The organism is Pseudomonas sp. URMO17WK12:I9 (assembly GCF_900230165.1).
Lineage (GTDB): Bacteria > Pseudomonadota > Gammaproteobacteria > Pseudomonadales > Pseudomonadaceae > Aquipseudomonas > Aquipseudomonas fulva.
The window spans coordinates 56,026-112,581 of sequence record NZ_OCMQ01000006.1 but is presented as its reverse complement, the minus strand read 5'-3'; the positions used below and the strand labels follow the sequence as shown (position 1 = coordinate 112,581).

Sequence of the window (56,556 nt, the reverse complement as noted above, 5' to 3'; positions counted from 1 at the left end):
CCGCACATCACACCGGCGTCACCGCCGGCAAAACCAAGTTCTATCAAGGCAAACAGCAAACCGAGCCACTGTTCTGCATCGAACCCGGCATACCGTGTGAGCACGCCCGTGCTCAAGCCTCTGAACTGATGGGGTACGCGCAGGAGCTGACCATCAGTGGCTTGATGGACGAAAACCCGAAGCTGGTGTGGGCTGCATACTATCTGGGTGCGCTGGCCAAAACGCTGATGGACGATGCTGAAGCTGGCATAGCGAGCTGAGCGGCGGATTCATGCGGCAGTAAGTTTTGGAGATTCCTAAGCCATCGAAAAGACCTGCTCACGAACCCTGACACAGGCTATAACCGCAGCACCCAATCGCGCTGTGTGGGACATCTCCGCACACAAGCTCAGTGGGTGCTATATCCCAAGCCAGCGTATACTCCGCCCCCGGCAGGGAGGGCTCATGATCATGGTCATAGGCCCAGGTGGCAGCGTTCAGCGTCAGTACACACTTTGAAAGCGCCAGTGACCGCAATGCCGGACTCAGTTTTGGCTGGATCAACATTTACCTTCCTTACCTCCTTTATCAAGCAGCACACATGACTCTTTCTAACCCCAGTAATCGGCTCTATACGTTGGATGTACTGCGTGGCCTGGCTGCCTTGTGTGTCGTGTTCTGGCATTGGCAGCACTTCTTCTATGTGGGTAGCGCAGCCCATGACTTCGACCCGGCACAGCAACCGTTCTTCAGCACGTTTGAACTGCTGTATCGGCATGGCAACCTGGCTGTGCAGCTGTTCTTCACGTTATCGGGGTTCGTTTTCTACTGGTTGTTCGCAAACGGCATCAGCTGTCGCTCGTTGACGGTGTCACGTTTTGTCCAGGACAGGTTTAGCAGGCTCTACCCTTTGCACATCGTCACGTTCATGGCTGTCGTGGCCCTGCAATGGGCCTATCTCAGCAGCCACGGCACCTATTTCGTCTATCCGTTCAATGACGTCTATCACGCGGTGCTGAATATTTTGATGGTGCCGGCCTGGGGCTTGGAAAAGGGTTGGTCCTTCAACGCGCCTGTGTGGTCGGTGTCGGTGGAAGTGTTGCTCTACGCGATCTTCTTCATCATCTGCCTGACCAAGCGCTGGAAATGGCCATTGACCCTGGCGGCCATCGCGATTGGCAGCTTCCTTTATCCAGACATCTACAAACTGGGTAGTGGTCTGGTGTGCTTTTTCGTCGGTGGCATGACCTATGGCGTGCTGACGTGGGTGCGCCGGTATCTGGGCGATGGGGGTGCGCTGCTCATCACAGGCCCACTGTGTCTGGTGGCCTGGATCTGGCTTTTGAAAACACCTGCCGGGCTGAACAACCCGTTGCTGCTTTACGTGTGCTACCCATTACTTATTGCCGCACTGGCGGCCGCGGGCTCGCGCTGGCCCGGTCTGGCGCGGCGCTGGGCGTGGCTGGGCGACATTAGTTACTCGTCCTACCTCACTCATTTCCCATTGCAGATCATATTCGCCATGGCCTTCGACGCATTGGCGCTTTCACGAGCAGTGTTCTATCAAGGGTGGGTGATGGTGCTGTTCTTTGCTGTACTCATACCCCTGAGCCTTGCCACCCATCGGTACTTGGAGCGCCCCGCCCAAGCTTGGCTGCGACAGCGAGAGCGGCACGTTTCTGCACGACTGCCCAACTAACCCAACCGGTGCCCTTCTGGAGCAGATCAGCATTTCATCGCACCGTGCGGTTCGCCTGTATCACGCTAAACCGTCAGTTTTGTATCTTCCGAGGGGGTGGGTACCACCTCAGCCGGCCTCCTGATCGGAATTTACGCCTTTCCTGTAGTCCATTTCCCAAACATAATCCCATCGCCTTTTTTCGATTGCCGTTACTCAGGCGCAGCCCTAGTCTCAACCCGTCGTTGCTCATCAACGACCGGCTTTGACAGGCTGTTTCGACAAAAAGGTAGGGTCACCCTCAATGGTGGCTGTGCGTGGGGCACGTTCGCGTGCGCCGGGTTAGTACCTCTGTCGACCGGTCTGTCAACCCACGTACAGCTGCCACCCATTTGTTTGACAGCAATAGGTGTCGGCCTCATCGACAGAGGTTGCACATGTTAAAGATTGTCCCAGACCCACCACACCCCATTCACTCCCTGGAAGACCTCCTGGTCCAAGCCACGGATTACGCGTTATGCGCCTCTACCATCGCTCACCAGGCACTGCTATTGCAGCCCAAATCGCCAGCGTCGATCTTGGTTATGGCGTCTGTGCATGAAATAGAGACGCTGCGGGCATTGCTCGAATCGGCGCTTATGCTCGTGCAAAAGCCAAATGAACCCCGAGCGATGCATTGACGCTTGATGGTTGCCCCAGCGGGCCTCGCGTAGCACACGAGTACCGTCGCTGACACTGAACATGGTGGGAGATCAATCAATGGCCGCACATCAAACCGGCGTCACCGCCGGCAAAACCAAGTTCTATCAAGGCAAACAGCAAACCGAACCGCTGTTCTGCATCGAACCCGGCATCCCGTGCGAGCACGCCCGCGCCCAAGCTTCTGAACTGATGGGTTACGTACAGGAGCTGACCATCAGTGGCTTGATGGACGAAAACCCGAAATTGGTATGGGCTGCGTACTACCTGGGTGCACTGGCCAAGACGCTAATGGACGATGCTGACGCTGGCATGGCGAACTGAGCGGCGGGTTGTTGATTCGGCAAGGTGCTCACTGCCCTGCCCTGACGGTACCTATCGATTCAAGCGCATAGGTACCGTCACAGCACTGCTATTTGTCTTCCCGAATCACAATCTGCCGAAGCCCAATCCCCAACATGCGCTTGTCGCCACTGATACCCAGCTGCTCGGGCGAAGTGGCCTGGGGTACCTTGATGGTCAGCTTGCTGACTTCGTCGGGGTTGTCGATCTTCAAGCTATACGGTTCCACTTCACCGCTCAGCTTCAGCGGATAGCGGCGATCATCTACCTTCACTTCAAAGGTGCGGCCCTGGTTGGGGCCAAACGCCTTGGCGTTGATTTCCAGCGTGAAGGTTTTGGGCAGCGGCCGTGAGAACTGCAACGTCACGGTGTCACCTTCGGACCAGGCGCCCCAGCTTTCGGCATGGGACATGCCGCGCAACGTGTCTACCGACTCGGTGTGGATGTTTGAGCGGAAATCGAGCAGCAGCGGGTTGTCCTTGGGCAGCTTTCTGGCCAACGAGAAGCCATTGAGCTTGAGGACCTTGAAGTCGCCTTTGGCAAACTCGACATCCCCTACTACCAGGATCCATCTCTTGTCAGCCGGCGACTGGTCGGCGGTGTAGATTTCGCCTGGTTTATACGACAAGTCCGGGCCTGCGTTCAAATCTTCCACCCAGTACAGTGCCCGCAGAATCGAGGCCGGGTTATCCCCTACCACCAGCAGATGTGGACGCTCGCTGACGGGCAGGTATTGACGCGCGAACATCCCGGCCTTGTCATACACGTCTGCATGCCTGCGTTCGAGCAGCGACATGCTGGCGTATACCGTACTGACCAGAATGGAAAGCGGCAGGAAGACGAACACGAACAGCTGCAAGCCCTTGCGCGGCTTTGCACACCACAGCATCAAGCTGATCAGCGAGAGCCCTGCGAGTACGTAGAAGGCCCGATTACCAGCGGTAAAGCCGCGCAGCTCAGGGTTATCGATAAAGCTCAGGGTAAACGGGTACATGCGCGTGATGCCGGCATACACCACAGCGCCCATCACCACGATCGCCACGCCCCAGCGCACGTAACGGTGCGCCGTGAGCCTGGCCCCCGCCAGTTCAGCACCGGCGGCGATGAACAGCAACGGGAACAGGAAGTCGTAGTAGCGCATGTGCAGGCGCAACGCGGTTTCGACGGCGTTGGTGCCGGCCACGGATGCCGAGAACAACGCCACCACGGCGATCAGGTTCAGCAGCAGGAACAGGGCGAAGAAGGCAAACTTCCCGTCCTCGCCGATGGCGCGAGTTCGCAATGTGGCGATGCTGGTGGTGATGATGATCGCCAAGGCGCAGCCGAACATGACGGCATTGCCCAGCAGGTGCCCGGCCGCAATGGTCGGCGCCGCTTTAAGGATGGCCAGGTACCGGTCGAGGCTGGAGGCGCTGGACTCAAGGGTGGTGGCGTAGAAGTTGCCGAACAGCGTCAGGCCTGCCTTGCCGGCGACCAGGTAGCTGAAGCCAAATTTGGTCAGCAACATGACGCCGACGAACACAGCGGCGTTTTTTACCGCCGTCACGAACCAGCGGTCCTGGTCTTTGTAGGCAAAGTAGGCAATGCACAGGCAGAAGGCTGGGATGACGAACAGCGCATGCGGCTTGACCAGGGACGAACACCCCATCAGCACGCCGAGCAGCGCCCAGCGTTGCCAAGGCGCGTTCGAGGCCAGGGTCAGAAAGTACCAGGCGCTGATCCAGAACGTCAGGTAGAACAACGCTTCAGGCATGAAGTACGTGGTGTAGCCGTTGATCGGCCCGAGCATGCTCAGGGCCACGATCAACACCGACACCCGCGCACTGCAATACCGGCGTGCCACCATGAAGATGAACGGCGAGGCCAGCACGAAGAACAGGGCATTGAGCAGCTTGGTACAACCCACGAACCCGTCGCCACACATCAACGTGGACTTGTAGATGCTCAGGTAGAGGTAGTTGGGTATCGATGCGCTCGACAGCGGCAGCACGCGTGCCATCGAGCTGTAGGTGTATTCATCCCCGAAGACGGTTGGGTAGATACCGCTTGAACGCATCATCAGCAGCACGAAGGCCAGTGCCATGATTGCCGCGACTGCCACGGTCGCGTTCAGCTGCGACCTTTCTATCAACTTCATACTGCCCTATCCCTTCTACTGCTCTTCATTTCCACAACCTGCTGCATGTGCGCCCGATCAGGACTTAACGGCCAGTACGATGCCGAACATGATGAATGCGACGCCGATGAAGTACTGGACCTGGAACCGCTCACCCAAGATGAAGTGGCTGCCGATGGGCACCAGCACGAAGGCCAACGCCATCAGCGGGTAGGCTTTGCCCAGTTCGATCTTTTGCAGCACCCACACCCAGGCGATGGTGGTCACACCGTACAGTGCGAACGCAGAGCCCAGAATCATCAAGGTCTTGAGGTCGAAGATGGTGCCGGCGCGCTGCAGCGCACTGGCGCTGAGCTTGAACATGATCTGGCCGGTCGCGATACCCACGACGCATAGAATTGCAATGGCATACATCATGGGCGCTTACCTGCCTTGAACTTGGACTTCAACCGCGATAGGTGGAACGGCCTTCTGGGGACCGAGGCGATGTCCTGCCCCAAGAACGCCAGGATCAGTTGGATACCCAGGAATATCGGCAAGGCAGACAGCATCACGGTGCCGGCAGAGTTGGCGACGCCGGTATAGATGGACGAAGCCCAGTGAGACAGGCCGAAGACCAGACCCCATATCAGCAACAGCAGGCCAGCCGGCAGCTCCAGGGACGCCAGCGACATGTCGCGCAGGTAGTAGTTGTAGAAGATCCGCTTGCCGAAGTTGCGCACGTGCTTGGCCAGAAACTCGCCCACGATCTTGGAAATCTTCAGGTTGCTGACTTCATCGCCGTACTTGGCGTCCATGGGTACATCCACCACCACCGCGCGCAGGGTATTGAGCCGGAATAGGATGTCGGTCTCGAAGAAGTAGCGACGGCTGATCTTGGCGAACGGCAGGTGGCGGGCGACGTCACGGTGGATGGCCGTGTAGCCATTGGTGGGGTCGAACAGGTCCCAGTAACCGGACGAGAACTTGGTCATGAAGGACAGGACAGCGTTGCCGAACAGGCGAATCTTTGGCATTGCCCGGATTTCTTCCAGGTCGTAGAACCGGTTGCCCTTGGTGTAGTCGGCCGTGCCCTCAAGAATGGGCGTGACGAAGTTCATCAGCAGGCCTGGGTCCATCTGGCCATCCCCGTCGATCTTGACGATGATGTCCATGCCGTCCTGGATAGCCGCCTGGTAGCCGGTCATGACCGCACCGCCCACGCCCTGGTTTTCCGGGTTGCGCAGCACCACTACACGCGGGTCGGTGGCGTGTTCCTCGACATAACGGCCGGAGCCTTCCGGGCAGCAATCATCGACTACGTAGATGCGCTCGACTTCAGGGCCAATATCGGCAATGACGCCCAGGATGTGCGCGGTCACTTTGTAGGAAGGGATCACCACCGCAATGCTGGTCGCGCGATCTTCGCAAGGTTGTACGCTGCCAGGCGAAAGGTGTTCTTGCTGGCCAATTGTCATAGTTTGAGTCCTGTTACGTATTCCAAAAAATAGTCATTGCGGTGGGCGTGGCGGCAGGGTGGCGTTTTCATGACTTGGCCGGGGCGAATGCCCAGAGCTTCATCACCATGAAGTTGAGCACTGGCACGATGAAGACCACCATCACCAGGCCCACGCCATAGTGCCAACCCATGTATTCGACCCACGAGGTGATGAGCAGCGTCAGGCCCAGCGACACCAGTGAGACCAGCAAGAAGCGCCGGTATCCCAGCCAACTCATCGGCACACGGAAGGTGAACCGGCTGTTGATGCTGTAGGACATCAGGTTGGCCACGATGAATGCACACGCGTTGGCCACGGCTGCCGGCGGCGCCAGGGTTTCCATCAGCAAAATCACCACGCCGGCATGCACCGCCGTGTTGGCCACGCCGACCAAGGCAAAACGCAGGAACTGGTAGTACTTGCCCGGAATGATCATCGGTCGGTCTTGACCACTTCGCGCACGATGTACACGGGCCGGCGCTTGGATTCGACGAAGATCCGCCCGACATACTCCCCCAGCACCCCTATGCCGATCAGCTGCACGCCGCTGGCGAACAGGATGGTGATCATCAACGAGGCATAACCGGGCGTATCGGCGCCAAAGCACAGGGTCTTGATCAGCAGGTAAACCGCATACACAAAGGCCATGGCCGATACCGCACAGCCCAGGTAAGTCCATATGCGCAAGGGGGCCGAGCTGTAGCTGGTGATGCCTTCGATGGCAAAATTCCAGAGTTTCCAGGTGTTGAAGCTGGTCTTGCCGGTGCTGCGTGGCGCCACCTGGTATTCGATGGTGGCGGTGCGAAAACCTACCCAGGCAAACAGCCCCTTCATGAAGCGACGGTTTTCAGGAAGCCTTTTTAGCGCCTCGACGACCTTGCGGTCCATCAAGCGAAAATCGCCCACGTCCGCAGGTATGTGGATGTCCGAGATGGAGTTGTGCAGTTTGTAGAACCCGTTGGCGGTGAACTTCTGCACCGCGTGGTCGGTGCGCCGATCCACGCGCTTGGCCAGCACCACTTCGGCGCCCTCCTCCCATTTGGCAACGAGTTCCAGCACCACTTCGGGAGGATGCTGAAGGTCGGAGTCGATGGGCACGACTGCATCGCCGGTCGCAAAGTCCAGGCCAGCTGAAAGCGCGGCTTCTTTCCCAAAGTTGCGTGACAGGTCAACGACCGTTACGTACGGGTAAGCCGCCTGGGCCTTGAGCAGTTCTTCGTAGGTCTGGTCCCTGCTGCCGTCATTGATCGCGATGACCTCGAAGTCATAACGATCGGCCAACGTCTTTGACAGGGCGTCCACACGCTCGAAGAACGCGCAAACACCGCGCTCTTCGTTGTAGAACGGTGAGATCAGCGACAACAAGCGCCTGGGCTGGCTCATCAGTGGCGCTCCTTGTCCACATCAAACTTGCACACATGGGCGTAATCGAGTTCGGTGCACTGGGGCTGATGGTCGGCTGGGAACAGCGCCAGCGCCTGGCCCACTTCAGGGAAATCGCCCTTGACGAATACATACAGGGAGTGGCGCGCATCGGAGCCTGCAATTTCGGCCTGGGTGCTTTCCACTGCACAGTTGGAGTTGGCGCGTGCCACGTAGCCGGTGTTGATCTTGAGCCCGTGCTCGACGGCATACCGCATGGTCGGCATCAGCGTACTGAGGATCATGTCCGAGCGCCCGCAGCGGAACTTGGGGAAGAAATACAGATACTGAATGCCATCGGCTATCTGGGCGTCCCACGCAGCCTGGGTCAGGATTGGTGTTGCCGGGCGCTTGGCGCCATCGATCAAGCGGTGGCGCTGGATGGACATGTCCGCCACCTGCACCACGATCAACACCAACATCGCCAGCGCGAAAACGCGTTTGGGCAGCCTGCGGTACAGCAGTACGATGGCCGCGATGGTCAGCGCATACCCTACAGGCCAGAAGAACCGGCCAGAGGCCCGGAACTGCGTAGTGATGGCCTCCATGAACGCGGGGTAATGCAGCACCAGCACCTGGTGGGTGCCCCAATAGATGCTGTCGGAAAGTGCATACAGGGTGAGCCCAAGCATCACCAGCACCAGCGGCCAGTTGTCCGCCGCCCACCTCACTGCCCTGCGCCCGCCCAGTACCAGGCCGGCAAGCAACCCCAGCAAGACACCCAGGCCCAGGTAATTGAAGCCTTCGTATTGCCCCGGCATTTCGGCGTTTTCGATGGGGAAGAACGTACCCCCTGAAAACGGTGCCAGCAGGTTCATGGAAAACGTGCCGAAACCGGTTTCCTTGGCCACGTTCGTGGAGTCCATGGGGAACACGGTCACCCACAAGCTTGCGCCGATGATCAGGAACGGCAACAACGCCCGAGGCACGTCCACCCAGCGGTAGTGCCGTGGCTTAGCCAGCCAGTTGGCGACATAAATGGCGCTCGCCATCACGCACAGGTAAATGTTGATGTAGAAGCCGGCCACCAACAATGCTGTCCAGCCTGCCACGGGCACCTGCCCCAGGCGCTGCCCACGCAAGTAGAGCGCGATGGCTGCCAGCAGGATCCAGTGCGTCATCAGCGAGATATGGGTCACACGCGCTGTAAAGGCCGGGAAGATCAGCAGGCACACCACCAGCGCCACCAGTGCCAGCCAAGACTTGACCTCAAGCTCGCGCAGTATCCACCAGCCACACACGGCCTGGCCCAGGAATGCTAGGCCCACCCACACGCCGTAGGGGTTGAACGGTGCGTATGACGCGGGCACCACCAGTTTCAGGATAAGCGCATACAGCGGAATGGTGTCCATGAACGTCGCGCGCGTGCCCTGCGGGTAATTGATGCTGTCGAATGCCAGCAGCGGATACCCGAAAGGCGCGCTGAAGAACGCGTGGAAGCCAGAGATGTATTGCGTAACGTCGTCGACTTCCGACTGCCAGTACGACGATGTACCGGCGATGAACCCCGAAGGAAAATGATGCCACACGAACCAGACGGCGATAGCCAACGCTAACGCCAGGCCCGTCCTCCCCGTGGAACCCAACCTTGAACTCATTGCAAACGCCCCAGTGTGTGTTTTATAGGCGCGTTAGAACGCGCACTTATCGATTGCAGCCACCAGCTGTTGTGCGCTGGCTTTCCATGTCAACCATGGCATTTCGGTGGATTGAGGGTGTTCGCCCTTTTCGAACAACCCCAGCCATTGCTTGATCTTCTCGGCAATTTCTTCTGTGTGCGTGCCTTCGAAGTACCAGGCGTGATCACCGGCCACTTCCCTGAATACCGCAAGGTCCCGGGCGATGATCGGCAGTTTGTGCTGCGCGGCCTCGATCAGCGGCAAGCCGAAGCCTTCACCGTAGGAGCCGGCCACCAGGCAGTCGGACTCCTGGTACAGGTGCTCCAGGTATTCGTCGCTGGCACCGGAGAGCCACAACAGCCGCTTGCCGCGCTCGGCGTGGTTCTCGAGCTTGCGCGCCAGTTCATCGACCAGCCAGCCATGCTTGCCCACGATCACGAGATTGGCTTGTACCCCATCGGCCCATAGCTGTTCAAACGCCTCTAGCGTTTGTGCATGCCCTTTACGGGGTTCCAGCGTACCTACCATCAGGAAGGTAGGGTTGTCTTCCAGCGCTTCCAGGCGCATGGCCGGGTCTTCCGGGAAGCCCAGCGATGGCACGGACTGGTCAAGGTCGGCGCCCAGGTGGAAGGCGCCAATGTGGAACGGGCGCTTGCGTGCAGGCATGTGCTCCAGGTACCAGTCATTGAGCTCATCAGCCACGGCTTGGGAAATGCAGATGGCGCCGTCGTATTCAGCCACTGTCCGTATCCATTTCGCATAGTGTTCGTGCAGGCTTTCGACGAAACAGTGCGGCAGTTGCAGGATCAGCAAGTCGTAGACCACGAACAGGATGCTGACGCCGTGGTCACGCATGGCGTTGAAGTAGGCCTTCTTGTGCGGCAGCACGTCCATCAACAGGTCCAGGCCCAGGTACACGTCGCCAGCGCGGTAGCTGATGACTTCGTCCTGCAAGGCTTCGTTCGGCTCCTGGCCCAGGAACTTGGCGGTGAACGCCGACGCTTCACGGTAGTACGGCTCAGCAGGCGTGGTGTACACCGGTACGACCTTGTAGGTCGAAGGCGGATTGACCAGCCATTCCAGCAGAATGCTGCGCACCACGCGCTGGATGCCGCTCTTGCCGTCGTGCTTGCACAGCTCCGAAATGTCGACGAACAGGCTTGGTACATCCGTAGGCGGTTGCACGGAGTAATCAACGGCCTTGGCCAGGCGCTCGACGCTGACCTCACCGTTTTGCAGCGGCGCACTGGCACTGAGGGTTTCGATCAACTGCTGCAGGTGGTCACGCGGCTGCTCGATGTGCGCCTGGTCGGCCTGGCGCTGGGCCATGGCGTGTTCGAAGGCCTCGAGGGCGGCCTGCCCTGTACGGTCCCACGAGAAATGCTCGGCGCGGTCTGCCCCGTGAACGGCCAGGGCCTTGCGGAAGGCGTCGTCCAGCAGGGCTTGCTCGAGCTTGCTGGCAATCGCCGCTGGATCGTGTGGGTCGAAGGTTGCCTCATCCCAGCCAATGACCTCCGGTACGCTTGAGGCGTTGGCACCGATCACGGGCGCGCCACATTTCATGGCCTCCAGCGGCGGCAGCCCGAAGCCTTCGTGCCAGGACGGGAATACGTAGAGCTCGCAGATGCTGTACAGGCTGCGCAGCTCGGCATCGCTGACGAAACCGGTGAATGCCAGGTCGTCCGGGGCCAGCCCCTGGTCACGGGCATGCTGACGGTACAGGTCCACGTGGTATTGCGGCATCTTGCCGGCGAATACCAGTTGGGTCTCACCCAGCTTGGGTTTGACGGCTGCGAAGGCCTCAATCAGGCGAGGCAGGTTCTTGCGCTCGTCGGCGCCACCGGTGTACAGCACGAACGGTTCGCGCAGGCCGAATTTCTCAAGCAGCGCCAGACGCTCTTCGTGGGCGAGCGTGACCGGGTAGAACACGTCATCGGCAGCGGTGGATACGTTGACGACTTTCGCCTCATCCAGCGGCAGTAGGGAGAGTGCTTCCTGACGCGCGAAGTCCGAGATCGACAGCAGCAGATCGTACTGCTGGAATGCGCCGACCTTGGCCAGGTAGTGGCTTTTGTAGGCCGGGTTGCCGTCGAGGTACTGCTTGGGGCTTACCAGCGGGATCAGGTCATAGAGCGTGGCGCTGACCAGCGCATCATGGTGCAGCGTGGCACTGCCGATCACCGCGTCATCGATGTAGCCTTCAACCGAGCTGGTCACGTGGATCACGTCCGGCTCGAGCGCGTCGATGCAGGCCTGGCGCATGTGTTCGGCCGTCTGGCGACGCGCCAGGTTGTTCGGGTGGCTGTCGGCGACGGGGCCTTCGGCGTACCACACGCGGATATGGCTCTGCGGCAACAAGCCAATGAACGCGGTGCGGATGGGCTCGATGCTCTCGTGCAGCATGCCGTTGAGCACAAGATAGACTTCGTGTTCGCCGCGGTTGCGCACGATGCTCTGGGCAAACGCCATGCTGTAGCGGCCAATTCCTCTGAAACGGCTTTCGGTCTGCGCGCCCTGCATGTCAATTACGATACGCATTACTTCTGGCCCTTCGTCACGGCAGCACGGAGCGCGCTTTCGATCTGGCGCCCCCGTGGGGTCAATGGAGCATGGTCGATCAAACCGTGCTGTGGGTCGTTGGCCTCTACAGGCACTGCAGGCGCTGGCACCTTCAACAGGTCACGCAACACGCCAGTAAGCCAGGGGCTGCGTTGAACCAGGGCCCTGACCTTGCGCTCGACGGCAGGGCGACGGGCCAGCCACAGCCGTGCATGGGGCGCGACGCGGCGCAGGGTGTGCTTGGCGGTAGTTGCGGCGCTGCGAGGGTGCTTGACCAGGTGGCCCAGCTTGCGCACGGGCGTGGTCGCGCGCCACACGGTGCTGCTCTGGAATGTGGTCAACTGCTGTTCGAGCGCGGTGGCGCGCAGGTACCAGTGGTGGGCGTTGCTCAGCGAGGTGTTCATCTCGAGTTGCAGCCGTTCGGCCTGCTCGCGTGCCTGGGCCAGTGCGTGCTGGGCATGCTCGCGCTCGTTGTCCAGTTGGGCTTGCAAGCGCTCGCGCTCTTGCGCAAACCCTGCCTCGAGCAATTGCACGCGCTCGGCTTGTTCGGCTTTCAGGGAGCCGAGCAGGTCATGTACTTCGGTTGCCATCTGATTCTCTAGGGTATTCAACCGGCCCTCCAGGGCCTGGTCATAACGCGAGGCCAATTCGTCCAGCGCTACGCCATACACCTGCTCGAACGGTGCGTCGAACGCGGCCAGTATTTCGGCCGGTGCCTGCTTCTGCGCCACCACGGCGTAATCCGGGCTGGTGCCGGCCAACACGTCCATCACGCCAAGCTTGCGCTCCGGCTCGCGCAGGTCCGGCGCTTCTTGCAGGCGCAGGACCTTGGAGCGGGCAAAGCCCTTGAACTCGGTCAAGAACGACAGCAGCAGGCTGGGGATTGGGCGGTCATGGGTGGGGTCGACGAAGAAATTGTTGGTGCCGACCACCACGTTTTCAGCGTTGGGCGTTTCCAGGATCAGCAAGCCGCCGGGTTGCAGCACCCGCATGGCTTCGCCAACCATTTCTTCCAGCACGGTAAAGGGAATGTGCTCGGCGATATGAAAGCCGCTGACGGCGATCAGGCTGGCATCGGGCAACTGGCGCAGCGCGTTGAGCGCATCGTCGGTGCGCACCGGCAGGCCCAGTTCGCGGCAGGCTTCGAGCATGCCTTCGTCCAGGTCCACACCGCTGGCGTCATAGCCTTCACGAATCAGCATTTCCAGCCACTCGCCACGGCCGCAGCCTACGTCCAGCACGCCCGCCTGGGGGTACAGGTCTTTGAGCGGCGCCAGAAACGGCAGGTAGACTTCGAGGCGGCTGGCGATCAGCGCCCGCGAGCCGCGATGGCGGTCTTCGAACGCCCGGTAGAATCGACTATCCATTACTGCACTCCACGGTCGGAGGTATCCAGGCAAGGCCTACGAACGTACTTTCCGAAACGTTGACGACGTTGAACACCAAGGCCAGGTCGCGCCACTCGTAGTTGTCCACCACGTGGGCATCGGCCGCATGCAGCGCGACGGCGACGGAATAAGAACCCACGCCCAGGTTGGCGGGGAAGCGGAAACGGTACGACAGCTGCGTGCCCTGGGCGAGGTCCTTGCGGGCACACCCCAGGTGATGGGTGTTGGTGCCGTATACGTCCTGGCCCAGGCGGTCCTTGATCACATAGCCCACCACCAGTTCGGGCAACGGGGCGTTGATGGCCACGTCCACGGTCAGGCAGACGTCCTCGCCCACGGTCACGTATTCGGCGGCAGCGCCCTGGGCGTTGAGCAGCGAGACACCTGCGATGCTGGCCTTGCCACTGCCCGAGCGGGTTTGCACTGCACCGTTCTCGAGGGTTTGCACTTCGACGGTGGCGTTTTCTTTCTGGGCGATCAGGGCGTTGTAGTAATCCATCACCTCTTCAGGTGGCCCGTCCTTGATGACGGTGCCGCCGTCCAGCAGGATCGCCCGGTTGCACAGGGCCTGAATGGCGGCGCGGTCGTGGGACACGATCAGCAGCGTGGTGCCAGCCTGCTGGAATTCCTTGATGCGGCCAAAGCTCTTGTGCTGGAAGTAGCTGTCACCCACCGACAAGGCTTCGTCGATGATCAGGATTTCGGGGCGGAATGCCGTGGCGACGGCAAAGGCCACACGCATCTGCATACCGCTGGAATAGGTGCGCACGGTCTGGTCGAAGTACTCGCCAATTTCGGCGAACGCCTCGATGTCGTCGATCACGCCGTCGATCTGGTCGGTGGTAAAGCCCATCAGGCCGGCGGCGTGGTAGGCATTCTGACGCCCGCTCAACTCGGCGTTGAAGCCCATGCCCAGCTCGAGGATGGCGGCGATGCGGCCGTTGACGCGCACGGTGCCTTCGCTGGGTTGCAGGGTGCCGGTGATCATTTTCAGCAGCGTGGACTTGCCCGCGCCGTTCTGCCCCACCAGGCCGATGGCTTCACCGGCCTCGATGTTGAAGCTGATGTGCTTGAGCACCCAATGCTCGCTGCTGGCCTTGACCGGCAAGTAGCACCAGCGCGCGATGCGCTGCCATTCGGAGCGGTAGCTGCGGTAGGCCTTGCCTACGTTGCTGACGGACAGAAGTGTCATAGCGAGTCCACCATTTCGGCAGAAGCCCTGCGGAACAGGAACAGCCCCAGTACCATCAGGCCCAGGGCAATGGCGACCGTGACGCCCAATTCGGCGATGTTCGGCGCAAGCTTGTAGACCAGCGCGTTGTGATAGCCGGTGACGATGGCATACATCGGGTTGATGTCCAGGGTGCCCTTGAGGTAGTCGGGCACGATGTTGACCGAGTACACGATCGGCGTGAACCAGAACCATACCTGCATGATGATCGGCACCACCTGACCAATGTCACGCAAGAACACGTTCAGCACACCCAGCACCAGGCCCAGGCCGACGGCGAAGGCCACCACCACCAGGGTCAGGGGCAGCAGCCACAGCATCTGCGCGTTGGGCGCATGGCCCAGCAAGGCGAAAATGATCATGGCGGCGATGAACAGCAACAGGTTGTTGAGCAGGCACGACCCCACCACGATCACCGGCAGCGCAATGCGCGGAAAGCGCATCTTCTTCATCAGGTTGCCCTGTTCGATGAACACCGTCAGGCAGCGCCCGACGATTTCCGCGAACAGGTTCCAGGCCAGGATGCCGGCAATCAGGTACAGCGCGTAGGCGTACTTGTTGTCGATGCCGGGCAGGCGCGCGCCCAGCACGTTGGACAGGATCAACGCGTAGATGGCCACCTGGGCCAGGGGGTGGATGATCATCCACAGGCCGCCTAGCTTGCTGCGGGCAAAGCGCGAGATGAACTCGTTCTTGATGGAGGTGAGGATGAAGCCCCGGTAATCCCAGACGCCCCGAAACATGCCTAACATAGTTATCCTTGAATCAAACGGGCGATTTGCGCGACGTGCTGCGCCACCAGCGCTTCATCACCACGGCTTTCCACGTTCAGGCGCAGCAGGGGCTCGGTGTTGGAGCCGCGCAGGCTGAAACGCCAGTCGGCGAAGGCCACGCTGATGCCGTCGGTGCGGTCGACGCTGGGGTTTTGCGGCAGGTAGTGGTTCAGGATCTTGTCGATGGTGCCTTTCACATCGGCCACCTCGTAGTTGATCTCGCCGCTGCACGGGAACTTGGCGATACGTTCGTCCACCAGCTGGGCCAGGGTCTTGCCGGTCACGCTCATCAGCTCGGCCACCAGCAGCCACGGGATGTTGCCGCTGTCGCAGTAGGCAAAGTCGCGGAAGTAGTGGTGGGCGCTCATTTCGCCGCCGTATACGGCGTCTTCGGCGCGCATGCGCTCCTTGATGAAGGCATGGCCGGTCTTGCTCTGGATGGCCACGCCGCCGGCTGCTTCCACCTGTTCGATGGTGTTCCAGGTCAGGCGTGGGTCGTGGATGATCTTGCTGCCAGGGTGCTTGGCCAGCAGCATCTCGGCCAGCAGGCCGACCACGTAGTAGCCTTCGATGAAGCGGCCCTGGTTGTCGAAGAAGAAGCAGCGGTCGAAGTCGCCGTCGAAGGCGATGCCCATGTCGGCGCCGGTGTCGAGCACGGCCTGGCGGGTCAGGTCGCGGTTTTCCGGCAGCAGCGGGTTGGGAATGCCGTTGGGGAAGTTGCCGTCCGGCTCGCCGTTGATCAGGGTGATGTCCAGGGGCAGGCGTGCCTTGAGCAGCTCGATCACCGGGCCCACAGCGCCGTTACCGGGGTCGGCCAGCACCTTGAGCGGCTTGAGGGTGTCGAGGTTGACGTAGGTGAGCAGGTGGTCGATGTAGGCGGTCTTGTCGAACACCTCGCGCACCTGGCCGGGCTTGGCGGCAGGCTCACCCAGGCTACCGGCCTCGACGCGCTGGCGGATGTCGTTCAGGCCCGTGTCGCCGCTGATCGGGCGGGACTGCTCGCGCACCAGCTTCATGCCGTTGTAACCCTTGGGGTTATGGCTGGCGGTGATCATCACGCCGCCGTCGGCCTGGTGATGGCTGGTGGCAAAGTACACTTCTTCAGTACCGCACAGGCCGATGTCGATCACATCGGCGCCGCCTTCGGTCAGGCCTTTGATCAGCGCCAGCGACAAACCGGGGCTTTCCAGGCGCATGTCACGGCCCACCACGTAGGTGCGCCCGCCCAGCTCGGCCACCAGGGCGCGGCCAATGCGGTAGGCCACGTCATCGTTGAGGTCGGCAGGCACTTGGCCGCGGATATCGTAGGCTTTGAAACAACGGGTCTGGATGGGTGGGTACATACGTCTCACTCAATGCGGTGGCGCCAGGGGCGCCGACAGTCTGAACAGGGATAGCCGGCCACGGTGGGCGACCGAAGACCGGCCCGGTGCCTGGCCAGGCACGACGGGCCGACGGGAAAGCCTGGACTCAGGCGTCGCAACGACCGTAATTGTCCTCGAAACGCACGATGTCGTCTTCGCCGAGGTAGTCGCCGCTTTGAACTTCGATAAGCACCAGGTCGATCACGCCCGGGTTCTGCAAGCGGTGCTTGTGACCGGCGCGGATGAACGTGGATTCGTTGGTGTTGAGCATCAGCTCCTTGTCATCGTTGACCACCACGGCCATGCCGCTGACCACGATCCAGTGCTCGCTGCGGTGATGGTGCATCTGCAGGGACAGGGATGCCTTGGGCTTGACCACGATGCGCTTGATCTTGAAGCGCTCGCCGTCTTCCAGGGTGGTGTAGGTGCCCCAGGGGCGATGCACGGTGCGGTGCAGCAGGTGCGCCGAGTGGCCATCGCTTTTCAGGCGCTTGACGATGTGCTTGACGTCCTGGGCGTGGTCCTTGTGGGCGATCAGCAGGGCGTCGGGGGTGTCGACCACCAGCAGGTCCTGCACGCCAACCAAGGCCGCCAGGCGGTCTTCGGTGGTGACGTAGTTGTTGCTCGATGCATGGGCCAGCACTTCGCCTTCGAAGCGGTTGCCCGATTCGTCCGGGGCGGTCAGTTCGCTGACGGCGTTCCACGACCCGATGTCGCTCCAGCCGATGTCGCAGGGAATGGTCGCGACCTTGCGTGAGCGCTCCATCAGGGCGTAATCGATGGAGATGTCAGGCACATTGGCGAATGTGTCGGGGTCGAGCGCCATGCAGCTGTAGCCTTTGGCGGTGGTGTGGCGCGAGGCCTCCAGCGTCTGGGCCACGGCGTGCAGCACGTCCGGGGCGTGTTCCTGGAACTGCTCGATGACGGTGCCGACCTGGAAGCAGAACATGCCGGCGTTCCAGAAATAGTTGCCGGCGGCTACATAGGCTTCGGCGGTGGCGGCATCGGGCTTCTCGACGAAGCGCGCGACCTTGAGGCCACCGTCCAGCGCGCCATCGGCGGCCGCTTCGATGTAGCCGAAGCCGGTTTCGGGGTACTGGGGCTTGATGCCGAAGGTGACCAGCCAACCTTGCTCGGCCAGGTGCACCGCTCGGTTTACGGCTTGGGAGAACGCCGCTTCGTCCTGGATCAGGTGGTCGGCAGCCAGCACCAGCATGTAGGCCTGCGGGCCATGCACCTGCTGGAGTTGCAGGGCGGCAGCGGCCACGGCGGCGGCGGTGTTGCGACCGAACGGTTCGAGAATATAGCCCTGGGGGTGGCCCTGGGTATTGATGGCGCGGTATTCGTCTTCGGTCTTGAACAGCAGTTCACGGTTGGTGACGGTCAGAACTTCTGCAACGCCGTCCAGTTTGGAGGCGCGCAGGAACGTCTTCTGAATCAGGTTTTGCCCGTCGGGCAGGGTCATGAACGGCTTGGGGTGAGCCTCACGAGAAACAGGCCACAAACGGCTGCCAACGCCACCGGAAAGAATAACCGGGATCAATTCCATATTCGGATCCTTAACAGCCAGTTGATGGTTCAATTGGCCAGCATGAGTCTTATTTCTGATCGTCGTCGCGCACAGCGCAACGCCGCTAAGTTACGCGCCTAGCGTGAGTAATCTCTGGCTATCCATAGGCTCGAGACGCAAGCATCACGGCGAAGAATACCAGAGAATACGCTTTGTAGCTTGCGCGCAGGCTGCGGCCAGCGTGGCCGACATGCCCTACCTGGTGATCGCCTCGGGCAGGTCGCGCGAGGGGGTGGTGAGCCGTGGTGTGTATCAGACAACGTCGGCGCCCATCGTTCCGTGAATCGCTCGCATTATCTTGCGATTTCCACCTGGGTTGGCCAGCCAAGCGCCTGTGTGCGCCGCTGCAGCGCCTGTGCCAGCGCCGTTTTCGCACCGGCCCGGCCATGCACCAGCACAATGCGCGCCGGGGCACGCTCGCTGCTGGTGGCGAAGGCGACCAGGCCGGCCTGGTCGGCGTGGCCTGAATAGCCACCGAGGGTCAGCACTTTGGCCCAGATGCTGTAGTACTGCCCCTCCAGGTCCACCTGGCCCAGGCCCTGCCCCCGTTCGCTGGCCTGGATCACCGCACCGGGCGTGCCCTTGGCCTGATGGCCTACGAACATCACTTCATGCCTGGGGTCGCCCAGCATGGCCTTGAGGTAATTGACGATGCGCCCGCCCGAGCACATGCCGTTGCCTGCAATGACGATGGCGGGCCTGCCGGTGCTTTTTAGGTAGTTGACCACCTGCTGGTGACGGGCGTGGGTGTCTACGCTGATCAGTTGGCCGAACGCGAGCGGGTCGCGGCCATTTGCCAGGCGCGCCCTGGCCTGCTCGTTCCAATAAGGGTGCAGGTCGCGGTAGGCCTGGGTGATGCGCTGGGCCAGGGGCGAATCGAGAATGATCGGCAGCTGCGACCACTCCACGGGCTCGCCTTGTGGCGAGGGGCCTGTCCTGCCCAGCAAGGCCTTGCGGTGCAGGACCTCTTCGAGGTCATGGAGCAGTACCTGGGTGCGCCCCAGGCTGAAGGCCGGGATCAGCAAGGTGCCGTGATCGGCCAGTGCGCGGTCAATGGCCGCTTCCAGTCGCTGGATGCGATCACCAGTGGGTGGGTGAAGGCGGTCGCCATAGGTGCTTTCCAGCACCAGCACATCGGCGTGCTCCGGGGGCTGCAAGGGGCGCAGCAAGGGGTCGTTGCCCGGGCCCAGGTCACCTGAAAATACATAGCGCGTGCTGTTTGGCCCGTGCTGGATGTCGCATTCGACGTAGGCTGAACCCAAGAGGTGACCCGCACGCTGCAAGCGAATGGCGCAAGCCACCTGCGGGTGCTGAACCACGGTATGCCAGTGCCCGAAAGGCAGGGGCACGATCAGGTTTTGTACCAGGGCGATGTAGCGGGCCACTTGGGCAGGTGTGCTGTCGATGCCGAGCTTGAAGGCGTCTTCGAGCACCAGGGGCAATAACCTGGCGGAGGGCTCGCTACAGAGGATGGGGCCGCGGTACCCCTCGGCCAGCAATGCCGGAATGCGGCCTACGTGGTCCAGGTGCACGTGCGTGACGATCAGGGCCTGGATGCCAGTGATGTCGAACCCGAGCGCGTTGCCCTGCGCGCCCGGTGTTGCATCGGCGCCCTGCTCGGCACCGCAGTCGACCAGCAGGCTGACGCCAGGGCCTAAATGAAGCTGATGGCAGGAACCCGTCACGCCGCGTACCGCGCCGTGGTGGGTTAGGCCGGGGTAATCCATGCTGCGCACTCTCGCCGGGGGCTAAAACGAAGTGAGCAATTAGTCCATGGTGACCGTTGCTTTAGTAGGCAGGCATTTCCTAAAGCAACCTAAGAAAAATCTTTATTTGCCGCTCAGCGCCGCTTCGCGGGCCGAAGCACGGATTTTGCGCTTGCTGCGCTGCACGCCATAGGCGCCCAGCAAAGGCCCAACGGCCAGGCCAATGATCAGCGCTGCCAGCACTACCACTGCCACGGGCACCTGTGGCGCAACCCAGCCAAACAAGGTCAAGGCTACGGTCTGCTGGTTTTCCAGCACGAAGAACAGCACTACAGCCGCCAGCAGCAGAACGAAGACAGCTGCCAGTGCACGCTTGAGGTTACGCATTGGGTTGCTCCTAGGAAATCAGGTGTGAGCCTCGTCTTCTTCTTCATTGACCCGATCACGCAATTCCTTGCCGGGTTTGAAATGCGGAACGAACTTGCCTTCGAGGCTGACCGACTGGCCGGTCTTGGGGTTACGACCTACCCGTGGTGCCCGATAATGCAGCGAGAAGCTGCCAAAACCGCGGATCTCGATGCGATCACCGGTAGCAAGGCATTGTGACATCTGTTCAAGCATGGTCTTGATGGCCAGCTCTACGTCCTTGGACGAGAGTAGCCCTTGATGGGTGACAATACGTTCGATCAGCTCCGACTTCGTCATGATTTTCCCTTCGTTATCAAGCAGCTAGATCATTGCTTAACCAGTTTGTAGCACGGTGCGAGGGATTTGAACAGGTCGGTTCTTGACTTATTCGAAGAATGTTGGTCCAGGCTGGCGGGCAAGTGCAGACAGCACGGCGCCATGCCTGGGCGCAGCCAAAGGCCTTGACCGATGTGCAGCACATAGATAGCACCGGGTGCCTTGGCACGCTTGGAACATTGTGGTTAGAACCCACAAGGAGCTCCAAGCATGCCCTCTTCCCACCCCCATCCACCTGCACCACATGACCTCAATCGTGCCATCGCCATGCGCTTTGGCAACCGCCCTACCCTGCGCCAAGTGGTAGGCAAGCAACTGATGAACCTGATCATCGCGCATTACCCCAAGGTGGCCGTTCACCGCCCCGACATGAAAACGGCCGAACCGCTGAAATTTCTTCGCTGGCACGTGGACGGCTACTGGACAGTTACCCCGCTTGTCGAGGTGGTGCTGCAACGCTTTCTTGATGGCGCACCGGTGGATTTTTCCCGCCAGGACCGCTTCAGCCTCAAGCCACCGCTTCGCTTTTTTGCCATCCCCGATGCGTTCGAAACAGCCGATGATGACCTTGTCGACCCCGGCACGCTTAACGATGCATTCAATGCGTTTCTGCCGACCCTTCATGCGTGCTTTGCACAGGCTCAGATCGACTACTGGAATGCAGGCAACGGCAACGATCACGATACCTGGGTTCAACAGGTGCTTCGCGCCGGGCTTCTGAGTGGGTTGGCCGATCAGTCGTTGACCGCTGATGAGCAGCGATGCTTGCAGGATCTGCTGCTCGAAAGAACCGAGGGTTTTGCCGTGCACACCGTACGCATGCATTGGCGCCTGGGCGAAGACAGCACCCGTGAACTGCTGCCTGGGCTGCTGGTGAACGCCAGTAGCGAAGTGGCCAACGTGACACTCTGGTGCACGTCTGCAGGGGATGTGAAAGGTTTCACCTCGCTAGAGGACTTTGGCACCTACTTGCAGACGCAGTACCGGCCGACAGCGACCGATGACGGTTTTTCGTGGGCGCTCTACGAAACTGACGGTAACGCGTTTGCCTTGTTGTCCGGCGTATTGCTTGAAATCCTGCTGTCGCGGTTGAACCGTGTACGGTTGAGCGATCTGAACACGGTGGATGAGTTGGCGTCTGCCTACCAGGCCGTGGTCGACCCCTCGCAGTTCTTCGCCCAGAGGGCCGATCTGCCCACTCAAAAGCTGGCCATCGATCTGCCTGAGAAATTGTTGAACGCCGACTTCAACAGTCAGAGCCGCTATCTCCAGGCGCTGATAGATGTTTGCGTGTTGCAGGCCTCCCAGGCAAATGCCCAGCCCCGTGCAGAACCGGATGATCTGCAACCCTATGCGCGGCGCAAGCTACGCGAACAGATGCTGGCCGATCACCCTGCAGACGGCGCCTTCGACGCGGACGACCTGTTACTGACCGTCAATACCTACGCCAATGACGGCCATGGGCTGGGCTTCCCGCAGCTGATAGAAAGCAAGACGCTGACGTTGACCGAGTACGCCATCGGTCGCCTTGAGGCAACCGGCGCAAGCCCTGTAGCCGCTGTAGCCCATCGCACCCATGGGCAGATCCCTTCGTGGCTTGACCCCGAGTACCTGCGCCAGTTGGTTGCCACTGTAGACATAGGCGGCACCTATCCACGCTACCTCGATGGCTTGCTTGGGGATGAACAGTACAAAGCCAGTCACCTCAACGCCTTTGCGGCGCAATGGCGCTTGGGCCTTATGCTCGATGCTGCCTTCGCGCTGTGTACCGGGCATATCGACTCACGCAGCTATGCGGCGGTGGCAAGCTTTTGCCGTTTACCCGCAAGCAATGAGAAGGCGTTGGCCATCGCGCCCCTGGCCTTCAAGCGCTCGCCCGACTCGCAGTTGGTCGACAAGGCGCACGGTTTCTTCGTCATCCAGGTGGCCAATAGCGGCGCACTGTTGCTGTACTGTCCGATGCACAGGGGCGCGCTCAAACAATTCAAGGACCCGCACGGCCTCATGCAGGAGATTGCCCAGCCCGGCCGCGTGCAGGAAGAGGTGCTGGCATGGCTCGACCAAACGCACCGGGCCGTTTACGACAAGGGTGGCTTCAAAGAGCCCCATCTGCCCCACTGGGTGTTCGATCCGTACGCGCCACTGAACAAGCCAGCCCCTGTTGAACTCGCGCTGACGTTCTGGACCCATGACATCGATGCGAACCTGTTCGAAGCCAAGCGCTCGATGCTGCTCGAACTGGCCGACCGCAGCGCCATGAGCAACAGCGAGTTACGCTGGCAGTCCATCAAGACGTTTGCCTGGCAGTTGCTGAACGTGGTCGCGCCCGTTCTGCCGGGGCCGATCTCTTCGATTGCCTTGCTGTACATCGGTATGACTGCGGTAGCCGAGGACCTGAAACTGCTGCTTGAAGGCAGCGCTACGGATCGAACCCAAGCTGTGGTGGATCTGCTGAACAACACACTGATGGTGCTGATCCATGCGCAGCTTCCCAGAACGGAGCCGCCCCACGCCGGGGCGCAGACTGGGCTGAGTATCGATCCAGCCTCGGTGCGACTGGGCGGCGATATCGATCCGTTGCCATTGCCTGAGGCGGGCAGTGTGTCCACGGTCGAGGCACTGCAGGCGCAAGCGACCACACAACTCGATTTTGCATGGCGGGGCGCCCAGGGTTTCAATGAGCTATCCGGGGTTCAACGCACGCGATTGCAAGCCATGGCTGCCTCGGTAAGCCTGGACGGCGGGTCGGTGATCAAGCAAGGGCCTCTGGAAGGCTTGTACGAGCTTGAGCATGGGCGCTATGTGCGGCTGCAAGGAAAGGCTTATGCGGTCGACTCGGCCGATGGGCTTACCCGCATCGTCGGGCCGGATGGCAGCCAGGGGCCACTGATCAGACGCGACCCACAAGGGTGGCGTATCGATACGCGACTGCGCGGCGGCGGGGACCGACCCGGTTCAAGCACTCAGCAGCGCTTGCGCGAGCGGTTGGTCCGTCGGATCCGAACCGCGCAGCAGGCGGTCGAAAAAAGCCTCGACGACGCGGAAAGAGGCGCCGTTGAATATGAAGGCCTGCGCCCACGCATCGAGGCCGCTCGCGCTCAATGGCTGAAAGTGGATGAGCGGCTCAAGCAACCGCCGCCGCAAGATCCTGAACAGCATGCCCAGTTCGAGCGGGCAACCGGGCTGTTTGCCAAACGGCATACGGAGTTGCTGGCGCAGATAAAGAACTTGCGCCGCCAGCGTATCGAATCCGCTGTAGGGATTTTCCAGAGCTACCTTGAGGCCGAGCGCAACATGGTTGCCCTGTTCGATGACCGTAGCTACATGGCCAGCACCAGCTATGCGCCAGAACAGCGGCAGGCGTTGGCAGATGTCAGGCGCAACTTGATTGGCTATGGGCAGTTCATCATCGAAGAGCAGTTGCATACCGGTCGGTTCAGTGAGTATGACCGACTGACCACGGCGCTCAACGCCGCGCCACCTGAGGTGCGCCAAGCCGCGTATGACCAGTACCGTGAAGTGCTTGAAAGCATCATTATCGACCAGCCTTTGATCATCGAATACATGGCGGCGCTCGATCGGCTGCTTGCTGTTACCGATTTGGACATGACGGTACCGAGCACTCACGCAGCGGACAGGACCATCGCCCAGATCATCGAAGCGCGCACCACCACCACGCCAAACATACGGTTCTTCCAGGCCATGGGCCTGGTTGAGATGGCGCTGCGTTTTGAGGCCTTGCAAGACTATGCGCACTACGCGGTATTCAGGGCTGCACTTGCCGGGGAGCGCCTGCGGGTGGCCGCTAATGCTCACCATCTGTCCCTGTTCACCGACCTGCAGACTGCTCAGCGTATCGATATTCTGCAGAGTGCCTGGGATGAATATTCGGCCGCCATTCTCAACAGTCAGCGTATTGCCCAGCTGGGCAGCGAGCTCGTGGATATCGAGCGCCTCGAGGCGTATCGACAACAGATGGTCGAGCTCAAGACCATGGCCGGCGACGCGCTGGTCATCGCATTACGCGAGCAGGCCGTCGGCCAGCAACACTCCACCACCCGTCCGGTGTACCGTCGGCAGGCGTTGCAGGTGGCCAAGACAGCGGCCGGCCAGACGGTGATCGGTTCGGAGTCGATCGTGGATGGACAGCCTGTGCTGCAAGTTCGCGGGACCTTCAGCCAGACGGCACTGCATACCTTCACCCGGGAAAGTGGCACATGGGTCGAACAACTGCCTGCTGTGGGCAAGGTATCACCCCCCAGGGCGCCCACACCGGAAAGCGAACGTCAGGAACAAGCGCTGGCTGAAGGGATGCTCGCTCAGAATCAGAACGTACTTGCCAAAGCGCGCAAGCTGGTCGAAGAAGATATCGATAGCCATTCATTGACGTCGATGCTCGATGCACAAATAGGGGAAGTGCAGACACTGCGCGATCAGCTAGCCGACAGTGAAGCGGACTCTGAACTGCTGCAACGCCTGGACGATGCCTTGGTGGCCTTGCGCGACGGGAAACGCGAGGTGATGGTCAAGCTGCACAGCACCACACGCTTTCCCAGCGCAGAAGGCTTGCACTACTTGCACAAGCAAGGGCTGGTGCGGGTGACCTATCAAGGGCCGCGGCAGGCGCTGGCCGAGGGTTATCTGGATGAGTACCGCATCGATGTGCTCGAAGCGCCAGGCAGCGAGCGCGGCAAGCCCCTGTGGGCCGCTCACTTTCATTTCAATGACGCGGCCGCCGCACCGACGGCGTTCGGCAAAGGTCATCTGAAACTGTGGCGGCAGCGCAAGCTGGGTTACAGGGAACAGGTCAGAAGCGCTGCCGTGGGCGAGGAGTTGCGGATTCACCGAGGCAACCTGACCTATGCTCAGGCACGTGGGGTGATTCCTTTCCACTGACCAGACGCCGGGGTGCCTTGACGGCTGCGAGCGATTGGGGCTCTTGCGCAGCCGGTTTGGCGCCCTGGCAAGGTCGCTCAAAGGTCGATCAATGCTGCTGAGCCAGGGATCTTTGGTAGGCACCTGCTCCTGCTAAAGCCGCAAATGCTTGACGAAATTGCAAGGCCGGTGCCGGGCGTCGAGCTGTTCGGCAAGGATGCCTTCCCAGGCAGTACGACAGGCCCCGGTAGAACCTGGCAGGCAACAGACCAGCGTATGATTGCTCAGCCCTGCCAAGGCGCGGCGCTGCACGGCCGAGGAGCCGACATCCAGAATGGACAGGGCGTGCAGCAGCTCGCCGAACCCGTCCACGCGCCGTTCCAGCAGGCATTCGACCGCTTCCGGGGTGTTGTCCCTGCCGGTAAAGCCTGTGCCACCTGTGATCAACACCACCTGCACCTGCTCGTCGGCAATCCAGGTCGCCACCTGAGCGCGGATTTTATAAAGATCATCCTTGAGCAGAACCCGTGCAATCAGGTGGTGACCCATGTCCACCGAGCGGTCCGCCAGCAGCGCACCTGAGGTATCGCTCTCGACAGTGCGGTTATCGCTGACGGTCAAGACAGCGATGTTGAGCGGCACGAACACCGCATCAGGTTGAACACGCACAGCACAGCTCCTTCCAATGAGGTGGCGGTCACGCTAGTAACATGCGCTGCCAGCGTCCAATCGATAGCGCAAACGGCTCGATCAATGGCATCTATCGCCACGGTACGTTACTGTCGGCGCAACCCTTTAGCAGGCGCAGGCATGGATATCAAGCAACTGAAGTTTCTCATCGCCCTCGACCAGACTCGCCATTTTGGCCAGGCGGCTGCGTTGTGCCACATCACCCAGCCCACGTTGTCCATGCGCCTGCGCAACCTGGAAGACGAACTGGACCTGGTGCTCGTCAAGCGCGGTCAGCGGTTCGAAGGGTTCACCGAGGCCGGCGAACGCATCCTGGCCTGGGCACGGACCCTGCTGGCCGCCCATGACGGCTTGCACGCCGAGGCGGCCCATTGCCGCGGCCAAGTGGTGGGGAGCCTGCGCCTGGGCACGGTGCCGCTGGCCAGTTTCAACCCGATGCAACTGCTGCTGCCGTTGCGGGCCAAGTACCCGGGCCTGCACTTCGAGCTCAGCTCGCTCAGCTCCGAACAGGTGATCGACGGCCTGAGCCGTAACCAACTGGACTTGGGCATCTGCTACCTGGACCAGGTCAACACGCAGTTTTTCGACGTCATCGAGCTGGGTACCACGACCATGGGCCTGCTGCACGATACCCGGCATTTTCAGTTCGACGCCCAAAGCCTGCGCTGGGACCAGCTGGGCGATACGCCACTGGGCCTGTTGAGCAAGGGGATGCATTACCGGCAGTCGCTGGACTTGAGCTTCCGTAGCCGCGGCCTGGAACCGAATGCTGTATTGGAAAGCGACTCCAGCTTTCAGCTGATCCAGGCCATCACCACTGGCCTGTGCTGCGCCATCATGCCGCTGGGCTGCGGCCTGGAAAGCCTCAGCGAGCACCTGCGCATCGTGCCGGTCACCGATGCCGCCATCCACAGCCCGGTAGGCCTGCTACTGCGCCGCAGCGAGCCCCGCTCGGCAATTGCCGAGCAGTGCTTCGCCGAGGCGCAGTTGGTACTTCAAACGCCCTGACCGCGACCGTTAGCGATACCGCTCAAGCCAGTGTGCATAGGGCGCTGGCAAGGTCCAGGCAGCCTTTTCCACGCCCAGCTCCTTGGCCGCGAAATACGCCCAGTGCGGGTCAGCCAGATGAGCACGACCGACCGAGACCAGGTCCAGTTGCTCGGCCCGTACGGCCGCCTCGGCCAACTCCGGTTTGCCAAAGCCCCATGCCGAGGTGACGGGGATACCGGCTTCGCGGCGTACGCGCTCGGCAATCGGGCCCATGAAGGCAGGGCCCCATGGAATGTTGGTATCGGGAATGGTGAAGCCCACGCTTACGCTCAGCAGGTCCAGGCCGCCGGCCTTGAAGCGGCGCGCCAACTCGATGGACTCTTCCAGGGTTTGCTCGTCACGCCCATCGTATTCCAGCACCCCGAAACGAGCTGTCAGCGGCAGGTGCTCAGGCCACACTTCGCGTACCGCTGCCAGGGTTTCGAGCAAGAACCGGCTGCGGTTTTCGAAGCTGCCACCGTAGGCATCGGTGCGCTGGTTGGAGTGCTCGGAGAAGAAGCTCTGGCCCAGGTAACCGTGGGCAAAGTGCAGCTCGATCCACTCAAAGCCGGCGTCGCGTGCTCGGCGCGCTGCATCGACGAAGTCTTGCTTGACCCGGGCGATGTCGTCCAGGGTCATGGCGCGCGGCACCTTGGGCAGGTTGGCACCGAAGGCGATGGCCGACGGGGCGATGGTTTCCCAGCCACGTGGATCATCGACCGCGATGTGATCATCGCCTTCCCATGGGCGGTTGGCGCTGGCTTTGCGACCGGCGTGGGCGATCTGGATGCCGGGCACGGAGCCGGCCGCCTTGATCGCCTGCACCACGGGCACGAACGCCTGGGCATGGGCATCGCTCCAGATACCGGCGCAGCCTGGGGTGATGCGGCCTTCGGGCGATACCGCCGTGGCCTCGACCACCAACAGACCGGCGCCGCCTCGGGCCATGCCAGCCAGGTGCACGTGGTGCCAGTCGTTGATCATGCCGTCTTCAGCGCGGTATTGGCACATCGGCGGGATGGCGATGCGGTTACGCAGGGTGACGTCTTTAAGGGTATAGGGTTCGAACAGGGCTGCCATGGAACACTCCAGGATCATTGAATACTGTAGTTCGATCATAATCGAACTATGGCAATAATGAAAAGCCCCGGTATCATGCAGACCATGCGAGCCTACAAACATCCCAATCCTGATGACCTTATTCTCGAACGCGTGCTGTACGCCTTGAGCGACCCGGTGCGCCTGGGCATCGTCCGCCATCTTGCTGGGGTGACCGAGGCCAGTTGCGGCGAGCTGGACGGAGGGCGGCCCAAGTCGAGCATGTCCCACCATTTTCGTGTGTTGAGGGACGCAGGGCTGGTACACACTCGCAATGTGGGCACCACGCACATGAACTCGCTGCGCAGCGACATGCTCGGGGAGCGTTTTCCGGGGTTGCTGGACTGCATTTTGCGCCAGGTCTGAGCGACCTGCGCTTGCCCGGATTCTCTTAAGCAATCGCCTCCTGCACCCTCAAGGCTGCCGAATGCCTGCGAAGGCGCGACCTCGCCTGCGCCCTGCCTGCCGTAAACCGCGCAAAAAAAAGCCACGGGGTGACCCCCGTGGCTTTTCGATTACATCAGGACCGTGAATTACAGGGCCATGTCGTTCTCGGGCTTGCTTTCAACCGGCTGACTTGGCGCGACTGCGCTGGTACCGACGCTTTCGTCGATGACCGGCGGCTTGGCCAACTGCAGCACTTCGGCGGTGTAGTTCCACTCTTTCTGAGTAGCAGCGGCCGAGTCGTTCAGCTTGGTGCCGTAGCTTGGGACGATTTCCTTGATCTTGGCCTGCCACTCTGGAGTAGCGACCTTCTCCTTGAACACGGTTTCCAGCACGTTCAGCATGATCGGCGCAGCAGTCGATGCACCTGGCGAGGCGCCCAACAGACCTGCAATGGTGCGGTCCTGAGAGGCCACCACTTCGGTGCCCAGCTTCAGCACGCCGCCTTTCTCTTCGTCACGCTTGATGATCTGCACGCGCTGACCGGCCTGCCACAGTTTCCAGTCTTCCTTCTTGGCATTCGGGAAGTAGGTGCGCAGCGCGTCGAAACGGTCGTCGTCAGACAGCATCAGCTGGCCTGCGAGGTATTCCACCAGCGGGTACTGGTCGATGCCCACGCGGGTCATTGGCCACAGGTTGTGGGTGGTGGTGCTGCTGAGCAGGTCCAGGTACGAGCCATTCTTCAGGAACTTGGTCGAGAAGGTCGCGAACGGGCCAAACAGAATCACACGCTTGCCGTCGAGCACGCGGGTGTCCAGGTGGGGTACCGACATGGGCGGCGCACCGGTGGACGCGATGCCGTAGGCCTTGGCCATGTGCTGCATGGCAACGGTTGGGTTCTCGGTCACCAGGAACGAGCCGCCCACCGGGAAGCCTGCATATTCCTTGGCTTCCGGAATACCGGACTTCTGCAGCAGCTTCAACGCGCCGCCACCGGCCCCGATGAACAGGAACTTGGCATCGGTAGCCGACTTGCTACCGTCCTTCAGGTTCTTGTACTCGACGTGCCAGGAGCCGTCCTTGTTGCGGCTGATGTCCTGCACTTCGCTGGACAGCTTCAGGTCGAAGCCTTGCTGGGTCTGCAGGTGACCGACGAACTGGCGGGTAATTTCGCCGAAGTTCACGTCGGTGCCGATTGGCGTCCAGGTGACGGCCAGCTTCTGGGCCGGATCACGGCCTTCCATCATCAGCGGGACCCACTTGGCGATCTGCGCGTGATCTTCGGAGTACTGCATCGGGCGGAACAGCGGGCTTGCCTGCAGCGCTTCATAGCGCTTCTTCAGGAACTTGATGTTGTCGTCGCCCCACACGAAGCTCATGTGCGGCGTGGTGTTGATGAACGCGCGTGGGTTCTTCAACACGCCCTGGCGTACCTGCCAAGACCAGAACTGACGGGAAATCTGGAAGGCTTCGTTGATCTCGATGGCCTTGGAGATGTTGATGTTGCCGTCTTTGTCTTCGGGGGTGTAGTTCAGCTCAGCCAGCGCGGAGTGACCGGTACCGGCATTGTTCCAGCCGTTGGAGCTTTCTTCGGCCACGCCGTCCAGGCGCTCGACCATCTCCATCGACCAGCTCGGCTCCAGCTCGTGCAGCCAGACGGCCAGGGTGGAGCTCATGATGCCGCCGCCGACCAACAGTACGTCGACTTTCTTGGTTTCTGCGGCGTGTGCGTGCATGACAGTTGCAGCGACAGCCAGACCCAGCAAGGTCTTGCCAGCTTTCTTGAACATTGATCAATTCCAGTCAGGAGAACGGAGGTGGGCCTGTGGCTGACCCAGGTAACGCGTGTTCTTCAGCGCAGGCTTGTTATTGATCATTGTTCAGCAGCCAGAGAACCGGAAAACGAATCAGGCTTTTGTCGCATTGACCTACATCACTGAATCGTTTTTCCGATTGTAACCGAAATGCCAGCACAAACAAATTGGGCGGCCAAGCGCAAGACGACAGGTTGTCTCAGGCTGACGGCCCTTCAGGCATTGATCGACTCGAAGGCGTGCATCGGCGCCGTCTTGGGGTAGAACTGAGGAAACTCCTCCTCCACGATCCAGGGCTCCTTCATCACCAGGTACACATCGAGGTATTCGGAATACCCCTCCCAGACGTGCAAGTCGTTCGCCTCGGCCACAGCCCGCGACAGCACGCCCATACCGCCGAAGCTCTTGATCATCGACACGCTGACGATCTCGCTGCCGGAATGGAACACGGTCGCTGCCTCGAGCCCGCCGCCCTGGTGGTTGGCGAAGCGCGAGAAGATGGAGGCGTACGGGCATTCGGGCAACGGCTTGATGACCACCGACGGGGCGGTGTCGCCACTGACCGAGCAGGCCACTACCTCGATGCGCAAGCCCTTGAGCGAAACCGAATAGAACCCCTCGGGCATGCTGTCGCCCAGGATCACCACCATGTCGGCTTCGCCCTTGGCCAGCTTGGTGAGGTTGTCGGGGGATTCGGAACAGCTGAAGATGGGGCTGCACCCGGACAGGTTGCTGGCCACACCCGCCATGATCTGCTGGTTGATCTCCATCGACAGGGTGCTGTTCAGGGCGACCCGCAATGGCTGGCTTTGGCGTTCGCGCAGCTGCTTGATCTTCAGTTGCATGCGTTCGGAGCAGCGCACGATCTCCAGCACATGGGGCAGGATCCCGACCCCTTCCTGCGTCAGCGACACGCCTTTGTTGGTGCGGTCAAACAGCTTGAAGCCGCAGTGATCCTCCAGTTTTTTCAACTGCGCCGCCAGCGCCTGCACCGTCACGTGGACCTGCTCGGCGGCATCGGTGATCGACCCCGTTCTCGCGACGTTGGCGATGTTTCGCAGCACCTTGATATCCATTCGACACCCCTCCCAAGACGTGCTCAAGCCCGCATGCAACAAGGCCTGGAAGGATAACGCACAACCGCCGCCGCTGTCTGCTCGGTACGTCGGCTGGCAACAAGCGGCGGTTGAGGCACCTCAAAAAAAAGTGAAGTTTCTGCCATCATTTCGCCTGCTAGATTGGCGCCCAGATTTCAACGGGAAGAGATGCCAATGCTTACACTCAAACGGAATATTGATGACGCACTGCGCCTGAACAAGACAGTCAACGTGCTGGGCAAGGACTTCGCATTGAATGGCGGTTTTGGCCATTTCGTGGCGTTCTCCAAGAGCTGGGAAACCATGGGCGTGGACAAGTACTACGGCCAGGCCGACAAGGGTACCCGCTATCGCCGCTACAGCGATTTCGACTTCAACCCGGCGACCGGCGAGCTGCAGCAACTCGAACACCGTGCCTATGAACAGTCCGAGGCCCATAACCAGTATGTGGGTGGCATGCGGCGCCACTTTGACGATGTGTCCAGCGATGTCTTCAACTCACCGGTGCTGCGCGCCCTGATCAAGCTGGACTTCGATGTGTACAAGGCCGTGCTGCCCGAAGAGCTGCACAACGTGCCTTGGCAGTGCCAGGTTCACCAGATCCGCATCGAGGTCAAACCCGGCGAGCAGATCGAAATCACGCCAGAAGGCATCCATTGCGATGGCTACCCTTTCAGCGGCGTGCACTTCTGGGGCCGCCATAACATCGAAGGCGCCACCAGCAAGGTCTATGACAAACAGTCGAACGTGATCGACTCCGGCACCTACCAGGAAATTCTCGACACCACGTATTTCCTCGACCGCGAGCTGCAGCACTACGTTACCCCGGCCACCAACCCCAGCGAATCGGAAATGGGCTATCGGCAGATCATCGCCATCTCCTTCTCCCGGCCGGGGACCGAACATGACATTGTCAAATAGCCTTGAGCAGGCAACGCGCAGCGTTGCCGTGCCCGACCGCATGAACGGCCTGACCATCAAGAAGGCCACGCCGTTTCATGCCACGCGCCTGGTCAATTTCCTCAAGCGGTTCGACGAGATTGCGTTTTGTGACTGGCAGAGCGAGGACCTGCTCAAGGGCTTGTTGAGCCATGACAACACGTTCTGCTACCTGGCGGAAAACCACAGCGGGGCGATCATCGGTGCCGTGGCCGGGGGGACGATGGGTACACGCGGTACCATCAACCACCTGGCAGTGTCGCCGGACTATCGCCACAGCCGCATCGGCACGTCCCTGACCAACTCGATCCTCAGCGACTTCCGTCAGCATGGCATCCGCCGGGTGTTCCTGTTCATCGACCAGGACAATGCGTCGGCTGTGCGGTTCTGGAACCGACAGGGCTTCAGCCAGACGCGCGGCGAGATCACCTGCGAGGTCGATCTATGACCGACCTCGCCTTGCACCCGGTCTCGCGCAGGGAAAGCTTCGTCGATGCCTTGCCGGTGATCACCGGCTACTTCGTCGTGAGCTTCGTGTTTGGCGTGATGTGCATCAACGCCGGGCTGCCCTTGTGGCTCCCGGTGGCGATGTGCGTGTTCGTCTACGCAGGCGCCGCGCAGTTCGCGGCGCTGGCGCTGATCACCTCGGGTGCGCCGTTGCTGACCATCGCGTTGTCAACGCTGCTGATCAATTCGCGGCACATGCTCATGGCCATGTACATGGCCAAGCAGAGCGATGGGCTGGGCATCTCCAGGTCGCAAAAGCTGATGTATGCCTTTGGCCTGACCGACGAATCGTTCGCCTTGCACAGCCAACGCCTGCAAGCCGGCAAGTACACCCCGCCTGGCTACCTGCTGCAGTTCAACACCTGGTGCCACGCCAGCTGGATTGCCGGCGCCCTGCTCGGCGCCGTGGCCTCCGATGCGCTGAGTCGCTTCTCTGCATTCAAGCTGGACTACGCGCTGACCGCCATGATGATCTTCGTGCTGGTGTCGCTGTGCAACAGCCGGCCCAAGCTGATCGTCGCCCTGGTGGTGATTGCCGCGACCTGCCTGCTCAACGCGCTGTACCCCTCCCCTTTGAATGTGTTCGTGGCTACGGCCGTGGGCTGCGGAGTAGGCCTATGCCTGAAGAAAAATACCTGATCGGCGCGGTGGCCTTGATGATGGCCATCACCTACTTCACCCGGGCCACGCCCCTGCTGTTCCGAATGCAGGGCACGCCCAAGGTGTTCAACGACGTCATCGAGTATCTGCCCGTGGCGATCATCGCCAGCATCACCGTGCCCGCGCTGCTGATGGCCAAGGACGGCTCGCTGATAGCCATGAACGCCGACATGCTGGCCGCCGTGCCGGTGGTGATCGTGGCCTACTTCACCCGGAGTTTGATTTTCAGCGTGGCGGCAGGCATTGCCGCGCACGTCGCCATCACGTTTGTGGCGTGACGTCGATCTCAATTGCACCTGTGCGTAACGGCATCGAATCTACAAGGACACTGGCATGAGCCCTGCCCGTAAACACGTGACACTGGCAAATCTGAGCGAGTTTGCCCGCCTCATGCCCAAGGGCTTGCCACAGGACCAGGTAATCGCGGCACTGGATGACCTGTCGCTCAAATGCTCGCTGAACTACCAGCTGAGCAAGACGTTCCTGGCCGAGGGCTGGATCGTGGAGTACCGCCACTTGCGTGCTGCAGCCCGGCTGAACCCGGTCAACGACCTGCTTCTGTTCGCCACCGCCGGTGGCTTGAGGGTTATCAAGGCCGATGGCACGCAGCAGCTGATGAAAAGCGGCGATCAGCTTGTGCTGGCAGCGGACACCCAGGTGACGGTTTGGCCTGAGGGCGAGGATGGACATGCCAGTTTGATTGCACTGTCCGTTGAGTTGGATTTGGGGCAGGTGCTTGAAGATGTGGGGGATGAGCGGGTGTGGTAGGTGGGTGACGCCCAGGGGGGGGCGTAACGGCAAGGCCGCTAACTCAGGCGTCACACAGTCCGTGTGGGAACGGCCTTGCCGGGGCACCGGACCGGCCGCGATGGGCCGCAACGCGGCCCGGGCATGCAGGCGGTTAGCACACGGCCCGCCCCAACAACCTCCTAGTTCGTCTCCAGCTCATACGCCTTGCTCACGAACAACGCGGCGTAAAGGCTCTTGCCTTCCTTGAAGGTGTAGGTTTCCTCGAAGTCGTCCCCAGCCGCCAGCTTCTGCGCAATGGCGCATTCCGAATCGCTGTGCTGCTTGGCCTTGGTGCCAAAGTCGCTGCTCCAGCTAGAAAACCCTACCGCTTGGCAGAAGTCGGCAAACTTGGCGTTGGGCGTGGTGTGCTGGAAGGCTTCGAAGGCCGTACGCACGGGCTTGAAGCCGCTGTAGCTGAGCTCATAGCGCTCCACCTTGGCCTTGCGCGCCAGTTCCGACACTGCCTCGCTGAACATGGCCAGGCCAGAAGGCGGGCTGAAGGCGGCGACGATCTGGCCGCCCAGGGCTGCCTTGAACTGGGCCTGCACATCATCGAGTTCGGGCATCGAGTGCAAGGTAGCCTTGCGCACGATTTCGCCCACCTTCGAACCGTCGTTGCGGTGAGTGACCACGAACGTCATCACGCCCTCGCCATCGCTGGAGCGCTGCAACGTAAGATCCAGGTCGATCCTGGTCCCGAATTGCCCTGTGCTGTTGACCAGGAAAGCGCCTGTGACAGGCTGGCGCGCCGCCAGGTTCACCCCCCAAGGCATCTTCGCCTGGCTCGCGCGGCCGTTGGCCGTCAGCTCGGCGGTCGGTTGGATTTCGTCGCTCACATCGGCGACACGGACGATGTCCTGGCCCTGGGCCGCGATATACGGGTCGGCCATCTGCATGCCCAGCAACTGGACATGGATCTCGCCATCCTTGCTGTCACCGCTGTGCGACAGTTTCAACGCATCGGCCTTCAGGAAAACGCCGGTCACGTAGCGTGATTCAAGTGCGTTCATCTGGTACTCGGCCCAGTTGCCCAGGCCTTCGTGCATGTCCATGCCGCGCATCGAGGCCATCACGCCGGCCATGCTGCGCATGAACTGTTGCGCGCCGTTGGTCTGCACGGCGGCCACACGGACCTCTGGGTCGGCCACTGTCAGGTTACCGGAGAGCGCCGAGTACGAAATGTCGCCTTCGGACAGCACGTCTTCAAGGAAGTAGCGTTCTTTGAAGTCTTCGTAGTACGCCATGGCTTGCTTCTTGCCACTGCTCGACACCACGGCATAGGTGACGCCGAGCGCTACCGCCACGACCGCCACACCGCCAATCAACTTCTGCTTTGCGTTCATCTGCTTGATCATGGGTTATGCCTTACTGGACCTGTGCCGACGCGTTTTTCCAGTCGTTCACAAACTGTTGGGAGACTTCGGGCGTCCAGTTGGAGTCGATGCCTGCATTGGGGAATTCCTTGGCCAGCACGGCGCCATAAGACACGCGATCGGCGCAGCGCTCCTGCTCGCAGGCCTTCGGCTCGCCCGCGCTGTAGGCGCGGTAGGTAGGAATGGCGCGACCGTCTTCGAGCGGGTAGTAAGGGGTGGCGTTGGCAACCTGGGCCACGTACCAGCCTTCGGGGTATTGCTGCTCGGCAAGCAGACGCCCTTCGCCTGGGTAGTCGACGGTGTAGAACTCGCCCTTCTTGCCGGTGACATGCACCATCATCGGCGTCACGTTCTGCGACGACGTAGGGTCCTGCTGCTGCAGCGGCGAAGGGAAACGCACCTTGATGCCGGCCATCTGCGCCAGTGCCTCGGTTTCACGCCCCTTGAATTCACCCATGCGCTCCTGCAACTGCTGGTAGCGCTCAAGCACACGAGTGTGCTCCCAGGCCAACTGCTGCTGACGATTGCGGGCTTCACGCACGCGCTGCTTCTCGCGCTGCTGCGCCCAGTTGGTGCCGTTGCGCACATCGAAGTACAGACCCTGGCGGCCCATGCCGATGCGGTTGCGCACGATCTTCTGGTCGTCGTTGCCCCAGATTCTATTGGAAATGGCCGACAGGTCCTTGACGATGAGCAGGTCGGCCACATCGGTGGTGCTCGGCGATGCGTTCTTGATCAGGTCGAAGGCCTGCAGCGCAGTTTCCTTGTATTTCGCCGGGTCCAGGGCGAAGGCGTCGTCCGGGGTTACGCCGACGTAGTACGGGTCGGCGAGGAACGGCCCTACGGCGCCGTAGGTAGGACGGGCGAACGCCAGGTACACCTTCATGTTCCGATCGGGAATTTCACCCACCAGCAACGCCACCTGGTCCGCTTCGGCCGTGAGGTAGCTGACCGACTTGTCCTTGACCGCCGCCTCGTAACGCTTGCTGAACATCAAGGCGCTGGGGTGGACGTAGATGCGATTCCAGTCGTTGCCGCGGTAGGTGCCTTCGGCTTTCCAGCTGATCTTCTCGAAATTGCCCGCACCAAAGCCGGAAGCCGGACAGGGCATGGCTGGCGTGGTGCCGAACGTGAGGGTGTCGCCTTCACTGATGATGGTGCTATTGAGCACCCACTTGCAGCCCGCAGCATCGGTGATCTGCATCAGCTTGCTGTTTTTCAGCACCACTGAGCGGCCATAGTCCGAGGTGGGGGCTGCCGCCACAGCGGCGCCGGCTGCCTTGGGCGCGACGGCAGGCGCGGGCGCCGGTTCAGGTGCGGGCGCTGGGGTGGGGACAGCGGCCGGTTCTGGCTTGGCGGCCGGCGTAGGGGCAGCCGCCACGGCCGGTGCTGGCGCCTCGGCAGGCGCAGGTGTAGCAGCAGGGGCAGGTGCCTCGGCTGGTGCTGGCGCAGAGGATGGCGCTGGTGTTTCAGTCTGCTGAGGGGCTGGGGCCGTGGAGGCAGCAGGTGCAGCAGCCAGGTTCATCAAGCCCAGGTTGCTGGCATTGCCAGCGCCGCTGGCATACAGCGCGCCCTTGCCATCGACCGCCTTCCAGCTGACCTTGGCCGTGGAGCAGTCCTTGGCGAACACGAACGGCAACTTGTTCAGCAGGCCCGAGAGCATGTCCGGGTTGTCCCAGGCAGGCCGGGTGATGGTCAGCTCGACCTCGGGCTTGCACCAGGTCGCGGCCTCACCGGGTACTTCGACCTTGATATTGTCCTTCTTGGAAAACGCCAGCTCGTGGGCGAAAGCCTGCGGTACCAAACCGCAAGCACCGATCACGGCGAGCGCAAGGGCGTGCTTTTTCATGGAAGTTCTCAAATCAGTTCCCAGGTGCCATTGGCCTGTTTGCAGAAGGTGTTCTGTTCCTGTTCGGTCTTGCCTTCCTTGGACTTCAGGCTGACCGTCACGGGGCGGCAAGCCGCTTCGGCAGCGACGGTCTGGGTAGGCAGGCTTTGCAGCGTATCCAGGTCGAAGCCTTGGGTTTCGCTACTGGCCGCCACGTCCAGCTCATCCAGGCTCACCGCCGGGGTAACGCGCTTGGCCACGGCCTGGGCCTTGGGCTCGACGTAGTCCTTGTGCACGTAACCGACGGTCACGCCTTTGCGCCCTACCAGCACCCAGTCGCCGGTTGAACCGACGGCCGTGAATTCGGTGTGGTTCTTCAGGCTGCCGACTTTCTCGCCCTTGGCGTTGGGCGCCGCGCGCACATTGAGGTTGTCGCTGGTGGTCACGTAGGGTTCGTTGATCAGCTTCATCGACGGAACGGCCTGGATCTTCGGCGCGCGCTTGACCTCGACCTGCTTGGTCTTGGTGTACTCCTTGCCTGTCACGATCTGCGCGCTGGCGCCGGAGTGGTCGGACTTCCAGGTCACCGGCTGTGCACTGGCCGTGGCCTGTTGCTGGCTCAGCACTTCCTGAGTGCGCAAGGCCAAGGCCTGCTGGTCTTTTTCATCGAGCATGTTGCCGATGCGGTTGCCCACGTAGGCACCGATGCCGCCTGCGATCAAAGCGGCCGCCAGCTTGCCGTTGCCGCTGCCCATGGTCGAACCGATGGCAACGCCCGCCAGGCCGCCGATCACGGTGCCGGCTTGTTCTTTGCTGATGCCAAGCTGGGCGCAGGCGGTGGTCGAGGCGATGGCGACGGCCAAGAGGGAGGCGATGAATTTCTTATGCACGTGGATCACTCCATTTTCCAGTGGACGCACAGCCGTAAACCGCAGCCTCTCGGGCAGCAGCGTGGGCGTGGGTGTGATGGGCTTGCAGGGGGGGAGCCAGTGGAGGCCGCAGAAGGCGACGCCACGGGTGAGCGAACAGTGAGGGGTATGTGTAGCGAAGCGCAAAGCATCCAACGAATCCATGTCAGGAAGCGCTCATCGCCCGGCGCACGTAGTCATTACGGCGTGTTGTCCAGGCATGAGAGGCGAACAGAGGCGGCATTGTAGCGCAGGTGGTGAATGGCAGATCAAGACAAAATGTTGCGGATGGCTGAGCGGCCCGGGATCGCTTTAAATCGGTACTTTTGCTCTCGGAACTCAGATTAATCCCCTTCCTTGTAGGCCGTTTCCGAAACATACTGCCCCGCTGCTCAAACGGTTGCGATGGGGCAGGTCGCGTTCTAGTCTCGGCGGGTCGTTGCAGATCAACGACCGGCTTTGACAGGCCGACCCTTCTCCGCACACGTGCAACCCTTATGGCGGTGGTACGTGGGGCACCTTGTGTGCGCCGAGTCTCCGGAGTCCTCGGTCTGTCAACCCGCGTATCGCTGCCACCCTCTTGTTTGACAGCAAGGCCGTAGCAGCCCGACTGACTCTGGAGCTACTTATGCGCAAGATGGTCCCTGACCCACCTCACCCTCCCCGCTCGCACCGGACGTTGATGCAGTTCATACCGGCGAATGGGGACTAAACAAATGCCAACCGATGACAAAAATGAACCCACCACCGTTGGCAGGACCCGTTTTCACCAGGGCGATGACAACACACACCCGCTGTTTCGCATCGAGCCTGGCATACCCTGCCAGGATGCCAGGGAGCAGGCATCCGAGTTGATGGGGTATGTATGCCACATGGTGATCAAGGGGCTGATGGAAAGCGACCAGAAATTGCTATGGGCTTCGCATTACCTAGGCGCGATGGCTAAGGCGCTGCTGGATGATGCGGAGCTCGGGTTAATGAACGAAGGGTCGTAGAGCTTCCCTTGTCAGCTTGCCCGAATTGCCGGCCGCCCTGTCGCTGCCTCTAGCACACAGGGCGGTATGGAAGCGACGAGGTGTCACAATTATTCGGTTGACGCAGGGGTGCAAGGGAACATAATTCGGCATCAAACAGGCTAAATTTTTATGGAGGGCGGTATGAGATACAGCAGCGCGCTTGACGTCCTCAAAGCCCATTGGGATTTCAAACTCCCAGTAGACGCCAAGGGTATTGCTCAGAAAATGGGTATCGAGGTACGGCCAGCAGAGCCAGGCTCCCGAGAAAGCGGGCACTATGTGTACCGAGATGGGGCCCCGCTTATTACCTACAACCCGTCTGAAACCACAGTTCGTCAACGCTTCACCATTGCACATGAAATCGGCCATCACGTTAATGGCGATATTGACGCGCCAAGGGATACCGACCGTCAAATGAGCGCATCGGTACGCGATCCCAGGGAAGTTGCAGCCAACCGGTTTGCAGCGGCTCTTTTGATGCCGGCTGCCCTGGTCAAACACATGATTTTCGAAGAAAAAGTGACAGACTTGAAGCGGCTGGCCAATGCATTCGGCGTCTCCACGGCTGCCATGGAATACCGATTGAGGAATATTGGGATCCTATGAACGAGGAAGACGGAGGCCTAGCGGGAGGTGAGAGTAGCATCAATGAAAATCTACTCTCGAGATATCTAGAAAAGGAGCTTTGGCGTTTCAAATGGGAGCAGGGACTTGCCAAGTTAGCGCTGGGCTTGGCGCTTTTCTTTTACAGCCTGCTCGTCGCTTTTATTTTCATCGGAAACGGCAGGATTGCTATGGGGAAATGGTATTTCGTAGCCAGTTTCAAATCCCACACTGTCACCGACCTACCTATCATCCTGGCATTGGCCTCTATTCCTACCATTCTGCTTATCGCTTTGCTTCGTTATTTCCACCACCGTGACAAGCCATCCGAAGCGCAAGAGACGCTACTACCCGCCAGCCTGCAGACAGCGAAAGACGTCATGGATCTTTTGAAGAAGGAGTGACGCGCGCCTCTTTGAAGGCCGTATTTCGCGTAGGCGTTCAAACCACAATGCTCGTCCGTGCAGCTATCAATGGATTGCGCTGTAAATTAGGAATTAATCCAAAGCATTACCTGGCTTTACCCGTTACCAGACATCACGGAAAACGAAAAAGCCCCGCAGACCTAAATCTGCGGGGCTTTACGTGTATGGCGGAGAGATAGGGATTTGAACCCTAGGTACTGTTGCCAGTACAACGGATTTCGAATCCGTCCCGTTCGACCACTCCGGCATCTCTCCAATGCCGCGCATCATACCAGTGAATTCTGAAAACGCAAACCTTTATTTTCAAAAAAACCGCGTGGTATCAGGCGCTTGCGTGTGCGTGCGCCTTACAGCGGCACGCCCAGGCGCTTGGCAACTTCTTCGTAGGCTTCGATCACATCGCCCAGGCCCTGACGGAAGCGGTCCTTGTCCATCTTCTTGCGGGTTTCCTTGTCCCACAGCCGGCAGCCGTCGGGGCTGAACTCGTCGCCCAGCACGATCTGGCCGTGGAAGACGCCGAACTCCAGCTTGAAGTCGACCAGCAGCAGGCCGGCGTCGTCGAACAGCTTGGTCAGCACGTCATTGACCTTGAGCGACAGCTTCTTCATTTCGACCAGTTGCTCGGCGGTGCCCCAGCCGAAGGCGACAACGTGGGATTCGTTGATGAAGGGGTCGCCCTTCTCGTCGTTCTTCAGGAACAGCTCGAAGGTGGAAGGCTCCAGCTTGATGCCCTCCTCCACGCCCAGGCGCTTGACCAGGCTGCCGGCTGCGTAGTTACGCACGACGCATTCGACCGGAATCATGTCCAGCTTCTTGACCAGGCATTCGTTGTCGCCCAGCAGTTTGTCGAACTGGGTCGGCACGCCAGCTTCTTCGAGCTTCTGCATGATGAAGGCGTTGAACTTGTTGTTCACCGTGCCCTTGCGGTCCAGCTGCTCGATGCGCTTGCCGTCGAAGGCCGACGTGTCGTTGCGAAACAGCAGGATCAAGCGGTCGGCGTCATCGGTCTTGTAAACCGATTTGGCCTTGCCGCGGTAGAGTTCGTCGCGTTTTTCCATGATTGGGCTCCGCTTGCGTGAGGGGTGGGCTAGGCGATGGCGCGCCAGTCGAGCCCGTGTTCCTGATTTGCCACCTCAAGCCAGTCAGGGTCGCACCCAAGGGTGTCGACGAAGCACTGGCGGGCCAGGTGTGGCAGGTTGTTCTTGCTGCTGAGGTGGGCCAGCACCAGGTGCTGCAGGGTGTTCCAGCCCAGCTCATGTACCAGGCTCGCGGCCTGGTGGTTGTTCAAATGCCCGCGCATGCCGCCAACCCGCTGCTTGAGAAAGTAGGGGTAGTGACCACGCGCCAGCATGTCGCGGCAATGGTTGGCTTCGATCAACAGCGCATCCAGGTCGCGATAGCCGTCCAGCAGCCGCGCGTCGTACGAGCCCAGGTCCGTCAGCATGCCGAAACGGCGTGTACCGTCGCTGACCACGTACTGCAACGGTTCGTGGGCATCGTGCTCAACGCGCGATGCCGTAACCTCCAGGCTGCCGACGCTCAGGCGCTGGCCGCACGCCAGGAAACCGGCCACTTCCACCGGCTTGCGCAGCCCGCGCAAGGTGCCTTGGCTCAGGTAGACCGGTACATTGTAGCGCCGTGACAGCAGACCAACCCCATGCACGTGGTCGGCATGTTCGTGGGTGACCAGCACGGCGCTCAGCTGAGCGGCCGACACACCGAGCAGCGCCAGGCGCCGCTCGGTCTCGCGCAGGGAAAAGCCGCAATCGACCAGGATGTAGGTATCACCACTGGCGATCAGCGTGCCGTTTCCCTGGCTACCGCTTCCAAGTACGGCGAAGCGCACTTAACCCAGGTGGTCCTGAATGGCGCTCAGCACACGGCGAGCGACATCGGCCGGAGCCACGGTGTTGATGTTCTTCTCGACCGTGACCTGCACGTTCTCACCCACTTTGCTCAGGCGTACCTGATAGCGCTCGGCACGGGCTTCGCGCTCTTCCTTGGTGGGCTCGCTGCCGAACACACGACCGAAGAAGCCAGGCTTGTTCTCCTTGTCTTCGGGTTTTTCGGACAGGTTGATGTAGTACAGGCCCAGGCTGCGGTTGATGTCCTCGACCCGCCACTGGCCACCCTGCTCCAGGGCACGACCCACGCTGGACCAGGCGCGATCCAGGTCGGCGCCCACGTTCAGTACCGGGTTGCCACTGCCGTCTTCGCTCAGGCTGACGCGGTTGGGCACATCGAAATCACGTTCGGCCAGCAGCGACACCGAACCGCCCTTCTCGGCGCTGCGGTTCATGCTGGCGAGCAACTCGTCGACCAGCAGGGCGTCGGCGCCGGTGTTGGTGGAGCTGGACGGGAAGTCGGGTTCGGCGCTGCTACCAGCCGGGCGCTCGACGGTGACCACGTACACCTCGGAGGTGTTGCGCTGCACGCCGGGCTCCATGCGCACACGCACGCGCACTTCGCTGTCGTTGCTGCTGGCCGTGCTGGCCAGGCGCTGACCAAGGGAGGCCGAGAGTTCGTCGAAACGCTGCCAGGTGGTGCTGAATTCGCCCGTTTGCGGGCGCTCTTGAGCAATACGGAAGCCGTTGTCCTCGAAGAACTGACGCGCCACCGGCCAGACTTCGGCCGGGGCGTGCTGGGCCAGCACCCAACGGCTGCTGCCGCTGCGCTGCAAGCTGTAGTCGTTGGCCTGGCCCGCACCGCCGGTCAGCGGCTGCGGACGCGGCACTTCGTACTCACCGCTGACATTGTCGTCGGCAACGTTGCGCGGGATGGGCAGCAGGGGGTCGAGGCGCTTGACGCCGCTGACGTCCGAGGGCAGCTGCATGGGCGCGGTCGAGTGCGCCTGCAGGTAATCGCTGCCGCGGTCGCGGAAATAACCATCCTCGCCCCACAGCCAGCCGCACCCACTGGTGCTGGAGATGATCAGGGCAAGGGCAGAAAGGCCAGCCAGTCGCTTCATGCAGGGTACTTCCTCTTAAACCAGTACGCCGGACTGGCGCAGGGCAGTACGGACTTTGTCGTGGCAGCCTTCGCTGAGCCAGGTCAGTGGCAGGCGAATGCCTTTTTTCATCAGGCCCATCTCGACCAGCGCCCATTTGACGGGGATCGGGTTGGACTCGCAGAACAGGTCTTTGTGCAGGGGCATGAGCGTGTCGTTGATTGCGCGGGCCTTCTCGGCATTGCCCTCAAGGGCGGCCTCGCACAGGTCGGCCATTTGCCGCGGGGCGACGTTGGCCGTGACCGAAATGTTGCCCTTGCCGCCCATCAGGATCAGCTCGACGGCGGTCGGATCGTCACCGGACAGCACGATGAAGTCGCTGGAAACGCCCTCGATGATGGCCTTGGCGCGGGCCATGTCACCGGTGGCTTCCTTGATGCCGATGATGTTGGGCACCGTCGAGAGGCGGATTACGGTTTCGGCCTGCATGTCGCAGGAGGTGCGGCCTGGCACGTTGTACAGGATCTGCGGGATGTCGACCGATTCGGCAACGTGCTTGAAGTGCTGGTACAGGCCTTCCTGGGTCGGCTTGTTGTAGTACGGCACGACCAGCAGGCAGGCATCGGCGCCGGCATTCTTGGCGTTCTGGGTCAGGTGCACGGCTTCGGCAGTGGAGTTGGCACCGGTGCCGGCGATGACCGGGATCGGGGTCTTGCTGCGCTTGACGCGCTCGACCACGTGCTTGATGACCAGGATGTGCTCTTCGACATCCAGCGTGGCGGACTCACCGGTGGTGCCGACGGCGACGATGGCGTGGGTGCCGTTTTCCAGGTGGAAGTCTACAAGTTTGTCGAGGCTGCCCCAGTCAACACGCCCTTGTGCATCCATGGGAGTGACCAGTGCCACCATACTGCCCGCAATCATGTATCTGCTCCTGCCGGAAAAAGAGAGCGGTAATGGTACTGGGGGCATCGGCCTTGCACAAGCGAAGCAGGCGGGCGGAGCATTCCCCTCGGCGCCTTATTTCGCTACCCTTGATGCTTTGATCGGTGCAGCACGGCCCGCCGGGCCGTAGACCCTGCTCCCCGCCAGCGCCCCGCCCTCGCCTGCGAGTGCCGAGCGCTGCCTACAGGAGGCTTTCGCCCGTCCTGCACCGACCGCTCATCGCTTTAGGAATGCTGCATGTCCACCCCCACTGTCCGCGAACAATTCCTCGTCATCAGCGCCTTGGGGCCCAACCCCATGGAGCTGGCCAATGTACTGAGCCGCGCAGCCTTCGAAAACCGCTGCGCGGTGGTTACCTCTCGCTTGAGCCGCCATGGCGAGACCAGCGCACTGGTCTTGCAGGTCGGCGGCAGCTGGGATGCCCTGGCGCGCCTTGAGGCCATGCTGCCTGGCCTTGGCAAGAAGCATGGCCTGACCCTGGACGTGGTGCGCAGCGCCGACCAGGAAGTGCGCCCGCAGGCCCTGCCCTACGTGGCCTATGTCAGCGCCGCCTACCGCCCTGACATCATCAACGAGCTGTGCCAGTTCTTCCTCGATCACCGTGTCGAGCTTGAAGCCATGACCTGCGACACCTACCTGGCACCGCAGACCGGCAGCAGCATGCTCAACGCTCAGTTCACGGTGATCCTGCCGGCCGGCACCCAGATCAGCTGGCTGCGCGACCAGTTCCTGGACTTTGCCGACGCGCTGAACCTGGACGCCCTGATCGAACCCTGGCGCCCACAAAACCCTGTCTGAGGAGGTTCCCATGGCCGTTGCACTCGACCAACCTGTCCCCGACTTCACTGCCCAGGCCACCAGCGGGCAGACGGTCAGCCTGTCGGCGCTCAAGGGCCGCCAGGTGGTGGTGTATTTCTATCCGAAGGACAGTACTCCAGGCTGTACCACTCAGGGCCAGGGCTTTCGCGACCAGCATGGCGCCTTCGAAGCCGCCAATACCGTGGTGCTCGGCGTCTCGCGCGACGGCATGAAGTCCCACGAGAACTTCAAGGCCAAGCAGGGCTTTCCGTTCGAGTTGATCAGCGACAAGGACGAAGCCCTGTGCCAGCTGTTCGACGTGATCAAGCTGAAAAAGCTGTACGGCAAGGAATACATGGGCGTGGACCGCAGCACCTTCCTGATCGACAAAGACGGTGTGCTGCGTCAGCAATGGCGTGGGGTGAAGGTACCCGGCCACGTGGATGCGGTACTGGCCGCGGCCCAGACGCTGAATCAGGCCTGATCGAAGCAGGGGCTGCGCCAACCTCGGTGCAGCCCAAGCCTGTCAGAGCAGGGGCGACACGCTGGGCTCCTGGCGAGGCCAGGCGTCCAGCACGGCCTTGATCAGGGTCGCCAGCGGGATGGCGAAGAAAATCCCCCAGAACCCCCACAACCCACCGAACAGCAAGACCGCGCAGATGATCGCCACCGGGTGCAGGCTCACCGCCTCGGAGAACAGCAGCGGTACCAGCACGTTGCCATCGAGCGCCTGGATGATCGCGTAGACCGTCATCAGGTAGATGAACTGGTCTCCCCAGCCCCACTGGAACAGGGCAATCAGCGTCACCGGCACGGTGACCACCACCGCCCCGACATAGGGCACGACCACTGACAGCCCGACCAGGAGGGCCAGCAACGCAGCATAGTTCAGGCCCAGGGTGATGAAGGCGATGTAAGTCGCAATGCCGCAGATCAGAATTTCGATGCCCTTGCCCCGAATGTAATTGGCAATCTGCCGGTTCATCTCGCTGCCCACGCGGTTGAGCAAGGTGCGCTGACGCGGCAGGTAGCCACTGACCCAGCGGCCAATCAGCTCACGGTCCTTGAGGAAGAAGAACACCAGGATCGGCACCAGCACCAGGTAGATCATGGCGTTGACCAGCAGCGGCAGGCTGGACAGGGAGAAGGTAAGCGCCCACTGCCCGAACTTGCCGATCTCGCCGCGGACCGACTCGATGGCATGCAGCACCTGCTCGTCCGACACCAGGTGCGGATAGCGCTCTGGCAGCAGGAGCAGCAATGACTGCCATTTACCAAGCATGCCTGGCAGCTCGTTGAACAGGGTGATCAGCTGGTGCCACAGCAGCGGCACCAATACCAGCATGAACACCGCCAGTGCGCCCATGAACAGGGCAAATACCAGCAGGACCGCCAGTTTTGTAGGCACTCGCAGGCGCTCCAGGGCGTTGACCAGCCCTTGCATGAGAAACGCCAGCACCATGCCCGCCAACACCGGCGCCAGCATCCCGCCCAGCGTGAGCACCGCCGTGAACGCCAGAAACAGCAAGACCGCCAGCACCACCGCTTCTTCATCGGAGAAGTAGCGTTGGACCCAGTCGCGTAGCACTTTGAACATGAACGATCCTTGTGGGACTCAGGCCTTGCGCAGCCAGTAGGTGTAGGTACCGGCCTCGGCCGTTTCGTGCAACAGGCTATGACCGGCCAGTTTGGCAAAGGTGCGCAGGTCGCGTTGGGAACCTGCGTCGGTGGCGATGACCTTGAGTACGGCACCACTGGCCAGCCCATTGAGCGCCATCTTGGCCTTGAGCAGTGGTAACGGGCAGTTCAGCCCGCTGGCATCGAGCTCGGCGTCACAGGTCAGGGGGGTGCTCATCAATGGGGCTCTCCAGGGCAATGCCGGCCTACGGCCTGATCGGCCGCCTAGGATAGCGCCACTGGTCGCCAACGTGTGAGCCCGCTACAGTAGCAATCTTTGACCGACGCGAGCTTCGTGCATGAATCTACTGCGCCCTACCCTGCTGACGCTGGCCTGCCTGATGGCCCTGCCTGGCCATGCTGACGACCTGCCGTCGCTGGGTGACGCCAGTTCGGCGATCGTCTCGCCCCAGCAGGAACACCAGCTTGGCCGCGCCTGGCTGAGCCTGTTGCGCGGCCAGGTCAACCAGCTCAACGACCCGCAGCTCAAGGACTACGTGGAAACCAGCGTGTACCGCCTGGCCGAAACCAGCCAGTTGCAGGACCGTCGCCTGGAATTCATCCTGATCGACAGCCGCGAACTCAACGCGTTTGCAGCGCCAGGCGGCATCGTGGGTGTCAACGGCGGGTTGTTCCTCAATGCGCAGACCGAGGGCGAGTACGCCTCGGTACTGGCGCACGAACTGGCGCACTTGTCCCAGCGGCATTTCGCCCGGGGCATCGAGGCCCAGCAGCGCATGCAGTTGCCGATGATGGCGGCATTGCTTACCGGTATCGTGCTGGCGGCCGGTGGCGCTGGGGATGCCGGCATCGGCATGATTGCTGGCACCCAGGCGGCAGCGATTCAGGAACAGCGCAGGTTCTCCCGGCAAAACGAGCAGGAAGCTGACCGCATCGGCATCCAGAACCTGGAAAAGGCTGGCTACGACCCGCGCAACATGCCGACCATGTTCGAACGCCTGGCGCGTCAGTACCGTTACGACGCCAAGCCGCCGGAATTTCTGCTGACGCACCCGGTAACCGAGTCGCGTATCGCCGACACCCGTAACCGAGCCGAGCAGGCGCCGAAAGGCGGTGTGGAAGACAGCCTGCGCTATCAGCTGATCCGTGCCCGGGTAGCGCTGACGTATGAGGGTACGCCGGGGCTTGCGGCCAAGCGTTTTCGCGCCCAGCTCGACGAAGACCCCAAGCTCGATGCGGCGCGCTATGGGCTGGCGCTGGCACAGATCAAGGGTGGTCAGCTCAACGAGGCTCGGGAGATGCTCAAGCCGCTGCTGGCCAAGGCGCCCAATGACATTACCTACAACCTGGCGCAGATCGACCTGGATATCACCAACAATCGCCTGGCCGATGCACAGCAACGGGCCGAGCGTATGCAGGGGCTGTACCCGGGTAATTACCCGCTCAAGCAGGTGCGCGCCGACCTGTTGGTCAAGCAGAACAAGCCGGCCGAGGCGGAGCAGGTATTGAACGACCTCATCAAGAGCCGCCCGGATGATCCGGATGTGTGGTACGACATGGCCGAGGTGCGGGGCTTATCGGGCAATACCATCGGCCTGCACCGGGCGCGTGCGGAATACTTCACCTTGGTGGGGGACTTCGATCAGGCCATTCAGCAGCTCGACTATGCCAAGCGCCGCGCTGGGGGGAATTTCCCGCTGGCTTCGCAGATCGACCAGCGCCAGCGAGAGGTCCTGGAGCAGCAGCGCATGGTGCGGGAGATGATGGGGCGCTGAGGCGTTCTAGGGGCTGGAGCGGAACCGCTCACAAGGCTTAGCAGCGCGCCTGTAGGAGCGGTCTCGCCGGGGCGCCGGACCGCTCCTACAGAGGTTTTTCTACGAGGGTAATTGCGCCAACATGAGCGTTTAAGCCAGCGCTTGCCTCACGCGTTCCCGGAAAGCTTCAACCTGGCCGCCTGGGTGAAATCCAGCATCCGGTTCAGCGGCTTGATGGCTTTGGGCACCAAGGCTGGGTCGACGAAGATCTCGTCGCCGCCATTGCGCAGACAATCGAGCACGCGCTCCAGCGTATTCATCGCCATCCACGGGCAGTGGGCGCAGCTGCGGCAGGCCGCGCCGTTACCGGCGGTGGGGGCTTCCACAAATACCTTGTCCGGGCACAGCTGCTGCATCTTGTAGAAGATGCCGCGGTCGGTGGCGACGATGAAGGTTTTGTTCGGTAGCGTCTGGGCAGCCTTGATCAGTTGGCTGGTGGAGCCCACGGCATCCGCCAGGTCGATCACCGACTCCGGCGACTCAGGATGGACCAGCACCGCAGCGTCCGGGTACAGGGCCTTCATGTCGGCGAGCTGACGCGACTTGAACTCCTCATGAACGATGCAGGCACCGTCCCACAGCAGCATGTCGGCACCCGTCTGCTTCTGGATGTAGCGCCCCAAATGCTGATCGGGGCCCCAGATGATGGTCTCGCCATTGTCCATCAGGCTTTCGACGATCTCCAGCGCGCAACTGGAGGTGACCACCCAATCGGCCCGTGCCTTCACGGCAGCGGACGTGTTGGCGTAAACCACCACGGTACGCTCGGGGTGCTGGTCACAGAAGGCAGAGAATTCTTCGATGGGGCAACCCAGGTCGAGCGAGCAGGTCGCTTCGAGGGTGGGCATCAGCACGCGCTTGTGGGGCGTAAGAATCTTGGCGGTTTCGCCCATGAAGCGCACGCCTGCCACGATCACGGTCTCGGCAGGGTGCTGCTTGCCAAAACGAGCCATTTCCAGCGAGTCGGACACACAGCCGCCGGTTTCCTCCGCCAGGGCCTGGATGACCGGGTCGCAGTAGTAATGAGCAACCAGCACGGCATTTTGCGCCTTGAGCTCGGCAGCGATGGCCGCACGGTATTCGGCCTGCTGCTCGTCTGTCAGCGGATTGGGCTGCTTGGCGTCAAGGTGAGCCTGAACCAACAAGCGTTCGGAAATCTGGGTCATGATCGCTGGACCTGCAGGCGCGTGCGCGCATCAAATCGAGTGTATCACCCGGCCCTGACAGATCGGCTAAGGGCGCCGGACGGCGCAGGCCGCCACGGCCCTCTGCAGGCGCGGATTATTATGGAGGCCGAAGGCTACAGAGAAACCCGAGATTTCTAAAGCGGTTTTTATCCAACCCCTACCTGCCCTCGCACCAGCGGCCCAAGGGCAAGTAGCGCCGGGCTGTCAGCGCTGCGGCGAGAGCATTGCCAGCTGCGTGTTAACGAACGCGGCAAAGGCTTCGAGCGTCATTTTTTGGCCGTTGAAATCAACCATGCCATCGGCGTAGTGCAACGCGCTGATCACTTTATCGCCCTCCACCGTGGCCAGGCCGCTTTGCACGGCCATCAAACCGACCATTTCCCCTGCCTGGCCAGACTGCGTAGCGATGGCCTGGGCATCGGTCTGACCGTCGAGCAGCGCTTGCAAGGTGGCCAGGTCCCCTAGCATCGGCTTGGACAAGGACAGCTTGCCGGTGACCTGCGTCACCATCTGCTTTAGCGCCTGATCTTGTGGCAAGTCGAAGGAAGACGGCGCATCGAAGTCCATTGCCACATTGAAGTGACTCTCGCCATTGGCGGTCTTGAGGCTCAAGTCTTCGAGCGCCACCTTGGGTTTTGCCGCCAGCAGCGTGCGCAAGTCGCCCTGGAACTTGGCCTTTTCGGCTTCGGTCATGTTGATCTGTGGCGCCGACTGCCCGGCAGTTGCCGCGGCCTCGAACTCAGGCAAATGCGCTGCATACCAGTTGCTCAGCGCTTGCAGCGCGGGCGCATGGATGGACTTGAAGCCGACGATCATCTGGGCCTTACCGACCGCTCGCCCATCCCAAGTGATGTCCCCGAGTTTGTATTCAACGCGCCCGCCAAAGGTGTCGGGGCCTTCGAGGCTTTGCAGGGTACTGAGCTCGCCCCCTTTGATGACCAGCGCCTGTTGCCTGGGCCCGAGAGTGACCTTGGTCTCTGCCAGATACAGGTCAGCGTTGCCCGTGAACAGGTTGTCATGCGCAGTCGCCGCCAGCTTGCCACCCAACTTCAGCCCATTGAGTTCAAAGATGACGGGCGGCTGGTCTTCACTTACCAGTTTCATCAGGAAGTGGTCGGCCTCGCCATGGAAGCGCGAATCCTTGCCATCGCGATCCCCGCTGACCCCAAGTTCCATGCCCGAGAACGCCAGGCTGGTGCCGTTGGCATCGTCGAGCTTGACCGGCGCCAGGTGAACCTGGCTGTCGACACTGCCGCCGTACCCCATGCTGGTCTGGGCGCTGAACGGCACGCGGTCACCGGCTGCTGCGTACCAAGGCGCCGTGACTTCGTCCTTGTCCAGCGTGGTATTGCTCAGCGCCAACACTGGCAACAACCTGAGGGTCTTGACGCGAGACCATGGGAACGGGCCGTGCTCGATCTGATCGCTCACGCCTACATCAAAATTTACCACCTGTTGGCTGTTGGCATGCACATCGCGAGCGATCACACGGTAGTGTGCCGTGCTGCTGAACCAACGCTGGTCCAGCGATACCAACTCGATGCGTACGCTACCACCTGTGTTCACCAGTGACTTTTGCAGCTGCGCGTTGCTCAGGGCCAAGGCATGGTCCAGCTCACCCGGCAGTTGCTTGCCGGTGTACCAGGCTCCGCCAACGACCACTGCGACAACGGCCACCGCTACGCCGGACAGGATTGCTACTGAAGTCTTCGTCATGAATTAAACCGATTGATGTCCATAAAGGCTCGCACATCGCCTGCGCAGCCAGGAAAATGCAGCATATCACCGAAGGCCAGGATGATTGGCGGCCGCGCCACTGGAAAGGCAGGGCGGCCCGTTGGACAGTCCCACTTCAAAGATGTCAATTTTTACGAACACGCTTATGTCATTTGCATTCACAAAAACGACGTTAGAAACGCTTGAGTTTGCGGTTTTATCGATAAAAATCGCGCATTCGAAACACCTTGTCATGTTTAACTTGACACCCAAGACCCTATCGTTTTTTATTTTGATCACTTGCGTGATCCAGTCACGCCTCTGCTGCTCCAACATAAAGGTGAACAATATGGAGCCCACCCGCTCGCCGCTGCTGCCTGCGCCCTTCGCTGTGCCTGTCTTTCAAGCCCTCGCCCAGGAGCCCCGTCAGCATGCAGCCTGAACCCAACGCACCCGAAGCCGGCCAACTGCGCAAGACCTTGCGTTTGTGGCATGTGATCATCATTGGCCTGGCGTACCTGACGCCCATGACCGTGTTCGACACCTTCGGCATCGTGTCAGGCATCACCGCTGGGCACGTACCGAGCGCCTATATACTGGCCCTGGCCGGCATCCTGTTCACGGCAGTCAGCTACGGAACCCTGGTCAAGCGCTTTCCCCAGTCGGGATCGGCCTACACCTACACCCAACGTGCCATCAATCCACACGTGGGCTTCCTGGTAGGCTGGTCTTCCTTGCTGGACTACCTGTTGCTGCCCATGGTCAACGCCTTGCTGGCCAAACTGTACCTGTCTGCCATGTTCCCCGAGGTGCCACAGTGGGTCTGGGTCGTGGCCTTCGTGTCCCTGATCAGCCTGATCAACATGCGCAGCATCAATCTGGTTGCGCATTTCAACCTGCTGTTCGTTGGCGTGCAGGTGGCGATCATCGCGGTGTTCATCTACCTGTGTGTACGCGGGCTGGACCAGGGCGAAGGCCTGGGCACCGCATGGAGCCTGTTGCCCTTCGCCGACCAGCAGACCCACCTGAGCGCCCTGGCCGCTGGTGCAACCATTCTGTGCTTCTCATTCCTGGGTTTCGATGCGGTCACGTGCCTGTCCGAGGAAACGCGCGACCCAGCCAAAACCATACCGCGGGCCATCTTCCTCACGGCATTGATCGGCGGCGTTGTATTCATCACCGTTTCCTACTTCATTCAGGCCTACTTCCCCACCATGGCACGCTTTCACGATCAGGAAGCGGCGCTGCCGGAAATCGCTCTGTACGTGGGCGGCAAGCTGTTCCAGTCGGTCTTCATCGCGTGCACGGTGATCAACACCATCGCCTCGGGGCTGGCGTCGCAGACCAGCGTGTCGCGCCTGCTATATGTAATGGGCCGTGACAAGGTCATACCCGCGAGCGTTTTTGCGCGGTTGCATTCACGCTACAAGACACCCGTACTGAACATTGCCGTGGTGGGGGTGATTTCGCTGTCGGCCATCTTCTTCGACCTGGTCACCGCCACCTCCATCATCAACTTCGGTGCATTGGTGGCGTTCAGCTTCGTCAACTTGTCGGTAATCAATCACTGCTACCTGCGAGAGGGCAATCGCCGAGGGCTGGCCAACCAGCTGAAGTACCTGGTACTGCCCACCACAGGCTTTTGTATCATCGTTTCGCTGTGGCTGGACCTGAACATGCACTCGCTGCTGTTCGGCGGGGTCTGGGCCACGCTGGGCCTGGTGTACCTGGCCTGGTTGACCAAGGCGTTCAGAGCGGCGCCGCCCAACTGTATCGCCGAGGGATGACGCGTACCGACCATGCACAGCTCAAACCCACCCGGTTTCTTCGATATCACCAGTGAGCAGGGCCTGCTGCGCACCTCGATCGCGGTCACCCTGTTCATCGCCAGCATCGGCATTGCCTTTGGCTTGGCATCGGGCTCGTTTTCCATCGTGTTCGACGGCGTCTACTCGCTGGTGGATGCCAGCATGAGCGGGCTGTCGTTGATGGTGGTCAGGCTGATCACTTCCCATGCCAGCAGCCTGCAGATGTCGCGCAAACTACGCGAGCGCTTCACCATGGGCTTCTGGCACCTGGAACCGATGGTGCTGGCACTCAATGGCATCCTGCTCAGCGGTGTTGCCATCTACGCCCTGATCAACGCTGTGAGCAGCCTGCTGGAAGGTGGACGTCATCTGGAGTTTGGTATCGCCATGGTCTATGCGGCGCTCACCGTCACCGCCTGCGTGAGCATCGCGGTGATCGAGGGCAAGGCCAACCGCAAGCTGCGGTCGGACTTCGTCGCCATGGACGTGAAGGGCTGGGTGATGTCCGCCAGCATCACGGCGGCGCTGTTGATCGCCTTCTGCTTTGGCTATGCCGTGCAGGGCACATCGCTTGAATGGGTATCGCCCTACATCGACCCGGCCGTGCTGGCACTGGTCTGCCTGGTGATCGTACCCTTGCCAATGTCGGTCGTTCGCCAGGCGTTGGCGGATATCTTTCTCGTCACGCCGGGCGATCTCAAGCAGCACGTAGACGCGGTTGCGCAGGCTTTCGTCGAACGCCATGGCCTGCAGTCCTACCGCGCCTATGTGGCCAAGGTGGGGCGCTCGCGGGAGATTGAGCTGTACTTCATCGTGCCGCCGCAGATGGCGGCCAAGACCATCGAGCAGTGGGATGCCTGGCGCAACGAGATCGGCGAGGCCATCGGCGGCGAAGGGCCCAATCGCTGGCTGACGGTCGTATTTACCGGCGACCCCGAGTGGGCCGAATGAGCATCAGGACTCAGCCACGCAGGCGTTCGATCAGCGGCAGCGCTTCGATTTCAGGGCGGGCAAAATAGTAACCTTGCATCAGCTCGATACCCAGCGCGGCCAACGCCTGGCACTCGGCTGCTGTTTCCACGCCCTCAGCGACCAACAGAATGTCCAGCCGCCGCGCCACCAGCACGATGCCTGCCACGATCGCCTGACGCACCGGGTCGGCGCCAAGGTTGCGTGTCAGCGCCATGTCCAGCTTCAGGAGGTCCGGTTGAAACTCGGCAAGCAGGTTCAGGCCCGAATAGCCTGAGCCGAAATCGTCAATGGCCGTGGTGAAGCCCTGCCGGTCGTACTCGCGGAAAATGGACTTAAGGTGTTCGGTGTCCTCGACCCGTTCGCCTTCGGTCACTTCGAAAATCAGCCTGTCGGCCGGAAAATCGAACTGCTTGGAGGCCTCGAGCGTCGCGCGGATACAGGTGGCGGGGCGGTACACGGCGTTGGGCAGGAAGTTGATGCTGAGCTTGCAATCCTGCACACGGTTGAGCCCAAGCTCGGAGGCTTTTTCGATGGCCTTGACCCGGCAAGCCTGGTCGAAGCGATACAGGTTATCGGGTGTGACCTTGGCCAGCACCTGCGCAGCCCCCTCCCCCCCGACACCTCTGACCAACGCCTCGTAGGCGTAGGGTTTACCCGAAGGCTGGTGAACGATAGGTTGAAAGGCCATTGTGATGCCGAACCCCAGGTCCGCCATCTCACGGCATTGCTTGCAACCTACAGCTTCGAAAGGCTGCGCAAAGATCAAATCGGCCATGGTGTCTCCGGCAGCTTGATGAAGAGAAAGTAGCGCTGGGATAACACGATCGTGAGAACGTCAAAACAGCGTTGTTGGCAATTTGACAGCATGGCTGGCGAGAGGTGCGGTGCGCAAGGTTGATGACCCGACAAAAAGCCCCGATAGGTTGGATTTATTGGGCTCAAGTGGCCAACTCGGTACACTGTCGCCCGATCCAACATCTGACGACATGGACAACTTCGACATGACTGTCTTCACCCACCGGGGCGGCGAGTACCTCACCGTCGATGATGCACGCCTTTACTACGAACAACTGGGTGCAGCCGACGCACCCGCGTTGATCCTGCTGCATGGCGGCCTTGGCCATATTGAAAGCTTCAATGCCATCACCCCGCACTTGGCCCGCCGTTGGCGCGTGATCGGCATCGACAGCCGCGGCCAGGGCATGTCTACCCTAGGCGGCGCACCACTCACCTATGCGCGCATGCAGCACGACGTAGAGCGGGTAATCGATCACCTGGCGCTTGAACGCGTCACTCTGATCGGGCACAGCGATGGCGGAATCGTCGCGCTGCGCATGGCCGCCTCGCAGGCCGTCACGGTCGATCGACTCATCACCATTGGGGCTCACTGGGCGCTGGGAGAGAACGACCCTGCGCGAGCCCTGTACGAAGGCATCACCGCCGCGAAGTGGCGCGGCCTGTTTGCCGACGATGTGGCTCGCTATGAGGCGATCAACCCACAACCGGACTTTGCAAGGTTGCTGGAGGCCGTCCGAGGGTTGTGGCTAGATGACAGTGAGCACGGCTATCCCGCAGCCAGCGTCGGGGGCATTACCGCGCCATTGCTGGTGGTGCGTGGCGATCGTGATCGCCTGGTTTCACGAGCCAATGCACTGGAGTTGGTAGAGCAAGTGCCTGGGGCGCAGCTGTTGAACTTGGCACTGGCTGATCATTCACCTCATGAAACGCATCCGCAATGGCTATTGCCTGTGATGGAAGCTTTTTTAATCAATGATGAAGGGGGGCGAAATCGGTAATCGCTCAGCGAGCATTCGCCCGGTGCCTGCCTCCCACTGCCGGGCTACGCCTTGGGCGCCATGTCAATGACCGCACAGCGACCATTGGCCCTGACTTTCTGCACCACGTGCGCCCTGTCGACAAAAACGTTGATCTCGCAACTGCCTGAGTGCTCGACATCCTGCCAATACTCGCGGTGCACCAATTGGCCATTTTCAGGGCCGGTATAGGTGCCCGCAGCCTCCCGGGAAA

At 61.1% G+C, this 56,556-nt stretch carries 53 protein-coding genes and 1 tRNA gene (2 of these 54 cut by a window edge); 21 read left to right on the top strand and 33 right to left on the bottom strand.

Annotation, left to right across the window (positions count from 1 at the left end; all coding sequences use genetic code 11):
* From CRP40_RS14140 to CRP40_RS14125, 4 genes are all read left to right on the top strand, one after another.
* Positions 1-260 carry the 3' portion of a DUF3077 domain-containing protein gene (locus CRP40_RS14140; RefSeq protein WP_027914266.1) on the top strand. The gene continues 4 nt to the left of window position 1, outside the view, so only the last 260 of its 264 coding nucleotides appear in the window; its start codon lies beyond the left edge, outside the window; the stop codon is at positions 258-260.
* Between the two features lie 320 nt (positions 261-580).
* A complete protein-coding gene (locus CRP40_RS14135; RefSeq protein ID WP_027914265.1) occupies positions 581-1,678 on the top strand; it encodes an acyltransferase in 1,098 nt (365 codons plus the stop codon).
* Between the two features lie 416 nt (positions 1,679-2,094).
* Positions 2,095-2,337 carry a hypothetical protein gene (locus CRP40_RS22225; protein ID WP_027914264.1) on the top strand — a complete coding sequence of 81 codons (243 nt, stop codon included), beginning with the start codon at positions 2,095-2,097 and terminating at the stop codon, positions 2,335-2,337.
* Positions 2,338-2,416: 79 nt separating this feature from the next.
* Positions 2,417-2,680 carry a DUF3077 domain-containing protein gene (locus CRP40_RS14125; RefSeq protein ID WP_027914263.1) on the top strand — a complete coding sequence of 88 codons (264 nt, stop codon included), beginning with the start codon at positions 2,417-2,419 and terminating at the stop codon, positions 2,678-2,680.
* An 88-nt stretch (positions 2,681-2,768) separates the two neighbouring features.
* On the opposite strand, the gene CRP40_RS14120 is transcribed toward CRP40_RS14125, so the two are convergent.
* The 15 genes from CRP40_RS14120 to ihfB form a co-directional block, all read right to left on the bottom strand.
* Positions 2,769-4,835, bottom strand: a complete 2,067-nt coding sequence (locus tag CRP40_RS14120) for a glycosyltransferase family 39 protein (RefSeq protein WP_027914262.1) — start codon at positions 4,833-4,835, stop codon at positions 2,769-2,771.
* A 57-nt stretch (positions 4,836-4,892) separates the two neighbouring features.
* Positions 4,893-5,231 carry an EamA family transporter gene (locus tag CRP40_RS14115; protein ID WP_023536240.1) on the bottom strand — a complete coding sequence of 113 codons (339 nt, stop codon included), beginning with the start codon at positions 5,229-5,231 and terminating at the stop codon, positions 4,893-4,895.
* A complete protein-coding gene (locus CRP40_RS14110) occupies positions 5,228-6,271 on the bottom strand; it encodes a glycosyltransferase family 2 protein (protein ID WP_080992900.1) in 1,044 nt (347 codons plus the stop codon). Before CRP40_RS14110 ends, CRP40_RS14115 begins: the two co-directional genes overlap by 4 nt.
* 67 nt (positions 6,272-6,338) lie before the next feature.
* Positions 6,339-6,728, bottom strand: a complete 390-nt coding sequence (locus CRP40_RS14105) for a GtrA family protein (protein ID WP_027914260.1) — start codon at positions 6,726-6,728, stop codon at positions 6,339-6,341.
* The gene (locus CRP40_RS14100) at positions 6,725-7,675 is read right to left on the bottom strand and encodes a glycosyltransferase family 2 protein (RefSeq protein ID WP_033694998.1); all 951 of its coding nucleotides are present in this window, start codon (positions 7,673-7,675) and stop codon (positions 6,725-6,727) included. Before CRP40_RS14100 ends, CRP40_RS14105 begins: the two co-directional genes overlap by 4 nt.
* Entirely contained in the window at positions 7,675-9,264 is a 1,590-nt protein-coding gene (locus CRP40_RS14095; RefSeq protein WP_230396015.1) for a DUF6311 domain-containing protein, read from the bottom strand. Before CRP40_RS14095 ends, CRP40_RS14100 begins: the two co-directional genes overlap by 1 nt.
* Positions 9,265-9,345: 81 nt before the next feature.
* Positions 9,346-11,871: a glycosyltransferase family 1 protein gene (locus CRP40_RS14090; RefSeq protein WP_027914257.1), complete on the bottom strand. Its 2,526-nt coding sequence runs from the start codon at positions 11,869-11,871 to the stop codon at positions 9,346-9,348.
* Positions 11,871-13,259 carry a methyltransferase domain-containing protein gene (locus tag CRP40_RS14085; RefSeq protein WP_027914256.1) on the bottom strand — a complete coding sequence of 463 codons (1,389 nt, stop codon included), beginning with the start codon at positions 13,257-13,259 and terminating at the stop codon, positions 11,871-11,873. The genes CRP40_RS14090 and CRP40_RS14085 overlap by 1 nt, the downstream gene beginning before the upstream one ends.
* Positions 13,252-14,472, bottom strand: a complete 1,221-nt coding sequence (locus CRP40_RS14080) for an ABC transporter ATP-binding protein (RefSeq protein ID WP_023536279.1) — start codon at positions 14,470-14,472, stop codon at positions 13,252-13,254. The genes CRP40_RS14085 and CRP40_RS14080 overlap by 8 nt, the downstream gene beginning before the upstream one ends.
* On the bottom strand, positions 14,469-15,263 hold the full coding sequence (locus tag CRP40_RS14075; RefSeq protein ID WP_027914255.1) for an ABC transporter permease: 795 nt from the start codon (positions 15,261-15,263) through the stop codon (positions 14,469-14,471). Before CRP40_RS14075 ends, CRP40_RS14080 begins: the two co-directional genes overlap by 4 nt.
* 2 nt (positions 15,264-15,265) lie before the next feature.
* On the bottom strand, positions 15,266-16,627 hold the full coding sequence (locus tag CRP40_RS14070; protein ID WP_027914254.1) for a phosphomannomutase/phosphoglucomutase: 1,362 nt from the start codon (positions 16,625-16,627) through the stop codon (positions 15,266-15,268).
* Between the two features lie 127 nt (positions 16,628-16,754).
* Positions 16,755-18,197, bottom strand: a complete 1,443-nt coding sequence (locus CRP40_RS14065) for a mannose-1-phosphate guanylyltransferase/mannose-6-phosphate isomerase (protein WP_027914253.1) — start codon at positions 18,195-18,197, stop codon at positions 16,755-16,757.
* 314 nt (positions 18,198-18,511) lie between these two features.
* The gene (locus tag CRP40_RS14060; protein ID WP_033694996.1) at positions 18,512-19,945 is read right to left on the bottom strand and encodes an MBL fold metallo-hydrolase; all 1,434 of its coding nucleotides are present in this window, start codon (positions 19,943-19,945) and stop codon (positions 18,512-18,514) included.
* A gap of 102 nt (positions 19,946-20,047) precedes the next feature.
* Positions 20,048-20,311, bottom strand: coding sequence for a lipopolysaccharide assembly protein LapA domain-containing protein (locus tag CRP40_RS14055; protein WP_023536255.1), 264 nt, complete (start codon positions 20,309-20,311; stop codon positions 20,048-20,050).
* Between the two features lie 18 nt (positions 20,312-20,329).
* Positions 20,330-20,629 (bottom strand): integration host factor subunit beta, encoded by a 300-nt coding sequence (gene ihfB / locus CRP40_RS14050; protein ID WP_023536263.1) that lies wholly within the window; start codon positions 20,627-20,629, stop codon positions 20,330-20,332.
* A gap of 249 nt (positions 20,630-20,878) precedes the next feature.
* Here ihfB and CRP40_RS14045 point away from each other — a divergent pair, with 249 nt between their 5' ends.
* A complete protein-coding gene (locus tag CRP40_RS14045; RefSeq protein ID WP_027914251.1) occupies positions 20,879-25,564 on the top strand; it encodes a DUF6543 domain-containing protein in 4,686 nt (1,561 codons plus the stop codon).
* A 132-nt stretch (positions 25,565-25,696) separates the two neighbouring features.
* Here the strand turns inward: CRP40_RS14045 and moaB are convergent, their stop codons facing one another.
* Positions 25,697-26,212: a molybdenum cofactor biosynthesis protein B gene (gene moaB / locus CRP40_RS14040; protein ID WP_027914250.1), complete on the bottom strand. Its 516-nt coding sequence runs from the start codon at positions 26,210-26,212 to the stop codon at positions 25,697-25,699.
* Between the two features lie 141 nt (positions 26,213-26,353).
* Here moaB and CRP40_RS14035 point away from each other — a divergent pair, with 141 nt between their 5' ends.
* Positions 26,354-27,241, top strand: a complete 888-nt coding sequence (locus CRP40_RS14035) for a LysR family transcriptional regulator (RefSeq protein WP_027914249.1) — start codon at positions 26,354-26,356, stop codon at positions 27,239-27,241.
* A gap of 9 nt (positions 27,242-27,250) precedes the next feature.
* Here the strand turns inward: CRP40_RS14035 and xenA are convergent, their stop codons facing one another.
* A complete protein-coding gene (gene xenA / locus CRP40_RS14030; RefSeq protein WP_027914248.1) occupies positions 27,251-28,342 on the bottom strand; it encodes a xenobiotic reductase XenA in 1,092 nt (363 codons plus the stop codon).
* A 48-nt stretch (positions 28,343-28,390) separates the two neighbouring features.
* Here xenA and CRP40_RS14025 point away from each other — a divergent pair, with 48 nt between their 5' ends.
* A complete protein-coding gene (locus CRP40_RS14025; RefSeq protein WP_027914247.1) occupies positions 28,391-28,726 on the top strand; it encodes a helix-turn-helix domain-containing protein in 336 nt (111 codons plus the stop codon).
* 167 nt (positions 28,727-28,893) lie between these two features.
* On the opposite strand, the gene mqo is transcribed toward CRP40_RS14025, so the two are convergent.
* A complete protein-coding gene (gene mqo / locus CRP40_RS14020; protein WP_027914246.1) occupies positions 28,894-30,534 on the bottom strand; it encodes a malate dehydrogenase (quinone) in 1,641 nt (546 codons plus the stop codon).
* A gap of 239 nt (positions 30,535-30,773) precedes the next feature.
* Positions 30,774-31,634 carry a LysR family transcriptional regulator gene (locus tag CRP40_RS14015; protein ID WP_042139635.1) on the bottom strand — a complete coding sequence of 287 codons (861 nt, stop codon included), beginning with the start codon at positions 31,632-31,634 and terminating at the stop codon, positions 30,774-30,776.
* A 195-nt stretch (positions 31,635-31,829) separates the two neighbouring features.
* On the opposite strand from CRP40_RS14015, the gene CRP40_RS14010 reads away from it, so the two are divergent.
* From CRP40_RS14010 to CRP40_RS13990, 5 genes are read left to right on the top strand one after another with little or no spacing between them, the layout of a single operon-like run.
* Entirely contained in the window at positions 31,830-32,576 is a 747-nt protein-coding gene (locus tag CRP40_RS14010; protein ID WP_027914245.1) for a 2OG-Fe dioxygenase family protein, read from the top strand.
* Positions 32,560-33,042, top strand: a complete 483-nt coding sequence (locus CRP40_RS14005; protein WP_027914244.1) for an N-acetyltransferase — start codon at positions 32,560-32,562, stop codon at positions 33,040-33,042. Before CRP40_RS14010 ends, CRP40_RS14005 begins: the two co-directional genes overlap by 17 nt.
* Complete coding sequence (locus CRP40_RS14000; RefSeq protein ID WP_027914243.1) at positions 33,039-33,740, top strand: AzlC family ABC transporter permease; 702 nt, start codon at positions 33,039-33,041, stop codon at positions 33,738-33,740. Before CRP40_RS14005 ends, CRP40_RS14000 begins: the two co-directional genes overlap by 4 nt.
* Positions 33,719-34,039 carry an AzlD domain-containing protein gene (locus tag CRP40_RS13995; protein WP_027914242.1) on the top strand — a complete coding sequence of 107 codons (321 nt, stop codon included), beginning with the start codon at positions 33,719-33,721 and terminating at the stop codon, positions 34,037-34,039. The genes CRP40_RS14000 and CRP40_RS13995 overlap by 22 nt, the downstream gene beginning before the upstream one ends.
* A gap of 55 nt (positions 34,040-34,094) precedes the next feature.
* A complete protein-coding gene (locus CRP40_RS13990; protein ID WP_050587304.1) occupies positions 34,095-34,529 on the top strand; it encodes a hypothetical protein in 435 nt (144 codons plus the stop codon).
* A 161-nt stretch (positions 34,530-34,690) separates the two neighbouring features.
* Here CRP40_RS13990 and CRP40_RS13985 read toward each other — a convergent pair whose 3' ends face one another.
* The 3 genes from CRP40_RS13985 to CRP40_RS13975 are packed head-to-tail and all read right to left on the bottom strand — an operon-like array spanning position 34,691 to position 38,641.
* Complete coding sequence (locus tag CRP40_RS13985) at positions 34,691-35,905, bottom strand: hypothetical protein (RefSeq protein WP_027914241.1); 1,215 nt, start codon at positions 35,903-35,905, stop codon at positions 34,691-34,693.
* A 10-nt stretch (positions 35,906-35,915) separates the two neighbouring features.
* Positions 35,916-37,772: a hypothetical protein gene (locus tag CRP40_RS13980; protein ID WP_027914240.1), complete on the bottom strand. Its 1,857-nt coding sequence runs from the start codon at positions 37,770-37,772 to the stop codon at positions 35,916-35,918.
* Between the two features lie 8 nt (positions 37,773-37,780).
* Entirely contained in the window at positions 37,781-38,641 is an 861-nt protein-coding gene (locus CRP40_RS13975; RefSeq protein WP_027914239.1) for an SH3 domain-containing protein, read from the bottom strand.
* Positions 38,642-39,375: 734 nt separating this feature from the next.
* On the opposite strand from CRP40_RS13975, the gene CRP40_RS13965 reads away from it, so the two are divergent.
* The 3 genes from CRP40_RS13965 to CRP40_RS13955 all read left to right on the top strand — a co-directional run bounded on the left by CRP40_RS13965 (position 39,376) and on the right by CRP40_RS13955 (position 40,682).
* Positions 39,376-39,654 (top strand): DUF3077 domain-containing protein, encoded by a 279-nt coding sequence (locus tag CRP40_RS13965; protein ID WP_027914238.1) that lies wholly within the window; start codon positions 39,376-39,378, stop codon positions 39,652-39,654.
* Between the two features lie 162 nt (positions 39,655-39,816).
* Positions 39,817-40,281, top strand: a complete 465-nt coding sequence (locus tag CRP40_RS13960; RefSeq protein WP_027914237.1) for an ImmA/IrrE family metallo-endopeptidase — start codon at positions 39,817-39,819, stop codon at positions 40,279-40,281.
* Entirely contained in the window at positions 40,278-40,682 is a 405-nt protein-coding gene (locus CRP40_RS13955; protein WP_027914236.1) for a hypothetical protein, read from the top strand. Before CRP40_RS13960 ends, CRP40_RS13955 begins: the two co-directional genes overlap by 4 nt.
* Positions 40,683-40,868: 186 nt before the next feature.
* On the opposite strand, the gene CRP40_RS13950 is transcribed toward CRP40_RS13955, so the two are convergent.
* From CRP40_RS13950 to dapA, 5 genes are all read right to left on the bottom strand, one after another.
* Positions 40,869-40,958: transfer RNA gene (locus CRP40_RS13950), tRNA-Ser, on the bottom strand.
* A 92-nt stretch (positions 40,959-41,050) separates the two neighbouring features.
* Entirely contained in the window at positions 41,051-41,761 is a 711-nt protein-coding gene (purC, locus tag CRP40_RS13945; protein ID WP_023536328.1) for a phosphoribosylaminoimidazolesuccinocarboxamide synthase, read from the bottom strand.
* 29 nt (positions 41,762-41,790) lie between these two features.
* The gene (locus CRP40_RS13940) at positions 41,791-42,549 is read right to left on the bottom strand and encodes an MBL fold metallo-hydrolase (protein ID WP_027914235.1); all 759 of its coding nucleotides are present in this window, start codon (positions 42,547-42,549) and stop codon (positions 41,791-41,793) included.
* On the bottom strand, positions 42,550-43,671 hold the full coding sequence (gene bamC, locus CRP40_RS13935) for an outer membrane protein assembly factor BamC (RefSeq protein ID WP_027914234.1): 1,122 nt from the start codon (positions 43,669-43,671) through the stop codon (positions 42,550-42,552).
* 15 nt (positions 43,672-43,686) lie between these two features.
* Positions 43,687-44,574, bottom strand: coding sequence for a 4-hydroxy-tetrahydrodipicolinate synthase (dapA, locus tag CRP40_RS13930; protein WP_027914233.1), 888 nt, complete (start codon positions 44,572-44,574; stop codon positions 43,687-43,689).
* A 258-nt stretch (positions 44,575-44,832) separates the two neighbouring features.
* On the opposite strand from dapA, the gene CRP40_RS13925 reads away from it, so the two are divergent.
* Positions 44,833-45,393, top strand: a complete 561-nt coding sequence (locus tag CRP40_RS13925; protein WP_023536329.1) for a glycine cleavage system protein R — start codon at positions 44,833-44,835, stop codon at positions 45,391-45,393.
* A 10-nt stretch (positions 45,394-45,403) separates the two neighbouring features.
* On the top strand, positions 45,404-45,877 hold the full coding sequence (locus CRP40_RS13920) for a peroxiredoxin (RefSeq protein ID WP_023536252.1): 474 nt from the start codon (positions 45,404-45,406) through the stop codon (positions 45,875-45,877).
* A 42-nt stretch (positions 45,878-45,919) separates the two neighbouring features.
* Here CRP40_RS13920 and CRP40_RS13915 read toward each other — a convergent pair whose 3' ends face one another.
* A complete protein-coding gene (locus CRP40_RS13915) occupies positions 45,920-46,990 on the bottom strand; it encodes an AI-2E family transporter (RefSeq protein ID WP_027914232.1) in 1,071 nt (356 codons plus the stop codon).
* Positions 46,991-47,008: 18 nt separating this feature from the next.
* Positions 47,009-47,248, bottom strand: a complete 240-nt coding sequence (locus CRP40_RS13910; RefSeq protein WP_023536286.1) for a sulfurtransferase TusA family protein — start codon at positions 47,246-47,248, stop codon at positions 47,009-47,011.
* 121 nt (positions 47,249-47,369) lie between these two features.
* On the opposite strand from CRP40_RS13910, the gene CRP40_RS13905 reads away from it, so the two are divergent.
* A complete protein-coding gene (locus CRP40_RS13905; protein WP_027914231.1) occupies positions 47,370-48,806 on the top strand; it encodes a M48 family metalloprotease in 1,437 nt (478 codons plus the stop codon).
* Between the two features lie 146 nt (positions 48,807-48,952).
* On the opposite strand, the gene nadA is transcribed toward CRP40_RS13905, so the two are convergent.
* Positions 48,953-50,011: a quinolinate synthase NadA gene (gene nadA, locus CRP40_RS13900; RefSeq protein WP_027914230.1), complete on the bottom strand. Its 1,059-nt coding sequence runs from the start codon at positions 50,009-50,011 to the stop codon at positions 48,953-48,955.
* A gap of 225 nt (positions 50,012-50,236) precedes the next feature.
* A complete protein-coding gene (locus tag CRP40_RS13895) occupies positions 50,237-51,748 on the bottom strand; it encodes a YdgA family protein (protein ID WP_027914229.1) in 1,512 nt (503 codons plus the stop codon).
* A 431-nt stretch (positions 51,749-52,179) separates the two neighbouring features.
* On the opposite strand from CRP40_RS13895, the gene CRP40_RS13885 reads away from it, so the two are divergent.
* Complete coding sequence (locus tag CRP40_RS13885) at positions 52,180-53,535, top strand: APC family permease (protein ID WP_027914227.1); 1,356 nt, start codon at positions 52,180-52,182, stop codon at positions 53,533-53,535.
* A gap of 12 nt (positions 53,536-53,547) precedes the next feature.
* Positions 53,548-54,507 carry a cation transporter gene (locus CRP40_RS13880; RefSeq protein WP_027914226.1) on the top strand — a complete coding sequence of 320 codons (960 nt, stop codon included), beginning with the start codon at positions 53,548-53,550 and terminating at the stop codon, positions 54,505-54,507.
* Between the two features lie 10 nt (positions 54,508-54,517).
* On the opposite strand, the gene CRP40_RS13875 is transcribed toward CRP40_RS13880, so the two are convergent.
* Positions 54,518-55,303: an EAL domain-containing protein gene (locus CRP40_RS13875; protein WP_027914225.1), complete on the bottom strand. Its 786-nt coding sequence runs from the start codon at positions 55,301-55,303 to the stop codon at positions 54,518-54,520.
* A 226-nt stretch (positions 55,304-55,529) separates the two neighbouring features.
* Between CRP40_RS13875 and CRP40_RS13870 the strand changes: the two genes are divergently transcribed.
* Complete coding sequence (locus CRP40_RS13870; protein ID WP_027914224.1) at positions 55,530-56,324, top strand: alpha/beta hydrolase; 795 nt, start codon at positions 55,530-55,532, stop codon at positions 56,322-56,324.
* A 44-nt stretch (positions 56,325-56,368) separates the two neighbouring features.
* Here the strand turns inward: CRP40_RS13870 and CRP40_RS13865 are convergent, their stop codons facing one another.
* Positions 56,369-56,556 carry the 3' end of a hypothetical protein gene (locus CRP40_RS13865; RefSeq protein ID WP_027914223.1) on the bottom strand. 190 nt of this gene lie beyond the right edge of the window, so 188 of the gene's 378 nt are visible here — the last part of the coding sequence; its start codon lies off the right edge, out of view; its stop codon occupies positions 56,369-56,371.

Coding starts and splice junctions, on each gene's coding strand:
- CRP40_RS14135 (WP_027914265.1), top strand. CDS start 581: ATGACTCTTTCTAACCCCAGTAATCGGCTCTATACGTTGGATGTACTG.
- CRP40_RS22225 (WP_027914264.1), top strand. CDS start 2,095: ATGTTAAAGATTGTCCCAGACCCACCACACCCCATTCACTCCCTGGAA.
- CRP40_RS14125 (WP_027914263.1), top strand. CDS start 2,417: ATGGCCGCACATCAAACCGGCGTCACCGCCGGCAAAACCAAGTTCTAT.
- CRP40_RS14120 (WP_027914262.1), bottom strand. CDS start 4,835: ATGAAGTTGATAGAAAGGTCGCAGCTGAACGCGACCGTGGCAGTCGCG.
- CRP40_RS14115 (WP_023536240.1), bottom strand. CDS start 5,231: ATGATGTATGCCATTGCAATTCTATGCGTCGTGGGTATCGCGACCGGC.
- CRP40_RS14110 (WP_080992900.1), bottom strand. CDS start 6,271: ATGACAATTGGCCAGCAAGAACACCTTTCGCCTGGCAGCGTACAACCT.
- CRP40_RS14105 (WP_027914260.1), bottom strand. CDS start 6,728: ATGATCATTCCGGGCAAGTACTACCAGTTCCTGCGTTTTGCCTTGGTC.
- CRP40_RS14100 (WP_033694998.1), bottom strand. CDS start 7,675: ATGAGCCAGCCCAGGCGCTTGTTGTCGCTGATCTCACCGTTCTACAAC.
- CRP40_RS14090 (WP_027914257.1), bottom strand. CDS start 11,871: ATGCGTATCGTAATTGACATGCAGGGCGCGCAGACCGAAAGCCGTTTC.
- CRP40_RS14085 (WP_027914256.1), bottom strand. CDS start 13,259: ATGGATAGTCGATTCTACCGGGCGTTCGAAGACCGCCATCGCGGCTCG.
- CRP40_RS14080 (WP_023536279.1), bottom strand. CDS start 14,472: ATGACACTTCTGTCCGTCAGCAACGTAGGCAAGGCCTACCGCAGCTAC.
- CRP40_RS14075 (WP_027914255.1), bottom strand. CDS start 15,263: ATGTTAGGCATGTTTCGGGGCGTCTGGGATTACCGGGGCTTCATCCTC.
- CRP40_RS14070 (WP_027914254.1), bottom strand. CDS start 16,627: ATGTACCCACCCATCCAGACCCGTTGTTTCAAAGCCTACGATATCCGC.
- CRP40_RS14065 (WP_027914253.1), bottom strand. CDS start 18,197: ATGGAATTGATCCCGGTTATTCTTTCCGGTGGCGTTGGCAGCCGTTTG.
- CRP40_RS14060 (WP_033694996.1), bottom strand. CDS start 19,945: ATGGATTACCCCGGCCTAACCCACCACGGCGCGGTACGCGGCGTGACG.
- CRP40_RS14055 (WP_023536255.1), bottom strand. CDS start 20,311: ATGCGTAACCTCAAGCGTGCACTGGCAGCTGTCTTCGTTCTGCTGCTG.
- ihfB (WP_023536263.1), bottom strand. CDS start 20,629: ATGACGAAGTCGGAGCTGATCGAACGTATTGTCACCCATCAAGGGCTA.
- CRP40_RS14045 (WP_027914251.1), top strand. CDS start 20,879: ATGCCCTCTTCCCACCCCCATCCACCTGCACCACATGACCTCAATCGT.
- CRP40_RS14035 (WP_027914249.1), top strand. CDS start 26,354: ATGGATATCAAGCAACTGAAGTTTCTCATCGCCCTCGACCAGACTCGC.
- xenA (WP_027914248.1), bottom strand. CDS start 28,342: ATGGCAGCCCTGTTCGAACCCTATACCCTTAAAGACGTCACCCTGCGT.
- CRP40_RS14025 (WP_027914247.1), top strand. CDS start 28,391: ATGGCAATAATGAAAAGCCCCGGTATCATGCAGACCATGCGAGCCTAC.
- mqo (WP_027914246.1), bottom strand. CDS start 30,534: ATGTTCAAGAAAGCTGGCAAGACCTTGCTGGGTCTGGCTGTCGCTGCA.
- CRP40_RS14015 (WP_042139635.1), bottom strand. CDS start 31,634: ATGGATATCAAGGTGCTGCGAAACATCGCCAACGTCGCGAGAACGGGG.
- CRP40_RS14010 (WP_027914245.1), top strand. CDS start 31,830: ATGCTTACACTCAAACGGAATATTGATGACGCACTGCGCCTGAACAAG.
- CRP40_RS14005 (WP_027914244.1), top strand. CDS start 32,560: ATGACATTGTCAAATAGCCTTGAGCAGGCAACGCGCAGCGTTGCCGTG.
- CRP40_RS14000 (WP_027914243.1), top strand. CDS start 33,039: ATGACCGACCTCGCCTTGCACCCGGTCTCGCGCAGGGAAAGCTTCGTC.
- CRP40_RS13995 (WP_027914242.1), top strand. CDS start 33,719: ATGCCTGAAGAAAAATACCTGATCGGCGCGGTGGCCTTGATGATGGCC.
- CRP40_RS13990 (WP_050587304.1), top strand. CDS start 34,095: ATGAGCCCTGCCCGTAAACACGTGACACTGGCAAATCTGAGCGAGTTT.
- CRP40_RS13985 (WP_027914241.1), bottom strand. CDS start 35,905: ATGATCAAGCAGATGAACGCAAAGCAGAAGTTGATTGGCGGTGTGGCG.
- CRP40_RS13980 (WP_027914240.1), bottom strand. CDS start 37,772: ATGAAAAAGCACGCCCTTGCGCTCGCCGTGATCGGTGCTTGCGGTTTG.
- CRP40_RS13965 (WP_027914238.1), top strand. CDS start 39,376: ATGCCAACCGATGACAAAAATGAACCCACCACCGTTGGCAGGACCCGT.
- CRP40_RS13960 (WP_027914237.1), top strand. CDS start 39,817: ATGAGATACAGCAGCGCGCTTGACGTCCTCAAAGCCCATTGGGATTTC.
- CRP40_RS13955 (WP_027914236.1), top strand. CDS start 40,278: ATGAACGAGGAAGACGGAGGCCTAGCGGGAGGTGAGAGTAGCATCAAT.
- purC (WP_023536328.1), bottom strand. CDS start 41,761: ATGGAAAAACGCGACGAACTCTACCGCGGCAAGGCCAAATCGGTTTAC.
- bamC (WP_027914234.1), bottom strand. CDS start 43,671: ATGAAGCGACTGGCTGGCCTTTCTGCCCTTGCCCTGATCATCTCCAGC.
- dapA (WP_027914233.1), bottom strand. CDS start 44,574: ATGATTGCGGGCAGTATGGTGGCACTGGTCACTCCCATGGATGCACAA.
- CRP40_RS13925 (WP_023536329.1), top strand. CDS start 44,833: ATGTCCACCCCCACTGTCCGCGAACAATTCCTCGTCATCAGCGCCTTG.
- CRP40_RS13920 (WP_023536252.1), top strand. CDS start 45,404: ATGGCCGTTGCACTCGACCAACCTGTCCCCGACTTCACTGCCCAGGCC.
- CRP40_RS13915 (WP_027914232.1), bottom strand. CDS start 46,990: ATGTTCAAAGTGCTACGCGACTGGGTCCAACGCTACTTCTCCGATGAA.
- CRP40_RS13910 (WP_023536286.1), bottom strand. CDS start 47,248: ATGAGCACCCCCCTGACCTGTGACGCCGAGCTCGATGCCAGCGGGCTG.
- CRP40_RS13905 (WP_027914231.1), top strand. CDS start 47,370: ATGAATCTACTGCGCCCTACCCTGCTGACGCTGGCCTGCCTGATGGCC.
- nadA (WP_027914230.1), bottom strand. CDS start 50,011: ATGACCCAGATTTCCGAACGCTTGTTGGTTCAGGCTCACCTTGACGCC.
- CRP40_RS13895 (WP_027914229.1), bottom strand. CDS start 51,748: ATGACGAAGACTTCAGTAGCAATCCTGTCCGGCGTAGCGGTGGCCGTT.
- CRP40_RS13885 (WP_027914227.1), top strand. CDS start 52,180: ATGCAGCCTGAACCCAACGCACCCGAAGCCGGCCAACTGCGCAAGACC.
- CRP40_RS13880 (WP_027914226.1), top strand. CDS start 53,548: ATGCACAGCTCAAACCCACCCGGTTTCTTCGATATCACCAGTGAGCAG.
- CRP40_RS13875 (WP_027914225.1), bottom strand. CDS start 55,303: ATGGCCGATTTGATCTTTGCGCAGCCTTTCGAAGCTGTAGGTTGCAAG.
- CRP40_RS13870 (WP_027914224.1), top strand. CDS start 55,530: ATGACTGTCTTCACCCACCGGGGCGGCGAGTACCTCACCGTCGATGAT.